The 57,671-nt window shown below is 64.8% G+C and carries 38 protein-coding genes, 1 other RNA gene and 1 pseudogene (2 of these 40 only partly in view); 26 read left to right on the plus strand and 14 right to left on the minus strand.

Going from position 1 to position 57,671, the window contains the following annotated elements; all coding sequences use genetic code 11:
- On the minus strand, window positions 1-2,571 hold the 5' portion of the coding sequence (locus R9B85_RS04345; protein WP_423770864.1) for a xanthine dehydrogenase family protein molybdopterin-binding subunit. Its footprint begins 261 nt before the window's first position; only the first 2,571 of its 2,832 coding nucleotides appear in the window; the start codon lies at window positions 2,569-2,571; its stop codon lies beyond the left edge, outside the window.
- Between the two features lie 325 nt (window positions 2,572-2,896).
- Between R9B85_RS04345 and dsbD the strand changes: the two genes are divergently transcribed.
- From dsbD to dsbG, 3 genes are read left to right on the plus strand one after another with little or no spacing between them, the layout of a single operon-like run.
- Complete coding sequence (gene dsbD, locus R9B85_RS04350) at window positions 2,897-4,612, plus strand: protein-disulfide reductase DsbD (RefSeq protein WP_423770865.1); 1,716 nt, start codon at window positions 2,897-2,899, stop codon at window positions 4,610-4,612.
- Window positions 4,612-5,448, plus strand: a complete 837-nt coding sequence (locus tag R9B85_RS04355; RefSeq protein ID WP_112253011.1) for a TlpA disulfide reductase family protein — start codon at window positions 4,612-4,614, stop codon at window positions 5,446-5,448. Before dsbD ends, R9B85_RS04355 begins: the two co-directional genes overlap by 1 nt.
- A gap of 1 nt (window position 5,449) precedes the next feature.
- Window positions 5,450-6,208, plus strand: a complete 759-nt coding sequence (gene dsbG, locus R9B85_RS04360; RefSeq protein WP_112253012.1) for a thiol:disulfide interchange protein DsbG — start codon at window positions 5,450-5,452, stop codon at window positions 6,206-6,208.
- A gap of 310 nt (window positions 6,209-6,518) precedes the next feature.
- On the opposite strand, the gene R9B85_RS04365 is transcribed toward dsbG, so the two are convergent.
- Window positions 6,519-19,472: a non-ribosomal peptide synthetase gene (locus R9B85_RS04365; protein WP_423770866.1), complete on the minus strand. Its 12,954-nt coding sequence runs from the start codon at window positions 19,470-19,472 to the stop codon at window positions 6,519-6,521.
- Window positions 19,473-20,093: 621 nt separating this feature from the next.
- Between R9B85_RS04365 and R9B85_RS04370 the strand changes: the two genes are divergently transcribed.
- Complete coding sequence (locus R9B85_RS04370; protein ID WP_112253014.1) at window positions 20,094-20,624, plus strand: RNA polymerase factor sigma-70; 531 nt, start codon at window positions 20,094-20,096, stop codon at window positions 20,622-20,624.
- Window positions 20,625-20,758: 134 nt separating this feature from the next.
- Here the strand turns inward: R9B85_RS04370 and R9B85_RS04375 are convergent, their stop codons facing one another.
- A complete protein-coding gene (locus tag R9B85_RS04375) occupies window positions 20,759-21,772 on the minus strand; it encodes a GNAT family N-acetyltransferase (RefSeq protein WP_423770867.1) in 1,014 nt (337 codons plus the stop codon).
- Window positions 21,773-21,835: 63 nt separating this feature from the next.
- Complete coding sequence (locus tag R9B85_RS04380; protein ID WP_215521112.1) at window positions 21,836-22,636, minus strand: substrate-binding periplasmic protein; 801 nt, start codon at window positions 22,634-22,636, stop codon at window positions 21,836-21,838.
- A gap of 172 nt (window positions 22,637-22,808) precedes the next feature.
- On the opposite strand from R9B85_RS04380, the gene R9B85_RS04385 reads away from it, so the two are divergent.
- Together R9B85_RS04385 and R9B85_RS04390 are read left to right on the plus strand one after the other, a co-directional pair.
- Window positions 22,809-23,360, plus strand: a complete 552-nt coding sequence (locus tag R9B85_RS04385; protein WP_112253017.1) for an exonuclease domain-containing protein — start codon at window positions 22,809-22,811, stop codon at window positions 23,358-23,360.
- Window positions 23,361-23,433: 73 nt separating this feature from the next.
- Window positions 23,434-23,718 carry a pyrimidine/purine nucleoside phosphorylase gene (locus R9B85_RS04390; RefSeq protein ID WP_003259920.1) on the plus strand — a complete coding sequence of 95 codons (285 nt, stop codon included), beginning with the start codon at window positions 23,434-23,436 and terminating at the stop codon, window positions 23,716-23,718.
- Between the two features lie 112 nt (window positions 23,719-23,830).
- Here the strand turns inward: R9B85_RS04390 and R9B85_RS04395 are convergent, their stop codons facing one another.
- On the minus strand, window positions 23,831-24,523 hold the full coding sequence (locus R9B85_RS04395; protein WP_112253018.1) for an alpha/beta family hydrolase: 693 nt from the start codon (window positions 24,521-24,523) through the stop codon (window positions 23,831-23,833).
- A gap of 50 nt (window positions 24,524-24,573) precedes the next feature.
- Between R9B85_RS04395 and ccoN (R9B85_RS04400) the strand changes: the two genes are divergently transcribed.
- The 16 genes from ccoN (R9B85_RS04400) (at window position 24,574) to R9B85_RS04475 (ending at window position 40,273) form a co-directional block, all read left to right on the plus strand.
- On the plus strand, window positions 24,574-25,998 hold the full coding sequence (gene ccoN, locus R9B85_RS04400) for a cytochrome-c oxidase, cbb3-type subunit I (protein WP_207878121.1): 1,425 nt from the start codon (window positions 24,574-24,576) through the stop codon (window positions 25,996-25,998).
- 13 nt (window positions 25,999-26,011) lie between these two features.
- Window positions 26,012-26,620: a cytochrome-c oxidase, cbb3-type subunit II gene (gene ccoO, locus R9B85_RS04405; protein ID WP_112253019.1), complete on the plus strand. Its 609-nt coding sequence runs from the start codon at window positions 26,012-26,014 to the stop codon at window positions 26,618-26,620.
- Between the two features lie 5 nt (window positions 26,621-26,625).
- Window positions 26,626-26,820: a cbb3-type cytochrome oxidase subunit 3 gene (locus tag R9B85_RS04410; RefSeq protein WP_087499892.1), complete on the plus strand. Its 195-nt coding sequence runs from the start codon at window positions 26,626-26,628 to the stop codon at window positions 26,818-26,820.
- Entirely contained in the window at window positions 26,817-27,758 is a 942-nt protein-coding gene (gene ccoP, locus R9B85_RS04415) for a cytochrome-c oxidase, cbb3-type subunit III (RefSeq protein ID WP_112253020.1), read from the plus strand. Before R9B85_RS04410 ends, ccoP (R9B85_RS04415) begins: the two co-directional genes overlap by 4 nt.
- Window positions 27,759-28,218: 460 nt before the next feature.
- On the plus strand, window positions 28,219-29,661 hold the full coding sequence (gene ccoN / locus R9B85_RS04420; protein WP_114170175.1) for a cytochrome-c oxidase, cbb3-type subunit I: 1,443 nt from the start codon (window positions 28,219-28,221) through the stop codon (window positions 29,659-29,661).
- On the plus strand, window positions 29,661-30,269 hold the full coding sequence (gene ccoO / locus R9B85_RS04425; RefSeq protein WP_112253022.1) for a cytochrome-c oxidase, cbb3-type subunit II: 609 nt from the start codon (window positions 29,661-29,663) through the stop codon (window positions 30,267-30,269). Before ccoN (R9B85_RS04420) ends, ccoO (R9B85_RS04425) begins: the two co-directional genes overlap by 1 nt.
- A gap of 5 nt (window positions 30,270-30,274) precedes the next feature.
- The gene (locus R9B85_RS04430) at window positions 30,275-30,466 is read left to right on the plus strand and encodes a CcoQ/FixQ family Cbb3-type cytochrome c oxidase assembly chaperone (RefSeq protein ID WP_003259925.1); all 192 of its coding nucleotides are present in this window, start codon (window positions 30,275-30,277) and stop codon (window positions 30,464-30,466) included.
- Window positions 30,463-31,440, plus strand: a complete 978-nt coding sequence (gene ccoP, locus R9B85_RS04435) for a cytochrome-c oxidase, cbb3-type subunit III (protein ID WP_112253023.1) — start codon at window positions 30,463-30,465, stop codon at window positions 31,438-31,440. The genes R9B85_RS04430 and ccoP (R9B85_RS04435) overlap by 4 nt, the downstream gene beginning before the upstream one ends.
- Window positions 31,441-31,760: 320 nt before the next feature.
- On the plus strand, window positions 31,761-33,176 hold the full coding sequence (gene ccoG / locus R9B85_RS04440) for a cytochrome c oxidase accessory protein CcoG (RefSeq protein WP_313855765.1): 1,416 nt from the start codon (window positions 31,761-31,763) through the stop codon (window positions 33,174-33,176).
- 15 nt (window positions 33,177-33,191) lie between these two features.
- Window positions 33,192-33,716, plus strand: a complete 525-nt coding sequence (locus R9B85_RS04445; RefSeq protein WP_075045875.1) for a FixH family protein — start codon at window positions 33,192-33,194, stop codon at window positions 33,714-33,716.
- Window positions 33,717-33,865: 149 nt separating this feature from the next.
- A complete protein-coding gene (locus R9B85_RS04450) occupies window positions 33,866-36,340 on the plus strand; it encodes a heavy metal translocating P-type ATPase (protein WP_375149509.1) in 2,475 nt (824 codons plus the stop codon).
- Window positions 36,319-36,534 (plus strand): cbb3-type cytochrome oxidase assembly protein CcoS, encoded by a 216-nt coding sequence (gene ccoS / locus R9B85_RS04455; RefSeq protein ID WP_207878123.1) that lies wholly within the window; start codon window positions 36,319-36,321, stop codon window positions 36,532-36,534. Before R9B85_RS04450 ends, ccoS begins: the two co-directional genes overlap by 22 nt.
- A complete protein-coding gene (locus R9B85_RS04460; RefSeq protein ID WP_112253027.1) occupies window positions 36,527-37,210 on the plus strand; it encodes a sulfite exporter TauE/SafE family protein in 684 nt (227 codons plus the stop codon). Before ccoS ends, R9B85_RS04460 begins: the two co-directional genes overlap by 8 nt.
- A gap of 157 nt (window positions 37,211-37,367) precedes the next feature.
- On the plus strand, window positions 37,368-38,750 hold the full coding sequence (gene hemN / locus R9B85_RS04465; protein WP_112253028.1) for an oxygen-independent coproporphyrinogen III oxidase: 1,383 nt from the start codon (window positions 37,368-37,370) through the stop codon (window positions 38,748-38,750).
- 184 nt (window positions 38,751-38,934) lie between these two features.
- Window positions 38,935-39,669, plus strand: a complete 735-nt coding sequence (fnrA, locus tag R9B85_RS04470; protein WP_015271145.1) for a Crp/Fnr family transcriptional regulator FnrA — start codon at window positions 38,935-38,937, stop codon at window positions 39,667-39,669.
- A 55-nt stretch (window positions 39,670-39,724) separates the two neighbouring features.
- A complete protein-coding gene (locus tag R9B85_RS04475) occupies window positions 39,725-40,273 on the plus strand; it encodes an adenine phosphoribosyltransferase (protein WP_054573138.1) in 549 nt (182 codons plus the stop codon).
- Window positions 40,274-40,414: 141 nt separating this feature from the next.
- Here R9B85_RS04475 and recR read toward each other — a convergent pair whose 3' ends face one another.
- The 3 genes from recR to dnaX form a co-directional block, all read right to left on the minus strand.
- Window positions 40,415-41,017, minus strand: a complete 603-nt coding sequence (gene recR / locus R9B85_RS04480; RefSeq protein WP_051101044.1) for a recombination mediator RecR — start codon at window positions 41,015-41,017, stop codon at window positions 40,415-40,417.
- Between the two features lie 183 nt (window positions 41,018-41,200).
- Window positions 41,201-41,536 carry a YbaB/EbfC family nucleoid-associated protein gene (locus tag R9B85_RS04485; RefSeq protein WP_003259671.1) on the minus strand — a complete coding sequence of 112 codons (336 nt, stop codon included), beginning with the start codon at window positions 41,534-41,536 and terminating at the stop codon, window positions 41,201-41,203.
- Window positions 41,537-41,599: 63 nt separating this feature from the next.
- Window positions 41,600-43,678, minus strand: a complete 2,079-nt coding sequence (dnaX, locus tag R9B85_RS04490) for a DNA polymerase III subunit gamma/tau (protein WP_313855777.1) — start codon at window positions 43,676-43,678, stop codon at window positions 41,600-41,602.
- Window positions 43,679-43,801: 123 nt separating this feature from the next.
- On the opposite strand from dnaX, the pseudogene R9B85_RS04495 reads away from it, so the two are divergent.
- Window positions 43,802-44,005 (plus strand): annotated as a pseudogene (locus R9B85_RS04495) (amino acid ABC transporter substrate-binding protein); the annotation flags it as partial.
- Window positions 44,006-44,017: 12 nt separating this feature from the next.
- On the opposite strand, the gene R9B85_RS04500 reads toward R9B85_RS04495, so the two are convergent.
- From R9B85_RS04500 to R9B85_RS04525, 6 genes are all read right to left on the minus strand, one after another.
- The gene (locus tag R9B85_RS04500) at window positions 44,018-44,917 is read right to left on the minus strand and encodes an EamA family transporter (protein ID WP_112253030.1); all 900 of its coding nucleotides are present in this window, start codon (window positions 44,915-44,917) and stop codon (window positions 44,018-44,020) included.
- 208 nt (window positions 44,918-45,125) lie between these two features.
- Window positions 45,126-45,222, minus strand: an RNA gene (ffs, locus tag R9B85_RS04505) — signal recognition particle sRNA small type.
- 315 nt (window positions 45,223-45,537) lie between these two features.
- Entirely contained in the window at window positions 45,538-47,868 is a 2,331-nt protein-coding gene (gene ligA, locus R9B85_RS04510) for an NAD-dependent DNA ligase LigA (RefSeq protein WP_313855781.1), read from the minus strand.
- A gap of 237 nt (window positions 47,869-48,105) precedes the next feature.
- Window positions 48,106-48,996 (minus strand): cell division protein ZipA, encoded by an 891-nt coding sequence (gene zipA, locus R9B85_RS04515; protein ID WP_112253032.1) that lies wholly within the window; start codon window positions 48,994-48,996, stop codon window positions 48,106-48,108.
- Window positions 48,997-49,201: 205 nt separating this feature from the next.
- Window positions 49,202-52,690, minus strand: a complete 3,489-nt coding sequence (smc, locus tag R9B85_RS04520) for a chromosome segregation protein SMC (RefSeq protein ID WP_207878126.1) — start codon at window positions 52,688-52,690, stop codon at window positions 49,202-49,204.
- A gap of 3 nt (window positions 52,691-52,693) precedes the next feature.
- Window positions 52,694-53,353, minus strand: a complete 660-nt coding sequence (locus tag R9B85_RS04525) for a GntR family transcriptional regulator (RefSeq protein ID WP_015271155.1) — start codon at window positions 53,351-53,353, stop codon at window positions 52,694-52,696.
- Window positions 53,354-53,621: 268 nt separating this feature from the next.
- Here R9B85_RS04525 and xdhA point away from each other — a divergent pair, with 268 nt between their 5' ends.
- From xdhA to xdhC, 3 genes are all read left to right on the plus strand, one after another.
- A complete protein-coding gene (gene xdhA, locus R9B85_RS04530) occupies window positions 53,622-55,076 on the plus strand; it encodes a xanthine dehydrogenase small subunit (RefSeq protein WP_112253035.1) in 1,455 nt (484 codons plus the stop codon).
- Window positions 55,069-57,468, plus strand: coding sequence for a xanthine dehydrogenase molybdopterin binding subunit (xdhB, locus tag R9B85_RS04535; RefSeq protein WP_112253036.1), 2,400 nt, complete (start codon window positions 55,069-55,071; stop codon window positions 57,466-57,468). Before xdhA ends, xdhB begins: the two co-directional genes overlap by 8 nt.
- Window positions 57,469-57,586: 118 nt before the next feature.
- Window positions 57,587-57,671, plus strand: the 5' end (the start) of a protein-coding gene (gene xdhC, locus R9B85_RS04540; protein ID WP_207878127.1) for a xanthine dehydrogenase accessory protein XdhC. It continues 761 nt past the right edge of the window; the window shows 85 of its 846 coding nt (coding positions 1-85); it begins with the start codon at window positions 57,587-57,589; its stop codon lies beyond the right edge, outside the window.

Consider the following 57,671-nt stretch of genomic DNA (forward strand, 5'->3'; position numbering starts at 1 on the left):
CGGCATTTCTTCGGTCAAGGCATGGCCGATGCCCATGGCGATACCGCCTTCGAGCTGGCCCTTGACCAGCTCCGGCACCAGCACCCGACCGCACTCGACCCAGCTGTGATGGTTGAGCACCTGCACTTCGTGAGTGCCCTTGTTCACCTTGACTTCGACAATGGTCGCCACCGGGCTGTAGTAGGTGACCATGGCGTTGTTCAGCTGGGTGTCGGGGTAGGCGGCGTTCTGCCGGTCGAGCAGGTGGTAGCCGTGGCTGCTCATCTGCGCCTTCTTGGCGTTCACCGCGCCATCGCCGTACTTCACCGCCACCGCGTCGAGCGGGAAGCGTTCGCGCACGCCGTCGATGACGAAGTCGGCCTCGGCCCAGCTCCAGCGGTTGAAACCGTGCACGCTGACGCCGGTGACCAGGCCCATGTCATGGGCCTTCTGGGCCAGCTGGGCAAACGGGATCGGTGACAGGCCGTTGCCGGTCAGCTCGCCGTTGACCCACACCGCGTTCTCGCGACGCACCACCAGCGGGTTGGCCTGGCCGCCGTAAGGGCCTTGGCTCCAGATGGCCATGGCCGCCGGCCACAGACCGTGGTTGAACAGCACGCGTGCCGCTTCGCGGGTGGCATGGCTGAAGTAGAACGCCGAGTTGGTCGCCGACGATGGTGAAGCGAGCTTGCCGACCCAACGCGGGTTGCGCAGCGCGGCATCCTGCTCGGGCTGGCTGATCAGGTACGGGTTGCCGCTGGTGGTCAGCTGCAGCTCCGGCCATTCGGTGACCGCGGTCTTCACCTCGTCGGCAGAGCGACCGAGGAAATCGCTGACCACCAGGGCCTGGGAGGTGGACATGCCGGTTCCCAGCTCGGTGCCGATGTGACGCAGGCTGATGCGCCCGTCGCGGCTGAACTCGATGCTGGCCATCGGAGCTTCGGAGCCGGTGCCGAAGTCTTTCTGGCAGATGGCAAAGCCCACGCCATACCAGTGGTCCGGGTCCTTGGCATCCATCTGCTGCTTGCGCGCGTCGCGGTTGCGCCACCAGTCGTGCACGGCGGCCTTGTCGAGAATCTCGTACTGGCGCAGCGCGCCGGCCGGGACCGCGCCCTGGGTGTTCTTCATGCCCGACTTCAGCGCGTTGGCGCGGCGCAGGTCGATGGCATCGACGCCCAGGCGCCCGGCGATCTCATCCACCATCATTTCGGTAGCGGCCATGGTCTGCAGGGTGCCGTAGCCACGCATGGAGCCGGCCTCGACGCCCCGGGAATGATAGGCAGTGACCGACAGGTCGTTCTGCGGCATGTAGTAGATCGACTGGGCCGCCGTGGCGCCCACCGCTGCCACCGACGGGCTGTAGTTGATACGCCCGCCGCCGTCGCAGCTCATGTCGGCGCGGAAGATCTTGAAGCTGTTGTCCTTCTTGTCCACCGCCAACTGGTAGCGGATATCGAAGGCATGGCGCTTGATGCCGCTCTGGAACTGCTCGTAGCGGTCGTTGGCCAGGCGGATCGGTACACCGGCGCCATACAACGCGGCCACGGCGGCGTAAAAGACGAAGATGTTGTTGTCTTTCGAGCCGTAGCCCACGGTATAGCCCGGGTGCATGTTCAGCGTGTTCAGGGCGAAGCGCGACGGCTTGATCATGTGCACGCATTCCTGCGCCACTTCGAACGGGCACTGGGTCGCGACCACGAAATGCAGCGTACCGCTGGCCGGGTCGTACCAACCGTTGCCGTTGTCCGGCTCCAGTGCGGCCGGCTCGATGGACGGCGTCTTGTAGCGCTCGTCGAACACCAGCCAGTCCTCGGGCGGGTTGTCCAGCTGCTCGGCCATGCGCTTGGCGTAGAACAGGCCCTGCTCGGTCAGGTCGCCATGCTGGTTGGGCTGCTTCGACCACACCGGCTTGCGGTTGAGGATGGTGGGGAACAGCATGGAATTCTTCAGGCTGGAGAATTCATCATCGTCGAACGGCGTGGCACCGCCCACGCGCACGAAGCGGAAGCTGCCGTAGGGGTCGCGCTGGTACAGCGGCGCCTGGGCGCCATAGCGGATCGCCTGGTCGTTGAACTGCAGCTTGCGCTTGGCCTGGCGGAAGCGCTCGAAGTCGTGCCAGATCAGGATTGCCACCGGGTGGCCGATGAACATCGGCACCTTGCCGGGCGGCAGCAGCGGGTCGGGCGAGTGGGCCTCGGGCCAGGCGATGCCGTCCCGCTCCAGGTCGGCAGCGGTGACGATGCGGTCCGGTTGCAGGTCGGTGCCAAGCAGGCTGAGGTCATGGCCGGCATAGATACGGTCGGCCTTGGTCGCCTTGAGCAGCAGCGCATGGCCCTGCTGCGCGGGCCAGCCGGGCATGTCCTTGGCACGGATGTCGCGGGCGAACACCTTGTCGCCGCACACCTTGGACAAGGCATCGTTACGAAAACGCGCCTTGCCGTCATGGTTCATCCACTTCTGCGGCGAGGTGGTGACGCGTTCCTCCATCAGCGCGGCGAACGCCTGGCTGCCGAGCGGCGCCATGGTCACGCCGACACCAGCTATCAGGCCGCCTTGCAGGAAGGCGCGCCGGGAAATATCACGGTTGGACATGCTTGATCCTCTGGGCAGCAGGGGGTCTGCCCTTTTTTTGATTCTGGTACTAGCTCGCAAAAGCTGACCTGTGCGTCAACTTTACAGCAATTGTAGTGGCGCAGGCAAAGTCAAGCAGACAATATGTCGCGACATATCTGGGATGTGGGGGGAATTTGGCTGTGCCTGGTAGGAGTTCGTCGGGGGGCTCTCCCACGCGCAGACAATTCCACGGCATACACCTCCAAGCCCTGATGCGCCCCCCCTGACCAAAAACCAGAGTTAACCTTGGGTTAATCGACCCAAGCCAGCATGACCCCCTTCAACGTACTGCCAAGGCGAAGACATGCGCGTCCTCCTGCTCTTCCTGACACTGCTGCTGGCCGGCCCGTTGCAGGCCAACCCGTTCGATGTCAAACCGGACTTCCTGCCGGTCAACCAGGCCTTCGTGCTTACCCATGACCGCCAGGCCGATGGCCAGATGCGCCTGTTCTTCCAGATCCAGCCTGGCTACTACCTGTATCAGAAGCGCCTGAAGTTCGACGGCCTGCCTGCCGAACAACACCCGCAACTGCCGGCCGCCCTCAACCATCACGACGAGTTCTTCGGCGACAGTGCGGTGTACCGCGACCAGCTCGAACTGCTGCTACCGGCCGATGCCCGGGGCCAGCTGCGCCTGGGCTGGCAAGGCTGTGCCGACGCCGGCCTGTGCTACCCGCCGCAAACCACGTTGGTCGACCTGGGTGGCAGTGTGGCGCCGGCGACCGAACAAGCCAGTGATCAGGCACTGGCCAGCGACCTGCAACAAGGCCACCTGGCCTGGAGCCTGCTGGCGTTCTTCGGCCTGGGCCTGTTGCTGGCCTTTACCCCCTGCTCGCTGCCGATGCTGCCGATCCTCGCCGGGCTGGTACTGGGCAATGGCGCCAGTGCCCGGCGCGGCTGGATACTGGCCGGGGTCTATGTACTGAGCATGGCCCTGGTATATGCCGCCCTGGGCGTGGTCGCCGCGCTGCTGGGTGCCAGCCTGCAGGCCTGGCTGCAGCAACCCTGGCTGCTGGCCAGCCTGGCGGGGCTGTTCGTGTTGCTGGCCCTGCCGATGTTCGGTGCCTTCGAGTTGCAATTGCCCGCCGCCTTGCGCGATCGCCTCGACCGTGCCGGGCAAGGCACCCGTGGCGGCAACCTGTATGGCGCCGCGCTGCTGGGCGCGCTGTCCGGCCTGCTGATGGGGCCGTGCATGACCGCGCCGTTGGCCGGCGCACTGCTGTACATCGCCCAGAGCGGCGACGTGCTGCAGGGGGGGCTGGTGTTGTTCAGCCTCGGCCTGGGCATGGGCGTGCCGCTGCTGTTGCTGGTTACCCTGGGCAACCGCTACCTGCCCCGCCCGGGTGCCTGGATGAACCGGGTCAAGGGCGTGTTCGGCTTCGTGTTCCTGGGCATGGCGCTATACACCTTGCGCGGGCTGCTGCCTGCAGCACTGTTGCTGGCCATGAGCGGTGCCTTGCTGATCGCCCTGGCCTGGGCTGCCTGGCCAGCCCTGCAGCGGTTGCCGGCGTTGCGCGCCTTGCCACTGCTGGGTGCCCTGTGGGGTGGCCTGCTGCTGGTGGGTGCAGCGGCCGGTGGCGACGACCTCTGGCAGCCGCTGCGCCCATTCGCCGCTGGCGGTACTGCGCCAACCACCGGCCAGCAGGCCGAGGACGCCTTTGTCACCGTCAGCCGCCCGGAAGACCTGCAACGCGAACTGGATGCGGCCAAGGCCCGTGGCCAGTGGGTGATGCTCGACTACTATGCCGATTGGTGCGTGTCGTGCAAGGTCATGGAAAAACAGGTGTTCGCCCGCAGCGACGTGCAGGCCGGCCTGGCCGGTGTGCACCTGCTGCGCCTGGACGTGACCGCCGACACCCCGGCCAGCCAGGCCCTGCTGCAGCGCTACCAGGTACCTGGCCCGCCCAGCATCATCTGGGTCGGCCCGGAAGGCGACGAACGCCGCGCACGGCGCATCACCGGTGAAGTGGATTCAGCCGCCTTCCTGCAACACTGGACCCAGACCAGGAGCCAAGGCTGATGCTGACCGTAACCCTCGGGCCGCTGACCATGGCCCTGAACCACCTGCTGATGCTCACCGCCCTGGTGATCGCCAGCATGGTCGGCTGGTGGGTCGCCCGGCGTGGCGGCGAGAGCCCGGAATCGGCATTGTTCAACCTGTTCCTGATCGGCCTGCTGTGCGCACGCGCCGGCTTCGTGCTGGCCTATTGGCCGATGTACCAGGACGACCCGCTGCAGGTCATCGACATCCGTGATGGTGGTTTCCTGTTCTGGTCGGGCATTGCCGGCATCGTGCTCGGCGCCTTGTGGCAGGGCTGGCGCCATCCGGGTCTGCGCCGACCGCTGGGCTGGGCGCTGTTCAGCGGCGCGCTGTTCTGGGGCCTGGCCAGCCTCGGCGGCCACCTGTACAGCAAGGGCACCGAACTGCCCGACTTGAGCCTGCGCAAGGCCAACGGCCAATCCGTAGCGTTGCACAGCTACCGCGGCAAGCCGCTGGTCATCAATATCTGGGCCACCTGGTGCCCACCCTGCCGACGCGAAATGCCGGTGCTGCAACAGGCGCAAAGCACCTACCCGCATGTGACCTTCCTGTTCGTCAACCAGGGCGAGACCCCGGAAAACGTCAGCACCTTCCTCGCCACCACCGGCCTGAGCCTGACCCACGTGCTGTTCGACGGCACCGGCCTGCTGGCCCAGCGCGTCGGCTCCATGGCACTGCCTACCACCCTGTTCTACGACGCCGACGGGCGCCTGGTCGGCAGCCATCTGGGCGAGCTGTCCAAGGCCAGCCTGCGCCACGCCCTGGAGCCTTTCGACCGGGCCACCGCGCCCGCCCCTGCCGCACAAGGAAACTGACATGCGACTGACTGCACTGCTGCCCCTGTCCCTGGCCCTGCTGGCTAGCCCCACCCTGCAGGCCGAAGAGCTGCCCAAGGCAATTCAACAACTGCAAGCCAAGGGCGCCGTGATCAAAGGCAGCTTCGACGCCCCCAACGGCCTGCGCGGGTATGCCGCCGAGTATCAGAATAACGGCCTGGCGCTGTACCTCACCCCTGACGGCAAGCACGTACTGGTCGGCAGCCTGTTCGACGAACAGGGCAAGGACCTCAGTGCCGAGCCGCTGAAAAAGCTGGTGTATGCGCCGATGAGCAAGGAAATCTGGGCCAAGATGGAAAAAACCGCCTGGATCGCCGACGGCAAGGACGATGCACCGCGCAAGGTGTACCTGTTCAGCGACCCCAACTGCCCCTACTGCAACATGTTCTGGGAGCAGGCGCGGCCGTGGGTGGAGTCGGGCAAGGTGCAGTTGCGCCATATCATGGTCGGCATCATCCGCGAGGATAGCCCGGGCAAGTCGGCGGCGCTGTTGGCGGCGAAAGACCCGGCCAAGGCACTGCATGAGCATGAAAAAGCGGGCAAGGCCAGCAAGTTGAAGGCACTGGAGCAGGTGCCGGAGGCGGTGCAGCAGAAGCTGGCGGCGAACATGGCGCTGATGGAAGAGATGGGTTTGCAGGCGACCCCGGCGATCTTCTATCAGGATGACCAGGGCAACCTGCAGAGCCAGCAAGGCGCACCGCGGCCGGAGTTGCTTGGGAAGATTCTCGGCAAGCGCTGATGTGAAATCGCCGGGGCTGCCTTGCCGCCCATTCGCAGCACAAGGCTGCTCCTACAAGTAGTGCACCTGCCATGAAGGCGGTGGCGGCCCTGTGGGAGCGGGCAAGCCCGCGAAGACTCAACGCGGTGTATGGCACCGGCTGCGCCGGTGTTCGCGGGCATGCCCGCTCCCACAGGTCCTGCGCCAAACCTCGAGAACAACGCCGTATCTGTAGGAGCGGCCTTGTGTCCCGAAAGGGCCGCATAGCGGCCCCAGCAATTTCAACTTTTGTGCGCCAATCCAGGGGCGGTGCAGGCCTCACCTGTTCAGGTCACAAGCCCTCCAGCTCAGCCATCAGGTCACTGAGCCGGTCGACCTTGTCGTCATCCAGCACATTGCCCTGCAGCCCCTGCACATACGCCGCCAGCTCCTCCACCGTGCTGCACTCGAACATCGCCCGCAGCGGCACGTTCAACTGCAACTGCTTCTGCACCCGCGAGGCGATCTGCGTGGCCAGCAGCGAATGCCCGCCCAGCTCGAAGAAGTTGTCGTGCACCCCTACCCGCTCGGCCTTGAGCACATCGGCCCAGATTCCGGCCAGTACCTCTTCCAGCTCGTTGCGCGGCGCCTGGTAGACCTGGCTGTGCTGGCCACCGATGTCGATGGCCGGCAGGGCCTTGCGGTCGAGCTTGCCGTTGGCGTTGTGCGGCAGGCTGTCGAACCAGCCCCAGTGCAGTGGGACCATGTACTCCGGCAACTCGGCACGCAGGCGCTGCTTGAGCTGTTCCAGCAACGCAGCGTCGGCTGCAACGCCCTGATGCGCCACCAGGTAACCCACCAGGTGCTTGCCATTGACGCCCTCCTGCACGCCAACGGCAGCGTCGCGGACTTCCGGCTGTTCGTGCAAGCGGGCTTCGATCTCGCCCAGTTCGATACGGTAGCCGCGGATCTTCACCTGATGGTCGATGCGCCCGACATACTCCAGCACCCCGTCCGGGCGCTGCCGCGCCAGGTCGCCGGTGCGGTACAGGCGTTCACCCGGGGCACCATGAGGATGGGGAATGAACGCCAGTGCCGTACGCACCGGGTCGCCGACATAGCCACGGCCCACGCCGGTGCCGGCCACGCACAGCTCACCTGTCGCACCCAGTGGCACCAGCGCCTGGTCCTCGCCGAACAGGTACAGGCGGTTGTTGTCGGTCGGCGTGCCGATCGGCAGGTAGCTGCCACGGGTCGAGGCGGCATCGACGCGGAAGAACGCCACGTCATCGGAGCACTCCGCCGGGCCGTAGGCGTTGACCAGGCCGATCTGCGGGTAGCGCTGCAGCCACTGCGCCGCCAGCTCCGGTGGCATGGCTTCGCCGGTCGGCAGCATCCAGCGCAGGCCATCGAGGGCCTGGTGGTCGTTGGCCAGCATGCCCTGGATCAGCGACGGCACGCTTTCCAGCACGCTGATGCCGGTGGCCTGCACATGCGCCAACAGGGCCTGCGGGTCATGGGCAATGGCGTTCGGCACGATCTCCACCCTGGCGCCGAACAGTGGCGCGGCAAGGAACTGCCACACCGAAATGTCGAAGCTCTGCGAGGCCGTCTGGGCGATGACGTCCTGCTCGCCAAGCGCCAGGTACGGCACCTTGCTCAGCTGGTTGTTGAGCATGCCGCGCTGTTCGACCATCACCCCCTTCGGCAGGCCGGTGGAGCCTGAGGTGTAGATCACATAGGCGAGGTTGTCCGGCCCGCTGTGAATGCCGGGGTTGTGGCTGGCCACCGGGCTGGCCTGGATATCTTCCCAGACCAGCAACTGCGGCCGCGTCGTCAGCTCCAGCTCATCCAGCAACAGCCGCCCTTGTTCGGCACAGGCCCCGCTGCACACCAGCACGGGTGTACGACTGAGCTGGATGATGCTTTGCAGGCGCGCCGCCGGCAGGCCCGGGTCCAGTGGCAGGTAGCCGGCGCCGGCCTTGAAGCTGCCGACGATCATGCCCAGCAGCGGTAGCCCACGCTCGGCCAGCAGTGCCACCGGCTGGTCCACGTTCACACCCGCCGCGATCAAGGCATGGCCCAGGCGGTTGGCCGCCAGGTTCAACCCGGCGTAGTCGTAGGACGCGTCCAGGCAGCGGGCCACGGTACGTTGCGGATGTGCGGCCACCTGCGCCTCGAACTGCGCAATGTAGCTCTGCTCCAGCGGATAGGCACGTGCGGTACGGTTGCAGTCCTCCAACAGGAAGCGCTGCTCTTCGTCACCCAGCAACGGCAGTGCGCTCATCTCCCCTTCAAAGCCTTGCATCAGCGCCAGCAGCAGGCGCTTGAACTCGGCCAGCAGACGCTCGACGGTCGGGTAGTCGAAGTAGCGCTGGTCGAACGACAGGTGCAGGCCAAGGTCATCGCCCGGGTAGCACACTGCTGTCAGCGGGAAGTTGGTGTGGGTGCGGCCCGAGTCGGAACTGGCATTCAGGTGCTGGGCGTGGTCGAGCACGGCGGTTTCCACCGGCGCGTTCTCGAACACGAACAGGCTGTCGAACAGTGGCTGGCCCTTGGGCAGTTCGCTACATTCCTGGATTGCCACCAGCGGCAGGTATTCGTACTCGCGCAGCTCCATGTTGCGCTCCAAAAGGCCTTGCAACCACTGGCGCACACTGCAGCGCTCACCCGCCACCGGCAATTGCACGCGCAGGGCAACGCTGTTGATGAACAGGCCGACGGTACGCTGCATCTGCGGCATGCTCACCGGGCGCCCGGCCACGGTCACGCCAAAGGCCACGTCGCGGTCGCCACTGTAGCGCGCCAGTACCAGGGCCCAGGCCGCCTGGGCGAAGGTGTTGACGGTGAGCTGGTGGGCCTGGGCCAGCTCGCGCAGGTGCACGCCGTCGCTCACCGCCAGGCGGGTGTAACAGTCGCCGACGATCATGCCGCTACCGGCATGGTCATGGCGCAGCGGGCGGTCGCTGGGGATGGTGGTGGCACGTTCGAAGCCGGCCAGATTGGCCTGCCACCAGGCACGTGCGTCGTCCAGACCCTGGCGTTGCAGCCAACCGATATAGTCGCGATAGCGCGGCGGCACCGGCAATCGGGCCTGCCGGCCTTCGCCCAGGGCCTGGTAGATCTCGAAGAAATCGTTCATCAACAGCGAGCGGCACCAGGCATCGATGAGGATGTGGTGGTTGCTCATCATGAACCAGTAGCGCTCGTCGGCCACACGCACCAGGCGCAGGTGGAACGGCGCCTCGCTGAGCAGGGCGAAACCAGCCTCGCGTTCCTGCTTGTGCAGGGCTTGCAGGCGCTGCTCCTGGGCGTTGTCGTCGAGGCCACGCCAGTCCTGGTAGTCCACCGGTGTGTTGCCCGGCTTGTGGATGATCTGCAGCATCGCCTCGCCGGTGTTCCAGCTGAACGATGCGCGTAGCGCTTCGTGGCGCGCCACTACCGCCTGCCACGCCTGGGCGAAGCGTTCGGGATCGAGCGCGCTGTTGATGCGGTAGCGGTCCTGCATGTAGTAGAGGCCGGTGCCCGGCTCCAGCAGGGTATGCAGCAGCATGCCCTCCTGCATCGGCGTCAGCGGGTAGACGTCCTCGATCTGCGCGGCCGGTACCGGCAGCGCGTCGATCTGCGCCTGGGTCAGGTGCGCCAGCGGGAAGTCCGAGGGCGTGAAACTGCCGTTGCCATCAGCCAGGCAATGCTCGACCAGGGCCAGCAGCTCCTGGCGATAGGCTTCGGCCAGGCTGGCGATGGTTCGCTCGTCGTAGCGCTCGGCACTGAAGGTCCAGCGCAATTGCAGGGCACCGCCATACACCTGGCCATCGACACTCAGCCAGTTGGGCAGCGGTGCATCGAGGTCGTGGGCCAAACCGGCCGGGGCGTCCAGCGGCTGGAACAGCGCCGTGCTGTCGAACTGCTGGTCGAACTGGCCCAGGTAGTTGAAGGTGATGCGTGCCTGCGGCAAAGCCGCCATCTGCTCGCGCCCGGCCGTATCGGCCAGGTAGCGCAGCACGCCGTAACCCAGCCCTTTGTGCGGCACCTGGCGCAGCTGCTCCTTGATGCGCTTGATCGAGCCTGCCCGCGCCGCATCGTCGTCGCCTGGCAACGGACGCAGGCTCAGCGGGTAGGCGTTGGTGAACCAGCCAACGCTGCGGGTCAGGTCCATGTCTTCGAACAGCCCGTCGCGGCCATGGCCTTCAAGCTGTACCAGCACTTCTTCGTCGCCGCTCCAGCGGCACAGGGCACGCGCCAGCGCGGTCAACAACAGGTCGTTGACCTGGGTGTGGTAGGCCGCCGGGGCCTGCTGCAGCAACTGCCGGGTCTGCGCCACATCCAGGCCGATGGCCAAGGTACGGGCGTGGCGGTGCAGGTTGCCGCCCTGCGGGTGATCGCATGGCAGTTCGCGGCGCACACCGCCCAACTGGCCTTGCCACCAGCCCAGTTCGTCGCGCAGCGAATCGCTACCAGCATAGCTGGCCAGGCGTGCGGCCCAGTCGCCCATGGCGTGGGTCTTGGCCGGCAGTGGCTGGCCACGGTACAGCGCCTGCAGGTCTTCCAGAAGCACGCGCCACGACACGCCATCGACCACCAGGTGATGGATCGCCAGTAAAAGGCGCTGGCTGCCCTGTCCGTCATTTACCAGCAAGGCACGCAACAGCGGGCCCTGCTGCAGGTCGAGGCTGCGTTGCAGGTCGGTGTACAGCGCTTGGCAATCGGCGAAGTCGGCGACCGTGGCTGTCCACAGCAATTGGCCGGTGGCAGGCGAAGCATATTCGGCCTGCCAGCGGCCCTGGGCCTGGCTGAAGCGCAGGCGCAGGCTGTCGTGGTGCTGCACCAGGGCGGCCAAGGCTTGCTCCAGCACTCCCTTATCCAGCGGCTTGCGCGCCTCCAGCAGAACAGCCTGGTTCCAGTGCTGCGGCTGTGGCACTTCACTGTCGAAGAACCAGTGCTGAATCGGCGTAAGGCCAGCCTGGCCCTGGCGCTGGCCCTGCTCGATGCTGCTGGCGGCTTCGCTGCGCTGAACGACGGCCGCCAGGGTCTGGATGGTCTGATGCTGGAACAGGTCGCGCGGGGTGAACTGCAAGCCGGCCTCACGGGCACGGCTGACCACCTGGATCGACAGGATCGAGTCGCCGCCCAGTTCGAAGAAGTTGTCCTGCACGCCAACCCGGGCAACGTTTAGCACGTCGCGCCAGATCTGCGCCAGCTGCGCTTCCACCTCGTTGCCAGGCGCCTGGTACTGCTGGCGTGCCTGCTCCAGGTCCGGCAGCGGCAGCGCACGGCGGTCGAGCTTGCCGTTGCCCATCAGTGGCAGGCTGTCGAGCAGCACCAGGTGCGCCGGCACCATGTAGTCCGGCAGGTGCTGGCGGGCATCGGCTTTCACCGCGTCGCGCAGCAGGCTCTGGGCCTCGCTGTCGGCAGCGGCCTGCCTGCACACCAGGTAACCCACCAGTTGCTTGCCGCCCGGCAGGTCGAGGGCCAGCACCACAGCTTCGTCGACATCGGCATGGGCCTGCAGGCGGCTTTCGATTTCGCCCAGTTCAATGCGGAAACCGCGAATCTTCACTTGCTGGTCGGCGCGACCGACGTACTCGACCAGGCCATCGCTGCCCAAGCGCACCAGGTCACCGGTGCGGTACAGGCGCCCGCCTTCGCTGCCGAACGGGTCGGCGACGAAGCGCTCGGCACTGAGGCCGGGGCGGTCGTGGTAACCCTGGGCCAGGCCGGCACCGCCGACATACAGCTCGCCAATACCGCCTTGCGGCAACAGGGCAAGGTCTTCATCGAGAATGTAGGCCGTGCGGCTACCGATGACGCGGCCGATCGGTACACTGCCCAGCTCCGCCGGCAATGTCTGTGGTGCCAGGCAGGCCAGCGGCATGACCACGGTTTCGGTCGGCCCGTAGGCGTTGAAGAACTGCTGCGGCGCGAAGGCCTGGCGGATGCGCTGCAGGTGTTCACCGGTCAGCGCTTCACCACCGGTAATGACCAGGCGCACTGGCAACTGTTCGCCCTGCCCGCCCAGATACTGCGCCAACTGGCTGCCGTAGCTGGGCGTGAAGCCGAGGATGCTCACCTGTTGCTCGCGCACCAGTTGGCAGATGTCTTCGGCGCCCCACTGCCCCTGGGCGCGCAGTACCACCCGGGCACCACACAATAGCGGCACCCACAGGCGCTCGCTGGCGGCATCGAAATTGATCGAATAGAAATGCAGCTCGCAGTCGTCGCTGCGCATGCCGAAGGCGTCGATCACCGCCTGGCAATGCATGGCGAACTCGCCGTGGCTGACTACCACGCCCTTGGGCTTGCCGGTGGAACCGGAGGTGTAGATCAGGTAGGCCTGGTGCTGCGGCAGATTGAGGTTGTCCAGCGGCGCATCGCTGTAGGCTGAAAGACTGGCACTGTCGTCCTCGAGGCTCCAGCGCGCCACGCCTTCGGGTAGCTGCCCCAGGGTTTGCAGCAGCGCGCGCTGGCTGAGCAGCAGACCGATGCGGCTGTCTTCGATCATGTAGCGCAGGCGGTCGAGCGGGTACTCGGGGTCGAGCGGCACGTAGGCGCCACCGGCCTTGAGGATGGCCAGCAGGCCGACGACCATTTCCAGCGAGCGCTCCAGCGCCAGGCCCACCCGCACCTGCGGGCCGACGCCACGCTCGCGCAGGGCACGGGCCAGGCGGTTGGCCTGCTGGTCGAGTTCGGCATAGGTCATGTGCCGGCCGGCGAAGGTCAACGCGCCAGCGTGTGGCGTGCGCGCAGCCTGGGCGGCGAAGAGGCCGTGCACGGTCTGGTCGAGAGCGAAATCCGGCTCGCCCTGCAACTGGCCCGCCAGCATCTTCTGTTCGGCACTGCTCAGCATCGGCAGCTCGCACAGGCGCTGTTGCGGGTTGTCGAGCAGGCCGGCCAGCAGTTGCTGCCAGTGCTCGGCCATGCGTGCGATGCGTGGTTCGTCGAACAGGTCACGGCTGTAGGTCAGGCAGCAACCCAGGCGGCCGTCGAGGTCGGTCACCTCCAGGTACAGGTCGAATTTGGTGGCGCTGGCGTCGTTGACCAGATAATCCACCTGCATGCCGGCAAGCTGGCGGCTTTGCTGGAAGGCCCAGCGCTGCACGTTGCACATCACCTGGAACAGCGGGTTGTAGGCGCTGCTGCGAGGTGGCTGCAGGGCTTCCACCAGCTGGTCGAACGGCAGGTCCTGGTGCGACTGGCCTTCGATGGCAACCTGGCGTACCTGCTCCAGCAGCTGTGCCGCAGTCATCTGGCCGTCCAGCTCGCAGCGCAGCACCTGGGTGTTGAGGAACGCGCCTATCAGCCCTTCACTTTCCGGGCGGATGCGGTTGGCCACCGGCGCGCCAATGCGCAAGTCACGCTGGCCGCTGTAGCGGTGCAGCAAGGCGGCCAGGGTGGCAGTCATGGTCATGAACAGGGTCAGGCCGCGCTGGCTGTTGAAGGCATGCACACGGGCGACCAGCGCCGGGTCGAGCTCGAAGCGGTACAGCTCGCCACGGTGGCTCTGCACTGCCGGGCGCGGGCGGTCGGCAGGCAGCGCCAGCACCGGGTGTTCATCGCCCAGGCGGGCCTGCCAGTAGGCCAGCTGGCGAGCGCCCTCGCCGCTTTCCAGCCATTGCCGTTGCCACACGCTGTAGTCCAGGTACTGCACCGGCAGCGGCGCCAGCGGCGATTCGCGGTCATCGACGAAGGCCTCGTACAGCTCGCCCAGTTCGCGGGCGAAGATGTCCATCGCCCAGCCTTCGGTGACGATATGGTGCAGGGTCAGCACGAAGAAGTGCTCGCGCTCTTGGGCTTTGACCAGGCAGGCACGCAGCAGCGGACCGCGCTCCAGGTCGAACGGCTGGTGCGCCTGGCCATCGGCCAGTTGTTGCAGGCGTTGTTGGCGGGCATCGGCGGGCAAGGCGCTGAAGTCCTGCCAGTCGAGGTGCAGGCTGCTGTCTTCGGCCACGCACTGGTACGGCACGCCATCGATGCTGGGGAAGGTAGTGCGCAAGGTTTCGTGGCGCACCACCAGCGCCTGCAACGCGCGCTCGAAGGCATCCACATGCAGGGTGCCGCGCAGGCGCGCCATGCCGCCGACGTTGTACGCCGGGCTGTCCGGCTCCATTTGCCAGAGGAACCACATGCGCTGCTGCGAGTACGACAGCGGCACCGCCTGGCGGCGGTCGACGCGGGCGATTGCGCCTTGCAGGTTGCGTTCACCGGCAGCGCGGATACCCGCGATCTCGGCACAGAAAGCGCCTAGCTCGCTGGCTTCGAACAGGGCCTTGAGCGGCAGCTCGACATCGCAGGCCTGACGCGTGCGCGAGACAATTTGAGTGGCCAGCAGCGAGTGGCCACCGAGGGCGAAGAAGTCGTCCTGCAGGCCGATGCGCGGCAGGTTCAGCACCTCGCGCCAGATGGCGGCGACCTGCTGTTGCAACTCGGTTTGCGGCTCGATGTGCTCCCGCTGCTGCCACACCGGGGCCGGCAATGCCTTGCGGTCGACCTTGCCGCTGGGGCCCAGTGGCATCTGCGCCAGCGGGATGAGTTGTGCCGGCACCATGTAGGCCGGCAGTTGTTCAGCCAGCGCCGCCAGCAACGCATCAGGCTGGGCGCTGCCACTGTAGTAGCCGACCAGTTGCGCGCCTACGGCATCCTTGTGAATCAGTACCAGCGCCTGTTCGACCCCCGCTTGTGCCAGCAGGCAGGCCTGGACTTCCTCGGGCTCGACACGGAAGCCACGTACCTTGACCTGCTGGTCGAGGCGGCCAAGATATTCCAGCGCCTCGGTCTGCACCTGCCAGCGGGCGCGATCGCCACTGCGGTACAGGCGTTCGCCGTTGCCATCTGCCCGGGGCACGAAGCGTTCGGCGGTGAGGCCCGGGCGGCCCAGGTAGCCACGGGCCAGGCCTGCACCGCCGAGGTACAGCTCGCCCGGCACACCTGGGGCGGTCAGCTCCAGCTCGTCGTCCAGCACGCGGCACAGCACATTGCCCAGCGGGCGGCCGATCGGCGAGCGTTCGCCATCGGTAGCCTGGCAGTGCCAATGGGTGACGTTGATGGCGGTTTCGGTCGGGCCATAGCGGTTGTGCAACTGCACCTGCGGCAGCACTTGCAGCACGCGGTCACGCAGCGCGGCGGGCAGCGCTTCGCCACCGGAGAACAGCCGGCGCAGGCTGCTGCAGGCACCCGCCTGCGGCTCCTGGACGAACACCTGCAACAGCGGCGGCACGAAGTGCAGCGTGGTCACGCCATGGGCCTGCACCAACGTCGCGATGCGCTGCGGGTCGCGGTGCTCACCGGGGCCGGCGAGCACCAGCTTGCAGCCGGTCACCAGTGGCCAGAAGCACTCCCACACCGAAACGTCGAAGCTGATCGGCGCCTTCTGCATCAGCACGTCGCTGTCGTCCAGCGCGTAGCTGGCCTGCATCCATTGCAGGCGCTCGGCCAGTGCCGCGTGGGTATTGCCCACACCCTTGGGTTGGCCGGTGGAACCGGAGGTGTAGATCACATAGGCCAGGTTGTCGCCATGCAGGTGCAAGCCAGGGGCATGGCTTGGCCAGCTGTCCAGGTGCAACTGGTCGAGGGCGATGGCACTGACGCCGTCAACCTGTGGCAGCTTGCCAAGCAGGCTGCTGTGGCTCAGCAACAGGCCCGCATTGCAATCGGCGAGCATGTAGGCCAGGCGCTCGGCCGGGTAATCGACGTCCAGCGGCACATAGGCACCACCGGCCTTGAGAATGGCCAGCAGGCCGACCAGCAGCTGCGGCGAACGCTCGACGGCGATGGCCACGCAGGTGTCGGGGCCGACGCCTTTGTCACGCAGGTAGTGGGCCAGACGGTTGGCTTGCTGATGCAACTCAGCGTAATCCAGGCTGCCACCGTCCCATACCAGGGCGGTGCGCTGCGGGGTCAGGCGTGCCTGGTCATTGAGCTGCTCGACCAGCAGGCGCTGCGGCGTCGCAGCCGGTGCCTCGCCCCAGCTCAGCAGTTGCGCGCGGCCAGCCTCATCGAGCAATTGCACCTCGCCCAGCGCCAGCTGCGGCTCGGTGCACACCTGCTCGAGCAGGGCCAGCAGGTGCTGGGCCAGGCGCTTGACGGAGCCGGCATCGAACAATTCAGCGGCATAGTCGAAGGCCAGGCTCAGGCGGCCCTGGTGGTCTTCTTCACTGTGCAGCTGCAAGTCGAACTTGGCTTCGCGACTGTGCCACGGCAGCTCTTCGGCCAGCAGGCCCGGCAGGCGGCGCAGGGCAGACAGGTCGCGTTGCTGGTGGTTGAACATGACCTGGAACAGGCCTTGCTCGCGAGCCTCGGGCAAGGCTTCGAGCAGCTGCTCGAATGGCAAGTCCTGGTTGGCTTGGGCATCCAGGGTGGCCTGGCGCACCTGGGCCAGCAACTGGTCGAACGGCAGGCGGCCATCGAGTTGCGCACGCAGCACCTGGGTATTGATGAAAAAGCCGACCATGCCTTGGGTTTCCAGGCGCGGCCGGTTGGCGTTGGGCACGCCGACACGGATATCGACCTGGCCGCTGTAGCGGTGCAGCAGCGCCTGCCAGCCGGCCAGCAGCACCATGAACAGGCTGGCCTGCTGCTCGCGGGCCAGGCCATTCAGCGCTTCGGTGAGCCTGGCTGGTACCTTGAGGCTGAAGCGGGCGGCGCGGTGGTCGCGCTGGCTGGCACGCGGGTGGTCGGTGCACAGGTCGAGCACCGGCAGTTCACCCCCCAGGCGCGCCTGCCAGTACTGCAGCTGACGCTCGGCTTCGCCTGCGGCCAGCCACTGTCGCTGCCAGGTGCCGTAGTCGGCATAGCCCAGGGTCAGCGGTGCCAGGTTCGCGTCGAGGCCCTGGCAATGGGCGGCGTACAGTTTGGCGAATTCGTCGAGCAGTATGTTCAGCGACCAGCCGTCGGCGACGATATGGTGCAGGGTCACCCACAGCTGATGATGTTCATCGTCAAGGCGCGCCAGGGTCGCCCGCAGCAACGGCCCGCGGGTCAGGTCGAACGGCTGGCGAGCTTCGGTTTCGCGCTGGGCGGCGACCTGCTCGGCGGCCTGGCCTTCGAGGTCCAGGCGGCGAAGGTCGAACGGCTGCTGCGCCAGGATGCGCTGCAGGGCCTGGCCGTTCTCTTCGGCAAACAGGGTACGCAATGATTCGTGGCGCGCCACCAGCGCCTGGAAGGCCGCTTCCAGGGCGCCTTCGTCCAGCTCACCGCGCAACTGCAGGCCGGCCGGAATGTTGTAGGCCGCCGACTGCGGGTCCAACTGCCATAGCAGCCACAGGCGGTTCTGCGCCAGCGACTGGGGCAGCGCCTGGGTGCGTTCCAGGGTGGCGATGGCACCGCCCCGACCACCGCCTTGGGCGATGATCGCGGCCACTGCCTGGGCGTAGTCCGCCAGTACCGGCGCCTCGAACAGGGTACGCAGGCCCAGGTTGACGCCCAGCTCATCGGCCAGGCGTGCGGTGGCATGGGTGGCGGCGATGGAGTTGCCGCCCAGCAGCAGGAAGTGGTCGTCTGCCGCCACCGCTTCGACCTTGAGGATGTCGCGCCACACACTGGCGATGCGCGCCTGCAGGTCATCACCCGCTACCGTCCTGGCAACGGGCTCGCTCCCCTCAGGGAAACGGGCGTAGCAGTCCAGGCTGCCATCGTCCATGCGCAGACGGCAGGCTGAACGTTGCAGCTTGCCGCTGGAGGTCTTGGGCAGCGCGCCCGGGTTCAGCAGCAGGACCACGGCCGGGGCCTGGCGGCAGGCGTCGGCGACCACCTGGCGCAGGGTCTTGATCAGCTCCTGGGGCTTGATCGCCTTCTGCACGTTGCGGCTGATTTCCACCGCCACGCCAATGCCCTCCTCGCCTTGCTGCTCAACGGCGAACACCGCCACCCGGCCTTTGCGCAGCACATCCACTTCCCGCTCGAGGGTTTTTTCCAGGTCCTGCGGGTACAGGTTCTGCCCACGCACGATCAGCATGTCCTTCAGGCGCCCGGTGACGAACACTTCGCCTTCGCGCATGAAGCCCAGGTCGCCGGTACGCAGCCAGGTCTGGCCGTCCATCTCGACGAAGGTGCGGGCACTGGCTTCAGGGTTGCGCCAGTAACCCAGGGCGATGCTCGGGCCGCCGGCCCAGATCTCGCCCACCTGGTTGTCGCCCAGCACCTGCAGGCGTTGTGGTTCGACAATGCGCACGGCATGCCCGGGCTGCGGGTAGCCACAGCTCATCAGCACACTGCCCTTGCCAGGTTCCGCAAGGTTGGCGGCGAAGGCTTGGGCGTCCAGCTCCAGCGCGGCAATGCCCTGGCCACGGCGGCTGCCGCTGACGAACAGGGTCGCTTCGGCCAGGCCGTAGCTGGCGAAGAAGCTCTGCGGGTCGAAGCCGCAGGCCTGGAACTTGTCGGCAAAGGCCGCCAGGCTGTCCTGGCGGATTGGCTCGGAGCCGGAATAGGCCACCCGCCAGCGGCTGAGGTCGAGCCCGGCCAGGGAGGCCTCGCTGACCCGCTCACTGCACAGCCGGTAGGCGAAGTCGGGGCCGCCGCTGATGGTGCCGCCATACTCGCTGATGGCCTGCAACCAGCGCAGCGGCCGTGCCAGGAAGTAGCCCGGCGCCATCAGCACACAAGGCACGCCGCTGAAGATCGGCTGCAGCAGGCCGCCAATCAGGCCCATGTCGTGGTACAGCGGCAGCCAGCTGACGATCACGTCGTCGGGGTTGAGGTCGATGCCAAAGCCTTGGCGGATCAGTTGCTCGTTGGCCACCAGGTTGCCATGGCTGACCTGCACGCCCTTGGGCAGTGCGGTGGAGCCGGAGGTGTACTGCAGGAAGGCGATGTCATCACCCTTGAGCGCGGGCTCGCGCCATTGCGCGGCCAGCGCCGGGTCCAGGCCATCCACCGCCAGCAGTTCGGGAGCGTTGGCCGCCGTCAGGGCCTCCAGGCCCTGCAGGCTGTCGTGCAGCGCCGCGACAGTCAGCAGCAGGCGCGGCTCGGCGTCATCGATGATCGAAAGCAAGCGCTGTTGGTGGTGCTGGCGCGCGGACTCCGGCGGGTAGGCCGGCACCGCAATCACGCCGGCATACAGGCAGCCGAAGAACGCCGCCACATAATCTGGCCCGCTGGGGAACAACAGCACCGCGCGGTCGCCGAAGCCGGCCCGGGCTTGCAAGGCAGCAGCGATGGTGCGGGCGCGCTGGTCGAGGTCCCGGTAGCTGAGCACCGCCTGCTCGCCGGGCGCGTCGGCCAGAAAGCGCAAGGCGACTTTGTCCGGGGTGTGCGCGGCGCGCTGCGCCAGGGCCTGGACCAGCGAGAGCGGGAGTTCGAAGGCGTCCGTCATGGGGTGTTCCTGCCAGTGTCTGGTTGGGTCGGGCCGGCTGCTGCGCGAACGTGGGCGCAGCGGCATGTGGCGGCCTGAGGTGTACACAGGGAAACGGATGGGAGGGGGGAGAAATTAGCGGGGTTGGGGGTTTTGGGTTGTGTGAAAGTTGGTGGGTTTATGCCTTGAGAGGTGTGGCGCCTGGCAGATCCAGCGCCGCCCGCGCGGCGCTTCGCGGGGCAAGCCCGCTCCCACATTTGTTGCAACGTGCCGAACCTGACAGGTCATGGTTGTCAGCCTTGTTGGGCTGGCTGGATTCCTGAGTTGGCATTGCTGCCGCCCCACTTGTCTCAAGCCTTGCACCAAGGCTGGCAACGCCTCTCCCACAGGCATGGCCACGTTGCAATAAATGTGGGAGCGGGCTTGCCCCGCGAAGCGCCGCGCGGGCGGCGCTCGATCTCCTAGGCGCTGAAAATGCCATGACCTACCCCCAGCCACCCCTGCGCCTTAGAACCGAAATCACATGAAACTAATTACATTTCGCATTTGACAATCATTATCATTCTGAATAGCTTGTCGCCCGTCGTAGGAAGCTTCCCAAATTTGGGTGCGTCCTTTCCTCTCTGTGACAAGGTGATTTCCATGGCGGAACAACTATCCACAAGTAAGTGCGATTCACCATTACTCCAGGCCTTCGTCGACAACCGCAGCATCCTGGTCAAGATCGCTGCCCGCATCACCGGCTGCCGGTCGCGCGCCGAAGATGTGGTGCAGGATGCCTTTTTCCGGCTCAGCGCCGCCCCGCAGATCACCTCGTCATTCAAGGCGCAGCTGAGCTACCTGTTCCAGATCGTGCGCAACCTGGCCATCGACCACTATCGCAAGCAGGCGATGGAGCTGAAGTACTCCGGCAGCGAGGAGGAAGGCATGAACGTGGTCGTGCAAAATGCCTCCCCCGAAGCCACCCACATCAACCTCGCTGCGCTGGATGACATTGCCGAGGCGCTGAACGAACTTCCCCAGCGCACCCGCTATGCCTTCGAGATGTACCGCCTGCATGGCGTGCCGCAGAAAGACATTGCCAAGGAGCTGGGCGTGTCGCCGACGCTGGTCAACTTCATGATCCGAGATGCGCTGGTGCATTGCCGCAAGACGGCCAGTCGCCAGGCCTGATCCTTCAAGGTGGCTGAGGGCGCGTGTGGGAGCGGGTTTACCCGCGAACACCGGCATAGCCGGTGCCATGCATCATGTCGCATTCTTCGCGGGTGAACCCGCTCCCACAAGGCCGCACAGCGGCCCCTTGGCCCTCAAGCCAGTTTGCAACGCTCGAAAAACCGCTCCCGCCCCAGGATCATCAACGCCGCCCGCTTGTGCGGGAAGTCGAACTCCTTGTCGCAGTGGAAGCACTGGTCGTGCATGTAGCCGATCATCTTGCCGTTGTCTGCACGCGGCTCGGCCACCACCCGCTGGGTGCGCGGGTCATCCAGGAACAGGTAGTGCACCAGCGCCGAAAGCCAGCTGGCCACCTTGTGCGGCCCGCGGTGGCTCTCCTCCCCTACCAGCATGTGGATGCCGCGGTCGTAGTCGTCGGCCGGATAGAACGGCGCAATGCGGTCTTCCTTGGCCCAGTACGCCTCGAAGTAGGCAAACGGCTGGTCATCGAAGCAGCCGATCAGCGTCAACGCATGCGGGTCGGCCTCGAGTTTGCCCAGGTATTCGCGGTGCTGCGCAAGGGTGCCAGCCTCTTGCCAGAACGCCGCTACCCGCGGGTTGTTCTGCCAGCGGTTGAAGCGTTCAAGGTCGTGCTCGATCTCCAAGGTACGCAGCGATACCCAACTGCCCAGACGCGTATCGAAGCGCCGGTACACCTCGCCACGAGGCTTGGGCACGCGGCGTGGGTGGCGTTTGCCGTCACTGATCTGCATCTGCTGCGGGTATGCCACATCGGCCCGTTCGCCTAGCCACGGTTGTGGCAGTTGCCAGAACAGCGCCCGCTCGCACAGGTATTGTCCAGGCTGCTCACCAGCCAGCAGCAGGCCACTGGCCAATGCCTGAGGCAACGGCTCGGGCAGGTGCCAGGCCAGGCGCTGGCAGGCGGTGTTGCGGGCCAGTAACCAATAACAGGCGGCCCACAATGCCTGATAGGGGCGCTCGGGGCACAGCCGCTCGAGGTGAACATGCGGGGTAGCGCCCACCTCCAGGCGCAACTCGATCAGTGGGCGGCCTTCGAGGGACAGGCTCAGGCAGCTGTCACCCTCCTCGGCACTGAGGCTGCGCCAGCGTGGCGCGGACTGGGGCTGCGAAGCGGCATCGAACGGCATGGGCTTGACTCACGGCAATGATGAAAAGGCTCACTGCTGAAAACGTTGCCGCACTACGGGAATTTAGTCGTGGGGGGCGGCCACCGTGATGCGGTAGGGCTCGAAGATGCGCGCCAGCTCGCCGCTTTCGCGCAGGGCGCGCAGCAGTGCCGCGAACGACTGCTCGCCGATGGGTGCCCCCGGGCGCAGCAAGGCATAGTGGTGATAGACCTGGTCGATGCGCTGCGAGGGCACCAATTGCTCCCGGGTAGCCGGGTTGCGCGCCAGGAAATCGCTGAGGTAGGAGCGTGTGACCAAGGCGATGTCGGCGCGGCCGGCCTGCACCATCAGCAAGTTGCTGTCGTGGGAATAGGTCAGGGTCGCGTTGAATGTCTTGCGCAGGTAGTCCGGGTCGGAGTTGAAGCCGGCGAACGCATAGTGGTAGCCGTTGAACAGCGCCAGGCGCTTGCCGTGCAGGTCGTCGAAGTAACTCGGGTCACGGCCATTGGCCTGGCGGGCGACGAACACCTCGGCATCTTCCAGGCCCATGTCCACGCTCTGGTGGGCGATCTGCTGCCAGCCCCACGCCGGGTTCTCGAAAATGGCCATGTCGGTGCGGCCTTGCTGAAGGTCACCAAAACGCCGCTGGATGGAGGTGGGCACCACGACAAAGTGGTAGCGCTGCTGCGCGCGGTTGAGCGCGTCGACCAGCTGTGGCAACAGGCCGCTGTCGGCACCCTGCTCGGGGCGTACCGTGTACGGCGGGAAATGCGCCGCACCAATCCTCACCTCGACGGCATCGGCAGCCCATGCCGGCGCCGCCAGCCAGAACACGGCCAGCAGCATCAGTGGAGAGAGGGCCTTGAGGCCGGGCGCTGGAGTCAAGACGGACACTCATCACGGTTCATGCCTGGGTCCGCCTAAGCTAGGCGTTTTCCGTTCCGGGCACAACTGCCGGTTGGTGGCACTTTGCGCCAAAGCTGCGGGCAAATTGCCAGGGGGTGCCGGATGCCCTGAGTTTGGCTACGCTCTAGCAGGATCTGCAAGGGAGCCTGGTATGGGCCATTGGTTGGTGATCGACCTGGAAGCCACCACCGACGATGGTGGGTGGCCGGTCACAGAGATGGAAGTCATTGAAATCGGCGCAAGCCTGGTTACCCGCGAAGGCCGCGAGGTCGACCACTTCCAGCGCTTCGTGAAGCCTCGGCGGCGGCCGCAGTTGACACCGTTCTGTCGTGAGCTGACCCATATCAGCCAGGCCAGCGTGGACAGTGCCGCGTCGTTCCGCGAAGTATGGGCAAGCTTCGAGCATTGGCTCGGGCACCACCGTGGGCAGCTTCAGGCCTGGGTCAGCTGGGGCGACTACGACCGCCAGCAATTGCACCAGGAGTGGCAGCAGCATGGGCTGGACAGCCTGCTGCGGACCCTGCCGCACATCAACCTCAAGCAACGCTTCGCCAAGGCCCGCCACCTGCAGCGCCCTGCTGGGCTCAATGGTGCACTGCAGTTGGCTGGCATGCACTTTTGCGGGCAGCAGCATCGGGCCCTGGAAGATGCGCGCAATACCGCGCGGCTGCTGCCGTTGAGCCTGCCGGCGGACGCTACCTGAAAGCAGATGACGAGGCCCGTGGGCTTGGGCATACTGGCCAGCCCTTTTTCATCTCCCCTTTCAGGAGTCGCCCATGTTCCAGGTCAACGAGTACTTCAACGGCACCGTCAAGTCGATCGCATTCGCGGGCGAAGAAGGCCCGGCCACTGTCGGTGTGATGGCCCCGGGCGAATACGAGTTTGGCACTGCCAAGCGCGAGATCATGCACGTGGTTTCGGGTGCGCTGACCGTGAAGCTGCCAGGTAGCGACAACTGGGAAACTTTCAAGGCAGGCGACAAGTTCAACGTGCCGGCTGACAGCAAGTTCCAGCTGCAGGTGAAGGTGGATACCGCTTACCTGTGCGAGTACCGCGACTAAGCAGTAGCCTGTTTCGGCCTCTTCGCGGGTAAACCCGCTCCCACAGGTACTGCACAGCTTTCAGCCTTGTTGTGAACCTGTGGGAGCGGGTTCACCCGCGAAGAATCCAGCACTATCGCGACAGGAATGCCGCAACCTTTTCGGCCGCCGCCTGCAAATGCTGCTCATGGCTGAACCCCGAGGCCTTCAGCGGCTTCAGGTCATGATCCCCCGCCACCAGCCAGCTCACCTCGATCGCCGGCGATAACGCATACCCTGCCACCGCCTCGCGGTTACCCAGCGCATCGCGCTCGCCCTGCACGATCAACGTCGGCGTCTGTAACTCCGCCAGGTGCTCGACTCGTGGCTTCTCCGGTTTGCCCACCGCATAGAACGGATAGCCCAGGCACACCAGTGCATCCGCCCCCAACTCGTCGGCCAGCAGGCTGGCCATGCGGCCGCCCATGGACTTGCCTCCCACCGCCAGCTTGCCCGCGACCAAAGGTCGCACCTGCCGGTACACCTCGCGCCAGCATTCCAGCAACACCTTCTGCGGGTTTGGCGGCCGCTTGCCGCCGGAAACCCTGCGCTCGGCCATGTACGGGAACTCGAAGCGCACTACCCCTACCCCAAGCGCCGCAAGCCTTTGCGCCATTTCGTCCATGAAGCCGCTGTCCATCGGCGCGCCTGCGCCGTGGGCCAGGATCAGGCAGCCCCTGTAACCGCCATTGCCCCGAACGTGCGGGGGATCGCAGCGCAAGCCTGGGACATTTCCGACCTTCGCCCATTGATCCCCGTCAATACCGGCACTTTGCCCATTAATCATGCTTGCCTCGCTGTAAAGCCTGCCAAATAACCGTGGATGGGAACCCATACATGAACACAACCAGCAGTACCGCCTATAACTACAAGGTGGTCCGCCAATTCGCCATCATGACGGTGGTGTGGGGAATCGTCGGGATGGGGCTCGGCGTCTTCATCGCCGCCCAGCTCGCCTGGCCTTCCCTCAACTTCGACCTCCCCTGGACCAGCTTCGGCCGCCTGCGTCCCCTGCATACCAATGCGGTGATCTTCGCCTTCGGCGGCTGTGCGCTGTTCGCCACCTCCTATTATTCGGTGCAACGCACCTGCCAGACCACCCTGTTCGCACCGGGCCTGGCCGCGTTCACCTTCTGGGGCTGGCAACTGGTGATCCTGCTGGCGGCCATCAGCCTGCCGCTGGGCTACACCAGCTCCAAGGAATACGCCGAACTGGAATGGCCGATCGACATCCTGATCACCATCGTCTGGGTGAGCTACGCCATCGTGTTCTTCGGCACGCTGATGAAGCGCAACACCAAGCACATCTACGTCGGTAACTGGTTCTTCGGCGGGTTCATCCTCACCGTGGCGATGCTGCACATCGTCAACAACCTGGAACTGCCAGTCAGCATGACCAAGTCGTACTCGATCTACGCCGGCGCTACCGACGCCATGGTGCAGTGGTGGTACGGGCACAACGCGGTGGGCTTCTTCCTGACCGCGGGCTTCCTTGGGATGATGTACTACTACGTGCCCAAGCAGGCCGAACGCCCGGTGTATTCCTATCGCCTGTCGATCGTGCACTTCTGGGCGCTGATCACCCTGTACATCTGGGCCGGCCCACACCACCTGCACTACACCGCCCTGCCCGATTGGGCGCAGTCGCTGGGCATGGTGATGTCGCTGATCCTGCTGGCACCAAGCTGGGGCGGCATGATCAACGGCATGATGACCCTGTCCGGCGCCTGGCACAAACTGCGCAGCGACCCGATCCTGCGCTTCCTCGTGGTGTCGCTGGCGTTCTACGGCATGTCCACCTTCGAAGGCCCGATGATGGCCATCAAGACGGTCAACGCCCTGTCCCACTACACCGACTGGACCATCGGCCACGTGCACGCCGGCGCCCTCGGCTGGGTGGCGATGATCTCGATCGGTGCGCTGTACCACACCATCCCGAAAGTGTTCGGCAAGGAGCGCATGTACAGCATCGGCCTGATCAACGCGCACTTCTGGCTGGCTACCATCGGTACGGTGCTGTACATCGCCTCGATGTGGGTCAACGGCATCGCCCAGGGCCTGATGTGGCGCGCGGTCAACAGCGACGGCACGCTCACCTACTCGTTCGTGGAAACCCTGGTGGCCAGCCACCCAGGCTTCATCGTGCGCTTCGTCGGCGGTGCGATCTTCCTCAGCGGCATGTTCCTGATGGCCTGGAACACCTGGCGCACCGTGCGTTCGCCGGCGCTCGATGTCGCCCCTGCGAACGCCCAGCTGGCTTGAGGAGACCTGCCTGATGAAACATGAAGTCATCGAGAAAAACGTCGGCCTGCTGGCCCTGCTGATGGTGTTTGCCGTCAGTATCGGCGGCCTGACCCAGATCGTCCCGCTGTTCTTCCAGGACGTCACCAACAAGCCGGTGGAAGGCATGAAGCCTTACACCGCGCTGCAGCTGGAAGGCCGCGACATCTACATCCGCGAAGGCTGCGTGGGCTGCCACTCGCAGATGATCCGCCCGTTCCGCGCCGAAACCGAGCGCTATGGCCACTACTCGGTGGCTGGTGAAAGCGTGTGGGACCACCCGTTCCTGTGGGGCTCCAAGCGCACCGGGCCAGACCTGGCCCGGGTCGGCGGCCGCTACTCGGACGACTGGCACCGTGCACACCTGTACAACCCGCGCAACGTGGTGCCGGAATCGAAGATGCCGTCGTACCCATGGCTGGTCGCCCAGCAGGTCGACAACAGCCATACCGACACCAAGATGCGCACCTTGCGCACCCTCGGTGTGCCGTACAGCGACGACGACATCGCCGGAGCCCGCGACGCGGTCAAGGGCAAGACCGAGATGGACGCCCTGGTCGCCTACCTGCAGGTGCTCGGCACCGCGATCAAGAACAAGAGGTGAATGCGATGGGAATGGACATCGGCATGATCCGCGGCCTGGGTACCCTGGTGGTGATGATCGCCTTCATCGGCCTCACCCTGTGGGTATTCAACCGCCGCCGCGACCATGATTTCGCCGAAGCGCGCCTGCTGCCCTTCGTCGACGACCGCCTGCCGTCTGCCGGACAGGAACCTGCTGCAAAAAGGAGTAACGGGCAATGACCACCTTCTGGAGTACGTACATCTGCGTACTGACCATTGGTAGCCTGGTTGGCCTGACCTGGCTGCTGCTCGCCACCCGCAAGGGCCAGAGCAACAACACCACCGACCAGACCATGGGCCACAGCTTCGACGGCATCGAGGAATACGACAACCCGCTGCCCAAGTGGTGGTTCTGGCTGTTCGTCGGCACCCTGGTGTTCTCGGTCGGCTACCTGATCCTCTACCCGGGCCTGGGCAACTGGAAGGGCATCTTGCCGGGCTATGAAAATGGCTGGACCGGCGCCAACGAATGGCAGAAGGAAATGGACAAGGCCGACGCAAAATTCGGCCCGATCTTCGCAAAGTATGCTGCCATGCCCGTGGAAGAAGTGGCCAAGGACCCGCAGGCGCTGAAGATGGGCAGCCGCCTGTTCGCCTCCAACTGCTCGGTGTGCCACGGCTCGGATGCCAAGGGTGCCTTTGGCTTCCCAAACCTCACCGACAAGGACTGGCGCTGGGGTGGTGAAGCGGAAACCATCAAGGCTTCGATCCTGAACGGCCGCCATGGCGTGATGCCGGCCTGGGCTGAGGTGATTGGCGAGCAGGGCGTGGCCGATGTGGCTGCGTTCGTGCTGACCAGCATGGACGGCCGCAGCCTGCCGGAAGGCGCCAAGGCCGACCCGGCCAAGGGCAAGGAGATCTTCGCCGGCAACTGCGTGGCCTGCCACGGGCCTGAAGGCAAGGGCACTCCGGCCATGGGCGCGCCAGACCTGACCCACCCGCAGGCGTTCATCTACGGGTCGAGCTTTGCCCAGCTGCAGCAGACCATTCGCTATGGTCGCCAGGGTCAGATGCCGGCGCAGGCGGAGATCCAGGGCAACGACAAGGTGCACCTGCTGGCGGCATATGTGTATAGCCTGTCGCAGGATGGTGCTGCTGAAACCGTGACTGCCAAGTAATACCGCCAAGGGGCCGCTTTGCGGCCCTATCGCGACACAAGGCCGCTCCTACAAGGGACCGCGTACTCCCTGTAGGAGCGGCCTTGTGTCGCGACGGGCTGCAAAGCAGCCCCATTCCCACCTTGCCCCCGCTCTACCCTCCCTTGCACCCCCTCCGAACACAACTAAGCTTGTTGCCTCAGTGGGCCTCGCTCCGAAAGGACCGAAGCAGACACGGCGCGTAGCCTGTCGCCGTCCCGATAAAAAGCTTGACCGATCGATCAGAAAAAGGCGAAAAACGGTACACATTACAAATATTTATTTGTGTACAATCGTCCAGACCCGATCGCTGCGGGACATCAGTGAACGGGCTCGGGCACGGGTCGGCGTACCAAAGTTGCGTTGCAGTAACCCTGATGGTTATCAATACTGGCGCCGATTTTTCGACCAACAAGAACATCAAAACCGTGGAACCTTAGCAATGAGCACAGCAATCAGTCCGACTGCTTATAACTATAAGGTCGTCCGCCAGTTCGCCATCATGACGGTGGTCTGGGGGATCCTTGGCATGGGCCTCGGCGTCTTCATCGCCTCGCAGCTGGTATGGCCGCAACTGAACCTGGACCTGCCCTGGACCAGCTTCGGCCGCCTGCGCCCGCTGCACACCAACCTGGTGATCTTCGCCTTCGGGGGCTGTGCGCTGTTTGGCACCAGCTACTACGTGGTGCAGCGCACCTGCCAGACCCGGCTGATATCAGACAGCATGGCCGCCTTCACCTTCTGGGGTTGGCAGGCGGTGATCGTCGGGGCGCTGATCACCCTGCCGATGGGCTACACCACCACCAAGGAATACGCCGAGCTCGAGTGGCCGCTGGCGATCCTGCTGGCCATCGTCTGGGTCACCTACGGGCTGGTGTTCTTCGGCACCATCGTCAAGCGCAAGACCAAGCACATCTATGTCGGCAACTGGTTCTACGGCGCCTTCATCGTGGTTACCGCGATGCTGCACATCGTCAACCACATCTCGCTGCCGGTAAGCCTGTTCAAGTCGTACTCGGCCTACTCCGGCGCTACCGATGCGATGATCCAGTGGTGGTACGGCCACAACGCCGTGGGCTTCTTCCTCACCACCGGCTTCCTGGGGATGATGTACTACTTCGTACCCAAGCAGGCCGAACGCCCGATCTACTCGTATCGCCTGTCGATCGTGCACTTCTGGGCGCTGATCACTCTGTACATCTGGGCCGGCCCGCACCACCTGCACTACACCGCGCTGCCTGACTGGGCACAGTCGCTGGGCATGGTGATGTCGATCATCCTGCTGGCACCAAGCTGGGGCGGCATGATCAACGGCATGATGACCCTGTCCGGTGCCTGGCACAAACTGCGCACCGACCCGATCCTGCGCTTCCTGGTGGTGTCGCTGGCGTTCTACGGCATGTCCACCTTCGAAGGCCCGATGATGGCCATCAAGACCGTGAACTCGCTGTCGCACTACACCGACTGGACCATCGGCCACGTTCACGCCGGCGCCCTCGGCTGGGTAGCGATGATCTCGATCGGCGCCGTGTACCACATGATCCCGCGCCTGTATGGCCGCGAGCAGATGCACAGCGTCGGCCTGATCAACGCGCACTTCTGGCTGGCCACCATCGGTACCGTGCTGTACATCGCCTCGATGTGGGTAAACGGCATCACCCAGGGCCTGATGTGGCGCGCCATCAACGATGACGGCACCCTCACCTACTCCTTCGTCGAAGCCCTGCAAGCCAGCCACCCTGGCTATATCGTCCGCGCCCTGGGCGGTGCGTTCTTCGCCAGCGGCATGCTGCTGATGGCCTACAACGTGTTCCGCACCGTACGTGCCGCCAACCCGGCACAGGCTGAGGAAGCCGCCAAGATCGTCGTCGTGGGAGCGCACTGATGAAGCATGAAGCCGTCGAGAAGAACATAGGCCTGCTGGCCTTCTTCATGGTCATCGCCGTGAGCGTCGGTGGCCTGACCCAGATCGTCCCGCTGTTTTTCCAGGACGTCACCAACAAGCCCGTGGAAGGCATGAAGCCGCGCACCGCGCTGGAACTCGAGGGCCGCGATATCTACATCCGCGAAGGCTGCGTGGGCTGCCACTCGCAGATGATCCGCCCGTTCCGTGCCGAAACCGAGCGCTATGGCCACTACTCGGTGGCCGGTGAAAGCGTGTGGGACCACCCGTTCCTGTGGGGCTCCAAGCGTACCGGGCCGGACCTGGCCCGGGTCGGTGGCCGCTACTCCGATGACTGGCACCGTGCGCACCTGTACAACCCGCGCAACGTGGTACCGGAATCGAAGATGCCGTCCTACCCGTGGCTGGTCGAGCACAAGCTCGATGGCAAGGACACCGCGAAGAAGATGGAAGTGCTGCGCACCCTCGGTGTGCCGTACACCGACGCCGACATCGCCGGGGCCAGCGACGCGGTCAAGGGCAAGACCGAAATGGACGCCATCGTCGCGTACCTCCAGGGTCTTGGCACCATCATCAAGAGCAAACGGTGACGCTGATGGATATCGGGATGATTCGCGGCCTGGGCACCGTCGTGGTGATGGTGGCATTCGTGGGCCTGGCGCTGTGGGTGTTCAACCCACGGCGCAAGAAGGACTTCGACGAAGCGACCCAACTGCCCTTCGCGGATGACCCCGAAGCCAGCCGGCACGTCGAGCAAGCAAAAGCTTCTGGGAGCAAAAAACAATGACAACCTTCTGGAGTCTGTACGTTACCGTCCTGACCCTGGGCACCATCTTCTCGTTGACCTGGCTGCTGCTGTCGACCCGCAAGGGCCAGCGCGAAGAGGTCACCGACGAAACCGTCGGGCATGCCTTCGATGGCATCGAGGAATACGACAACCCGCTGCCGAAATGGTGGTTCTGGCTGTTCGTCGGCACCATCGTCTTCGCCCTCGGCTACCTGGTGCTGTACCCAGGCCTGGGCAACTGGAAAGGCGTCCTGCCGGGCTACTCGTACCTGGATAACGACAAGCAGACCGAGTTCTCCAACGGCCAGCCAGGCTGGACCGGCGTGCATGAGTGGGAAAAGGAAATGGCCAAGGCCGACGCCCGCTTCGGGCCGATCTTCGCCAAGTTCGCCGCCATGCCAATCGAAGAAGTGGCCAAGGACCCGCAGGCACTGAAGATGGGCGCGCGGCTGTTTGCCTCGAACTGCTCGGTTTGCCACGGCTCCGACGCCAAGGGCGCCTTCGGCTTCCCCAACCTCACCGACAACGACTGGCGCTGGGGCGGCGAGCCGGACACCATCAAGACCACCATCATGGGCGGCCGCCACGGCGTGATGCCGGCCTGGGCCGAGGTGATCGGTGACCAGGGCGTGGCCGATGTGGCCGCGTTCGTGGTCAGCAAGCTCGATGGCCGTACGCTGCCAGAGGGCGTGAAGGCCGATGCCGAGAACGGGCAGAAGATCTTCGCCGCCAACTGCGTGGCCTGTCACGGGCCTGAGGGCAAGGGTACGCCGGCAATGGGCGCACCGAACCTGACCCACCCGCAGGCGTTCATCTACGGTTCAAGCTTTGCCCAGTTGCAGCAGACCATCCGCTACGGTCGCCAGGGACAGATGCCGGCCCAGGAGCAGCTGCAAGGTAATGACAAGGTGCACTTGCTGGCTGCGTATGTGTACAGCCTGTCGCAGCAGGCTGAGCCGGCCAAGGCCGAGTAAGCAGGCCCGGCCTCTTCGCGGGTAAACCCGCTCCCACAGGTACTGCGCTTGCCTCAGGACCTGTGCGATCCCTGTGGGAGCGGGTTCACCCGCGAAGAGGCCAGCAAAGACACAGCATTTCTCTCAGGGAAATGACCTGGATCAATTGACACCCGCCATAACACGATTCATACCACGAACCCAACGCGACTAAAGGTCGCAGTGCAGCCCCATACTGCCATCAGCGGCGTATCATGGGCCGCAGAGCGCTAGCAGATTGCGCGAGACTGCGGCCGGCACGCACTGGCTGCGGCGTTTCTCCACTGCCGTGGGACTTGATGATGAGCAAGCAAATTCCGGTACATGACGTCACCCCGCCTGCCAACAAAGGGAAGGATTCCGTCGACCTCTACGCCTCCCGGGAAAAGATCTACACCCGTGCCTTCACCGGCCTGTTCCGACGCCTGCGCATGGTCGGCGGGGCTGTGCTGTTCCTGCTGTACTTCGGCACCGTGTGGCTGAACTGGGGCGGCCACCAGGCCGTGTGGTGGAACCTGCCCGAGCGCAAGTTCTACATCTTCGGCGCCACCATCTGGCCGCAAGACTTCATCCTGCTTTCGGGCATCCTCATCGTGGCCGCCTTCGGCCTGTTCTTCATCACCGTGTTCGCCGGCCGCGTGTGGTGCGGCTACACCTGCCCGCAAAGCGTGTGGACATGGATTTTCATGTGGTGCGAAAAGGTCACCGAGGGCGACCGCAACCAGCGCATGAAGCTCGACAAAGCCCCCATGAGCGGCAACAAGTTCCTGCGCAAGTTCGCCAAGCACAGCCTGTGGCTGCTGATCGGTTTCGTCACCGGCATGACCTTCGTCGGTTATTTCTCGCCGATCCGTGAACTGGCCACCGAATTCTTCACAGGCCAGGCGGACGGCTGGGCCTACTTCTGGGTCGGCTTCTTCACCCTCGCCACCTACGGCAACGCCGGCTGGCTGCGCGAGCAGGTATGCGTGTACATGTGCCCCTATGCGCGCTTCCAGAGCGTGATGTTCGACAAGGACACGCTGATCGTTTCCTACGACCCGCGCCGTGGCGAAACCCGCGGCCCGCGTAAAAAGGACCTGGACTACAAGGCCGCGGGCCTGGGTGACTGCATCGACTGCACCATGTGCGTGCAAGTCTGCCCCACCGGCATCGACATCCGTGACGGCCTGCAGATCGAGTGCATCGGCTGCGCCGCGTGCATCGACGCCTGCGACAACATCATGGACAAGATGAACTACCCCAGGGGGCTGATCAGCTACACCACCGAGCACAACCTTTCCGGGCAGAAGACCCACCTGCTGCGCCCGCGCCTGATCGGCTATGCCCTGGTACTGCTGGTGATGATCGTCGGCCTGGCCACCGCCTTCGCCACCCGTTCGCTGGTCGGTTTCGACGTGAGCAAGGACCGCGTGCTGTACCGCGAGAACGCCCAGGGCCGGATCGAGAACGTGTACAGCCTGAAGGTGATGAACAAGGACCAGCGTGACCACGTCTACGTGCTGGACGCCACCGGCCTGCCGGACCTGAAGCTTGAAGGCCAGCGCGAGATCCGCGTGGACGCTGGTGATATCGTCAGCCTGCCGGTGCAGCTGTCGATCGCGCCCGAGAAACTGCCGTCGACCACCAACGAAATCACCTTCATCCTCAAGAGCGCCGATGACAGCGACGCCCAGGTTGAAGCCAAGAGCCGCTTCATCGGCCCACAGATCCGCTAAGAGAGATAACCCACAATGCCTGCCACCGCCGCCAGCCCCTGGTACAAGCACCTCTGGCCCTGGATCATCATCGGCATCCTCGCCACCTCGGTGTGCCTGAGCCTGACCATGGTCAGCATCGCCGTGCACAACCCGGACAACCTGGTGAACGACAACTACTACGAGGCAGGCAAGGGCATCAACCGCTCGCTGGACCGGGAACTGCTGGCACAGACGCTGGGCCTGAAGGCCGGCGTGCACCTGGACGAGCTGACCGGCGAAGTGGACGTGCGCCTGGCCGGCAACAGCGACCCGCAGAGCCTGGAGCTGAACCTGATATCGCCAACCCAGCCGGAGAAAGACCGCAAGGTGCTGCTGAGCCGGGTCGAGGCTGGGCGCTATGTGGGGCAGCTGGAAGACAAGGTTGACGGGCGTCGCTTCGTCGAGCTGCTGGGCAGCGAAGGTGGCCAGGTTTGGCGCTTGTTCGAGGAGGAGAAAGTGGAGCATGGTGTGACCTTGCAGCTGGGTGATGAAGCCTTGCAAGGTGCCGAGCACCAATAAACGCACCTCCGCCGCGCCCTGTGGGAGCGGGTTCACCCGCGAATGCGTCAGATCAGGCGATGATGTTTTCAGGTCTGACGCATTCGCGGGTAAACCCGCTCCCACAGGTGCCTTGCCCAGCCGGCCGATATGTTTAAGGCAACGATGTGATGACCCAACCCACCCCCTGCTACCACTGCGCCCTGCCCGTCCCCGCCGGCAGCCGCTTCACCGCCGTGGTTCTCGGCCAGCCCCGGCAGTTCTGCTGCCCCGGCTGCCAGGCGGTGGCCGAATCGATCGTTGCCGGTGGCCTGGAGCACTACTACCAGCACCGCAGCGACAACAGCGCCAACCCCGAGGCCCTGCCCAAGCAGCTCCAGGACGAACTGGCCCTCTACGACCGCAGCGACGTACAGCAAACCTTCGTTCGCCATGCTGGCGACCTGGCCGAAACCACCCTGCTGGTCGAAGGCATCAGCTGCGCCGCCTGCGGCTGGCTGATCGAAAAGCACCTGCGCAACCTGCCCGGCGTCGCCGAGGCGCGCCTGAACCTGTCCAACCACCGCCTGCTGCTGAACTGGGATGACAAGCAACTGCCGCTCTCGCGCCTGCTCGCCGAGCTGCGCCAGATCGGCTACGCCGCACACCCCTATCAGCCCGACCAGGCCGCCGAGCAACTGGCCCGCGAGAACCGCAGCGCCCTGCGCCGCCTGGGCGTGGCCGGGCTGCTGTGGTTCCAGGCAATGATGGCAACCATGGCCACCTGGCCGGAATTCAACATCGACCTGTCGCCCGAGCTGCACACCATCCTGCGCTGGGTGGCGCTGTTCCTGACCATCCCCATCGTGTTCTACAGCTGCGCTCCGTTCTTCAAGGGCGCGGCACGCGACCTGCGTACCCGCCACCTGACCATGGACGTTTCGGTGTCACTGGCCATTGGCCTGGCCTTCGGCGCCGGCATCTGGACCGCTATCACCGGCAGCGGCGAGCTGTATTTCGACACCGTGGGCATGTTCGCGCTGTTCCTGCTCACTGGCCGTTACCTGGAGCGCCGCGCCCGCGAACGCACCGCTGCGGCCACTGCGCAGCTGGTGAACCTGCTGCCGGCCTCGTGCCTGCGCCTGGATGCTATCGGCCGCAGCGAACGCATCCTGCTCAGCGAACTGCAGTGCGGTGACACGGTACAGGTGCTGCCAGGCGCGGTAATCCCCGCCGACGGGCGCATCGTCGAAGGCCGCTCCAGCGTCGATGAGTCTTTACTGACCGGTGAATACCTGCCGCAGCCGCGGCAGGTCGGCGAGCGGGTCACCGGCGGTACCCTGAACGTTGAAAGCACCCTGAACGTGGCAGTCGAAGCCCTCGGCCACGACTCGCGGCTGTCGGCCATCGTCCGCCTGCTGGAGCGCGCCCAGACCGAAAAACCACGCCTGGCCGAAATCGCCGACCGGGCCTCGCAGTGGTTCCTGCTGTTCTCGCTGCTGGCCGCCGCGGCCATCGGCCTGTGGTGGTGGTACCTGGACCCGGCGCGGGCGTTCTGGATCGTGCTGGCCATGCTGGTAGCGACCTGCCCTTGCGCGCTGTCCCTGGCCACACCGACGGCGCTGACCGCGGCCACCGGCACCTTGCACAAGCTCGGCCTGCTGGTGACCCGTGGTCATGTACTGGAAGGCCTGAACCAGATCGACACGGTGATTTTCGACAAGACCGGCACGCTGACCGAAGGCCGCCTGACCTTGCGCAGCATTCGCCCGCTCGGCAGCCTGCCCGCCGAGCGCTGCCTGGCCCTGGCTGCAGCGCTGGAGAACCGCTCCGAACACCCCATCGCCCGTGCCTTCGGCCGTACCGCCACGCCTGCTGACGATGTGCAGACCATACCGGGCCTGGGCCTGGAAGGGCTGGTCGAAGGCCAGCGCCTGCGTATTGGCCAGGCCACCTTCGTCTGCGCCCTGAGCGGCGCGGAAATCCCCGGCGTCCCAGAGCCGCGCGGCCAGTGGCTGCTGCTGGGCGACCGCCAAGGCCCGCTGGCCTGGTTCGGCCTTGACGACCGCCTGCGCGACGATGCCCCAGCCCTGCTGGCGGCCTGCAAGGCCAGGGGCTGGCGCACGCTGTTGCTGTCTGGCGACAGCTCGCCGATGGTTGCTGAAGTAGCTGCGCAGTTGGGCATCGATCAGGCCATCGGTGGCCTGCGCCCGGACGACAAACTGGACCGGCTGAAGGCGCTGCAGGCCGCCGGGTGCAAGGTGCTGATGCTGGGTGACGGGGTCAATGACGTGCCGGTTCTGGCCGCCGCCGACATCAGCATCGCCATGGGCAGCGCCACCGACCTGGCCAAGACCAGCGCCGACGCCGTGCTGCTGTCCAACCGCCTGCAGGCGCTGGTACAGGCCTTCGAGCTGGCCCGCCGGACCCGCCGCAACATCGTCGAGAACCTGCTGTGGGCGACCCTGTATAATGGCCTGATGTTGCCGTTCGCCGCGCTTGGCTGGATCACTCCGGTCTGGGCGGCCATCGGCATGTCGGTAAGTTCACTGATCGTGGTACTCAACGCCCTGCGCCTGACCCGCCTGCCCCTGGCATCGGGCTTGCCAGCGAACGAAGCGCCCTTGCCCGCGAGGAAGTCGCCATGCCCGCCCTCTATGTCATGATCCCCGCGGCCCTGCTGTTGGTCGGCGTGGCCGTGTACATCTTCTTCTGGGCGGTGGACAGCGGCCAGTACGACGACCTGGAAAGCCCTGCCCACAGCATCCTGTTCGACGACCAGGACCCGCGCCACCAGGCGGCGGTGAAGCCTGACGACAACCAGGCCGAGACCGACAAGGAAGCCCCGCCCCGTGCCTGACCTGCTGCCCCTGCTGGGCTCGGCGTTGATCCTCGGCCTGCTCGGCGGTGGCCACTGCCTGGGCATGTGCGGCGGCCTGATGGGTGCGCTGACCCTTGCCATACCGCCCGAACAACGTGGCCGGCGCTTGCGCCTGCTGCTGGCCTACAACCTTGGGCGCATTCTCAGTTATGCCTGTGCCGGCCTGCTGCTGGGCCTGGCCGGCTGGGCCGTGGCCAGCAGCCCGGCGGCCCTGGGGCTGCGCGTGGTGGCGGCGCTGCTGTTGATCGCCATGGGGTTGTACCTGGCCGGCTGGTGGAGCGGGCTGACCCGCATCGAGGCGCTGGGCCGGGGGCTGTGGCGGCATATCCAGCCGGTGGCATCCCGCTTGCTGCCAGTGTCCAGCCTGCCCCGGGCGTTGTTGCTGGGGGCCTTGTGGGGGTGGTTGCCATGCGGGCTGGTGTACAGCACCTTGCTGTGGGCGGCCAGCCAGGGCAATGCCGGGTACAGCGCGGCGCTGATGCTGGCGTTCGGTGTGGGAACCTGGCCAGTGCTGCTGGCTACCGGCTTGGCTGCGGAACGGGTAAACATTTTGTTGAAACGGCGCAGTGTGCGAGTGGCTGGCGGGGTGCTGGTGATGCTGTTTGGTATCTGGACGCTGCCTGGGCCGCATCAGCATTGGTTGATGGGGCATTGATTGGGGGCCGCCGTGCGGCCCTTCGCGGGCATGCCCGCTCCCACAGGGCCCTGCGAACGGCTGATAGCAGCCCCAATGCCCTTGATACAAATCAACACAGATTCCTACAGACGGCCATAGACTCCGGGCACTGCTGCTCTTTCCGGGGACCGCCCTCATGCTCGACGACCTACGTTGGGATACCGACCTGATCCGCCGCTACGATCTCGCCGGGCCACGCTACACCTCCTACCCGACTGCCGTGCAACTGCACAGCGAAGTGGGCTCGTTCGACCTGCTCCACGCCCTGCGCGAGAGCCGTCGGGCCGCGCGCCCGCTGTCGCTGTACGTACACGTGCCGTTCTGCGCCAACATCTGCTACTACTGCGCCTGCAACAAGGTCATTACCAAGGACCGCGCCCGCGCGGCGCCCTACCTGCAGCGCCTGGAGCAGGAAATCCAGCTGATCGCCTGTCACCTCGACCCTAAACAGCGTGTTGAACAGCTACATTTTGGCGGCGGCACACCAACCTTCCTCAGCCATGTGGAACTGCGCCAGCTGATGGCCACCCTGCGTCAGCACTTCCACCTGCTGGATGACGACTCCGGCGACTATGGCATCGAGATCGACCCGCGCGAAGCGGACTGGTCGACCATGGGCCTGCTCCGCGAGCTGGGCTTCAACCGCGTCAGCCTGGGCGTGCAGGACCTCGACCCGGCCGTGCAGCGCGCGGTCAACCGCCTGCAGAGCCTGGAGCAGACGCGCACCCTGATCGAAGCCGCGCGCACCCTGCAGTTCCGCTCGATCAACCTCGACCTGATCTACGGCCTGCCCAAGCAGACCCCGGAAGGCTTTGCCCGCACCGTCGAAGAAGTGATCCGCCTGCAACCCGACCGCCTGTCGGTGTTCAACTACGCCCACCTGCCCGAGCGCTTCATGCCGCAACGGCGCATCGACAGCAACGACCTGCCCAGCGCGGCCGCCAAGCTGGAGATGCTGCACGCCACTATCGACCAGCTGACCGCAGCCGGCTACCGCTACATCGGCATGGACCACTTCGCCCTGCCCGACGACGAGCTGGCCATCGCCCAGGAAGAAGGCACCCTGCAGCGCAACTTCCAGGGCTACACCACCCATGGGCACTGCGACCTGATCGGCCTGGGCGTGTCGGCTATCAGCCAGATCGGCGACCTGTACTGCCAGAACAGCAGCGACCTCAACACCTATCAGGACAGCCTGTCCAACGGCCAGCTGGCCACCCAGCGCGGCTTGCTGTGCAACCACGACGACCGCATCCGCCGGGCGGTGATCCAGCAGCTGATCTGCCATTTCGAGCTGGATTTCGAGCCGATCGAACAGGCCTTCACCATCGATTTCCGCGGTTACTTCAACGACCTCTGGCCAGAACTGCTGACCTTGCAGCGCGACGGCCTGATCCGCCTGGACGACAAAGGCATCCGCATCCTGCCTGCGGGCCGCCTGCTGGCGCGCTCGGTGTGCATGGTGTTCGACGCCTACCTGGCGATGCACAACCGCCAGCGCTTTTCGCGGGTGATCTGAAACCGAGTCGTTCAACCGCATGGACAAGTTTCCTTGCCAGGCACACTATGGGCACAGCGAAGGCCCTGGCGCACACCCGCCAGGGCCTGGCCCGCTCGCACCACAACAGCGCACGCTGGCCTACAACCTACGCCGTGAGTTACCCTTACGTCTTATGTGTGCTTTCCCACAAGGATCGATGAAAATGTCCGAGCCAGTCAAACTGCGCCCACACAACCAGGCCCATTGCAAGGACTGCAGCCTGGCCCCCCTGTGCCTGCCCCTGTCGCTCAACCTGGAAGACATGGATGCACTGGATGAAATCGTCAAGCGTGGGCGACCGCTGAAAAAAGGCGAGTTCCTGTTCCGCCAAGGTGACAATTTCGGCTCGGTCTACGCAGTACGTTCCGGCGCCCTGAAAACCTTCAGCCTCAGCGACAGCGGCGAAGAGCAGATCACCGGCTTCCACCTGCCCAGCGAACTGGTCGGCCTGTCGGGCATGGACACCGAGGCCTACCCGGTGTCGGCCCAGGCCCAGGAAACCACTTCGGTGTGTGAAATCCCGTTTGAGCGCCTCGACGAACTGTCGGTGCAGCTGCCGCAGCTACGCCGCCAGCTGATGCGGGTAATGAGCCGGGAAATCCGCGACGACCAGCAAATGATGCTGCTGCTGTCGAAAAAGACCGCCGACGAACGTATTGCCACCTTCCTGGTCAACCTGTCGGCTCGCTTCCGCGCCCGCGGCTATTCGGCCAACCAGTTCCGCCTGAGCATGTCGCGCAACGAAATCGGCAACTACCTGGGCCTGGCGGTGGAAACCGTATCGCGGGTGTTCACCCGCTTCCAGCAAAATGGCCTTATTCGTGCCGAAGGCAAGGAAGTGCACATTCTCGACCCGATCCAGCTGTGCGCGCTGGCCGGTGGCGCAATGGAGGCCTGAGGCCGGCGTTTAGCGGGTATACTTGGGCATTCGTTTTCCCAGGATACCCGCAACAATGCACAGCGACGCCTTCGACCTCAAAGCCCTGATCCGCCCGGTAGTGGACTTCCCCAAACCGGGCGTGATCTTCCGCGATATCACCCCGCTGTTCCAGTCGCCGCGCGGGCTGCGCTATGTGGCCGACCAGTTCATCGAGCGCTATGTCGAAGCCGAGTTCAGCCATATCGGCGCCATGGACGCGCGGGGCTTTCTGATCGGCTCGATCATCGCCCACCAGCTGAACAAGCCACTGATCCTGTTCCGCAAGCAGGGCAAGCTGCCGGCTGACGTGCTGAGCGAGGGTTATCAGACCGAGTATGGCGAAGCCTTCCTGGAGGTGCATGCCGACAGCCTGTGCGAAGGGGATTCGGTGTTGATCTTCGATGATCTGATTGCTACTGGCGGTACGCTGCTGGCAGCGGCCAACCTGGTGCGCCGGACCGGGGCGCAGGTGTTCGAGGCGGCGGCGATCATTGATTTGCCGGAGCTGGAGGGGTCGCGCCGGTTGCAGGCGGCTGGGGTGCCTACCTTCTGCCTGACCGAGTTTTCTCTTAGCGAATACTGAGTTGGGTTTTGGGGCTGCTCTGCAGCCCATCGCGACACAAGGCCGCTCCTACAGAGACCGCGCCGCATTCAAGTCTGCGCGGTCCCTGTAGGAGCGGCCTTGTGTCGCGATGGGCCGCAAAGCGGCCCCAACAGTTCTCAATCAGAGCGAAATCGGCCGCCGCCCGGCAAAGGCATGCGCCAAGGTCCCACCATCCACCAGCTCCAACTCGCCACCCAGCGGCACGCCATGGGCAATCCGCGACGCCACCAGGCCCTTCTCGCTCAGCAACTGGGCAATGTAATGCGCCGTCGCCTCCCCTTCCACCGTCGGGTTGGTCGCCAGGATCACCTCGGTGAAGGTGCCCTGCTCCTCGATCCGCGCCATCAGCTGCGGAATCCCGATCGCCTCCGGCCCCAGCCCGTCCAGCGGTGACAAGTGGCCCTTGAGCACGAAGTAGCGGCCACGGTAACCGGTCTGCTCCACTGCATACACATCGGTCGGCCCTTCGACCACGCACAATTGGGTATCGTCACGGCGCGGGTCGGCACATTGCGGGCACAACTCCTGCTCGGTCAGGGTGCGGCACTGACGGCAATGCCCAACCCCTTCCATGGCCTGGGTCAAGGCCTGGGCCAGGCGCAGGCCGCCACTGCGGTCACGCTCGAGCAGTTGCAGGGCCATGCGCTGGGCGGTTTTCTGGCCGACACCTGGCAGGATGCGCAGGCCATCGATCAGTTGGCGGATGAGGGGGCTGAAACTCATGTGGAAGGCCTGACAATTCAATAAGAGGCGGTTTATACCCAGCGGGGGCGGCGGCGTCAAATCAGCCTCCAGCCCTGCGCGGTCTGTTTTTCCCACAATAAAAGCAAACCGCGTCGACCGCGAGAGCGCATAAAAAAACCGCCGCTGTCGTCAGCGGCGGTTTTTTCAGTAACGCAAATGCCTTTAGAACGGCATCTTGAAGCCCGGCGGCAGCTGCATGCCGGCGGTCATGCTGCCCATCTTGTCCTGGCTGTTCTGCTCGACCTTGCGCACGGCGTCGTTCAGTGCAGCGGCGATCAGGTCTTCCAGCACTTCCTTGTCGTCTTCATCAGTCGACATCAGGCTCTGGTCGATGCTGACACGCTTGACGTCGTGACGACCGGTCATCACCACGCTCACCAGGCCACCACCGGACTGGCCGGTGACTTCGGCGTTGGCCAGCTCTTCCTGCATCTTCTGCATCTTTTCCTGCATTTGCTGGGCCTGCTTCATCAGGCCGGCCATGCCACCTTTCATCATGGGGAATACCTCGATTGGGTCATGTGATGCGGCCCGGCACCGGGCCGGCCGCATGGTTATCCGTTACTGGCCCTGGTTAACCAGGGCTTCTACAGGCTCAATAGTATCCTGCCGCACCTTGGCGCCGAACAACTTGATCATCTGCTGGATCAACGGATCCTGCTCGATCGAGGTGACTGCGTCCTGCTGGCGCTCGGCGCGTTTGCGCGCCGCCGCCTGCGCCGGGGTTTCCTGCTCGGGCAGGATCAGCTCGATGCGCAGGTTCAGCGTGCGCCCCAGGTGCTGGTTGAGCGCGTCGTTCAGGCGCCGCTGCTGGGTGGCGTTGAACAGCGCCCCCTGGCCAGGGTCCAGGTGCAGCAGCCAGTCGTCGCCATCAGCGGCAATCAACGTGCAGTTTGCCGCGATGTTGCCTGTCATCCCGGACACAGGCAACTGTGGGAATAATTCCAGCCATTGCAAGGCCAGGCCGGTGGCCGGCTTGGCTGCCGGCAGCGGTTCGGCTGCCGGCTTGGGTGCTTCTTCCTGCACATGTTCGGCCAGTTCGTCCAGGTAGCTGAAGCCGACCGGGTCGCTTTCGCCGCCGTAATAGTCTTCGTCCAGTGGCGGCTCATCGTCGCGGTCCATGCCCACGGCGGCATAGGCGGACGGGTCGAAGGGCGGCTCGTCGTCATGTGCCGGGGCGGCAGCTGCCGGCGTGGGCGCAGCGGGCGGTGCAGGAGCCGGTGCAGGCTCGGCCACTACCGGTGCCGCCGCTGGCGCAGGCTCTTCCCATGGCAGGTCAACCACCTCTGCCACCGGTTCTGGTTCTGGTTCTGGCTCAGGTTCACTGACCGGGGCAGGCTCAGCTGCCATCACAGGCTCGACAACCGGCTGCGGTGCTGGCTCGACCGGCGCGAGCGCCTGCACTTGTTGCGTGGCAACCGGTGCAACAGGCTCCACGACAGCAGCGGCCGGCGGCGCCACGGCAACCGCCGGCGCTGCCACCGGTGTTGCAGGATCAGCTGTGGCCTGGCTGATCCCCACTGGCTTTAGTATCGGCTTCGGCGCGTCGTCGGTGTCGGCGGGGCGGAACGCCAGCATGCGCAGCAGTACCATTTCAAAACCGCCGCGCGGGTCTGGCGCAAGTGGCAGGTCACGGCGGCCGATCAGGCCCATCTGGTAATAGAACTGCACATCCTCGGCTGGCAATGCCGAGGCCAGCGCCAGCACCCGCTCACGGTCGCCCTGGCCGTTGTCCACCGCTTCCGGCAGCGCCTGGGCAATGGCCACGCGGTGCAGCACATTGAGCATTTCGGCCAGCACGCCAGCCCAGTCCGGCCCCTGCTCGGCCAGGTCGCGAACGGCCTCCAGCAAGGCCCGGGCATCGCCTTCGAGCAGCGCCTGCAGCACACCATAAACCTGGCCATGATCGAGGCTGCCGAGCATGGCCCGCACATCGGCGGCCAGTACCTTGCCTTCGCCGAAAGCGATGGCCTGGTCGGTCAGGCTCATGGCGTCGCGCATCGAACCATCGGCGGCACGGCCCAGCAGCCACAGGGCATCCGGCTCGAACGGCACGTTCTCGGCAGCCAGCACATGGCTGAGGTGCTCGACCACCCGCTCCGGGCTCATGTTCTTCAGCGAGAACTGCAGGCAGCGCGACAGGATGGTGGCCGGCAGTTTCTGCGGGTCGGTGGTGGCGAGGATGAACTTGACGTAGGGCGGCGGCTCTTCCAGCGTCTTGAGCAAGGCGTTGAACGAGTGGGTCGAGAGCATGTGCACTTCGTCGATCAGGTAGACCTTGAAGCGCCCACGGCTCGGGGCGTACTGCACGTTATCGAGCAGTTCGCGGGTGTCCTCGACCTTGGTGCGGCTGGCGGCGTCGATCTCGATCAGGTCGACGAAACGGCCTTCGTCGATCTCCCGGCACACCGAACAGGTGCCACAGGGCGTGGAGGTGATACCGGTTTCGCAGTTCAGGCACTTGGCGATGATACGGGCGATGGTGGTCTTGCCCACACCCCGCGTACCGGTGAACAGGTAGGCATGGTGCAGGCGCTGGTTGTCCAAGGCATTGATCAAGGCCTTGAGCACATGGGTCTGGCCGACCATTTCGCGGAACGAGCGCGGACGCCATTTACGTGCAAGAACCTGATAACTCATCGAAAAACCATCGTAGCCTGATCGAGCGGAAGATCGCTAATGCTAGCGGAGCGGGGGCAAAATTGCACCCTGCGCAAGTCGTCTAAGCTTTGAAACTGATGTGCCATCCAGGGAGGATTGCCTTTGCGAAGACTGCTGGCCCTGTTGCTGCTGTGGAGCACCTACAGCCAGGCTGAACAGCCCGTGTTGCGTTTTTCTGTCGCCGAAAGCTGGAGCATGCCACTGGTGCGCATCGAAGGCGACCAGCCAGTAGAAGGCTTGCTGTACGACCTGATGCAGGCCTTGGCCAAGGAAGTGGACATCCTCCCCGAATACCAAGCCAGCGCCGGTAACCTCCATTTAGTCCAACCGCGCAAAACGCCCGCCGAGCGTCCGTAACCAGTGGCCGCAAAAGAATATCATGATGCCGGTCAAGATCATGCAGATGGCCAGCCATTGCCCGGCACTCATCTGCTCGTCGAAGAAAAGCCAGGAAGTTGCGAGGCCCGATACTGGTATCAGCAACGACAAGGGCGCGACGTGGGTGGCCGGATACTTCTTCATTAGGTTGTTCCACACGCGATAACCCAGAATGGTCGTGATCAGGCTCTGGAAAAGCACGGAAAACAGTGTTGGCCATGCCAGGCCACCGGCCAGGGCTTCGAACGCCAACCATCCTTGCGAGGCAAACGTGAGGACCACAAGGACCGGCAGCGCGTACAAGCTCGACCAGACGATGAAGGCCGTCATTTGACCAGGGCGCTTGAGCTTGATCAAAAGATTGCACAAAGCCCAGGCGAGCGCGGCAAGCAGCACCAACAGCAGACCGACCACCGTTGACGACTGGCTGCTCGCCAACAGCATCAGGCCTAACCCACATGCCGCGAAGACCATCCCCCAGGAATGGGCGGCGGTGATACGCTCACGCAGAAAGATAGCGCTCAGCAGGATGGTGAAGAACGCACTGAACTGCAAGAACACCGAGGACATACCCGGACTCAAGCCTTGGTGCATGGCAAGGTTGACCACCCACCAGATACCTACGGCAAACAGCACGCCATATACCGCCATGGCGGCCACTGAAACGCCGGCCGGGCGGCGGATAAAAAAAACCAGCGGCACCGCACAGAAGGTGAAGCGTAACAGCGTCAACAAATAGGGATCGAGCCCTCGCAAGCCAAGCTCGATGACACTGTAGTTGCCACCCCACAGAACCGTCACCAGAAGACCTACGGTCAAGTCACGCCTGCTCATTTTCATGCCTGCTCTCCCAGATTAGCAGGCACCACTCTATTTTTGTCACAGCAGAGTAGATGTAGGCGCACTCGACTCGGCCTGTGAGAAAACCTACTCGGCGTGAATACAAGCGCTCATGCCGCCTCACATCCTTCAACGCACGCAACGTTTCATTGTGATGTGACTGGGATAGACAAGACGCGGGGTTTTCATACCCCGGAAATGGAGGCGGCCCCACCAGCCACACCCCGGCACTCGATGTTCCCGCTATGGCTGCTCCCTTCCGGGCCTGACCAGGTTAACGGGTAATCAATGCGGGGGGACCGATGGGGCCACCACTACAAGGCTCGCTGAACAACGAGTGGCGCCATTGTACCGGTCTTGGGGGCAGATACAACCTCTGGAGGAGAAAAAGTCATCATTTCTCAATGACTTGTCCGGGTTGGGGTGGCCACGGGCTGCCAATTCGCGGGTGAACCCGCTCCTACAGGGCTAACGCTGACAGCAAGACCAGCGCAGGACCTGTGGGAGCGGGCGTGCCCGCGAAGCAGGCGCCGCGGTGGATGGCACGGGCCTCGCCCGTGTTCGCGGGCACGCCCGCTCCCACAGGGACCGTGCAAGCAGCAAGATCTGCCATTGGCCTTCTAGACAGCGATGCCCTGCTCGCCCAGGAAGGTGACGAAGGCATCTTCGTCCAGCACTTTGACCCCCAGCTCGCTGGCCTTGGCCAGCTTGGACCCCGCCCCCGGCCCCGCCACCACGCAGTGGGTCTTGCCGGAAACCGAACCCGCCACCTTGGCCCCGAGGCTTTCCAGCTTTTCCTTGGCGATGTCGCGGCTCATGCGCTCCAGGGTACCGGTCAGTACCCAGGTCTGGCCGGCCAGCGGCAGCCCTTCGGCCACTTTCTTCTCGCTGCTCCAGTGCATGCCGAACGCCAGCAACTGTGCCTCGATGTCCCGGGCCAGTTTCTGGTTGGCTTCATCCTTGAAGAACTCGCGCACGGCGTCGGCCTGCTTGGCCGCCAGGGCCTGGCGCAGGTCGATACCGTCGGCGGCAATGATCTTCTCCAGGCTGTCGAGCTTGGCCACGAGCTTCTCGGCACCGGTCGGGCCAACCGAGGCAATGTCGAGCTTGGCGATCATGCCGGCCAGCGTGGTACTGGCGGCGAATTCGGCAGCCAGCTCGCCTTCGTCCTGCAGTTGCATGCCGCTATCGAGCAATTGCTTGATGACCTTGCGGTTGTGCTCGTCCTCGAAGAAATTGTGGATCTCGTACGCCACCTCCAGGCCGATGTCCGGCAGGTAGGTAAGCACCTGCGGCAGCGCCTGCTGCACGCGCGCCAGGCTGCCCAGCGAGCGGGCCAGCACCTTCGCGGTCTCCTCGCCTACGTCGGGGATGCCCAGGGCGTAGATGAAGCGCGCCAGGCTCGGGCGCTTGCTGGCTTCGATGGCATCCAGCAGCTTCTTGCTGGACACCTCGGCAAAGCCTTCCAGGCCGACGATCTGGTCGAACTCCAGCTTGTACAGGTCGGCCGGCGAGCCAATCAGGCCTTCGTCCACCAACTGCTCGACGCTTTTCTCGCCCAAGCCGTCGATGTCCATGGCGCGGCGCGACACGTAGTGGATGATCGCCTGCTTGAGCTGGGCGCCACAGGCCAGGCGACCGACGCAGCGGTACACCGCGCCCTCGCTGGTGGTTTCCTTGCCCTTGCTACGCTTGACCAGTTGGGTACGCTCGACCTGCGAGCCGCATACCGGGCATTCACTCGGCACCTGCACCGGGCGCGCATCTTCCGGGCGCCGCTCCAGCACCACCTGCATCACCTGCGGAATCACGTCACCGGCGCGGCGGATGATCACCGTGTCGCCAATGCGCAGGCCCAGGCGAGCGATCTCGTCCATGTTGTGCAGGGTGGCGTTGGACACGGTCACACCGGCTACCTTGACCGGCTTCAGTCGTGCCACAGGCGTTACCGCACCAGTGCGGCCGACCTGAAACTCGACATCCAGCACTTCGGTCAGCTCTTCCATGGCCGGGAACTTATGGGCAATCGCCCAGCGCGGCTCACGTGCGCGGAAGCCCAGTTCGCGCTGGGCGGCCAGGCTGTTGACCTTGAACACCACGCCGTCGATTTCGTACGGCAGGCTGTTGCGTCGCTCGCCGATGTCGCGGTAGTAGGCCAGGCATTCTTCGATGCCGGCGGCATGCTTGAGTTCGCGACTGATCGGCAGGCCCCAGGCCTTGAGCTGCTCGAGGATGCCGATGTGGCTGTCGCCGATGCTCGCGGACACCTGGCCGACGCCATAGCAGCAGAACTCCAACGGGCGGCTGGCGGTGATTTTCGAATCCAGCTGACGCAGGCTGCCGGCTGCGGCGTTGCGCGGGTTGGCGAAGGTCTTGCCGCCGGCTTCGGCCTGGGCGGCGTTGAGCCGGTCGAAACCGGCCTTGCTCATGTACACCTCGCCGCGCACCTCCAGCACCGCCGGCCACCCCTGGCCTTGCAGTTTGAGCGGGATGTTGCGCACGGTGCGCACATTGGCACTGATGTCTTCGCCGGTGGTGCCGTCGCCACGGGTGGCGCCCTGCACCAGCTGGCCGTCGCGGTACAACAAGCTCACCGCAAGGCCGTCGAGCTTGGGCTCGCAGCTGTAGTCGACCGCACCGGGCTGATCGAGCCCGTCTACCACCCGGCGGCCGAATTCACGCAGGTCGGCCTCTTCGAAAGCGTTGCCCAGGCTGAGCATGGGCACTTCGTGGCGCACCTGGCTGAACGCGGGCAGGGCTTCGCCACCAACGCGCTGGGTGGGCGAGTCAGGGGTCACCAGGTGCGGGTGTTCGGCTTCAAGCGCCTTGAGCTCGTTGAACAGGCGGTCGTATTCGGCATCGGGCACGCTTGGCTCATCGAGCACGTAGTAGCGGTAGTTGTGCTGGTCGAGCTCGGCACGCAGTTCGTGGATACGGGTTTCGGCGGTCATGGGATTTGTCTTCTCTTGCAAAGCAAAAGAGCAGCCTGGGGTTGGTGCCTGGTGTTCAGGGTTTTATTGCCTGTGCCGGCCTCTTCGCGGGTAAACCCGCTCCCACAGGGACTCCACTGCCCTTGCGGTTTGTGGTGTCCTTGTGGGAGCGGGTTTACCCGCGAAGAGGCCGACACAGGCAACAGCATTACCCGAACCGACCAGCACGCCCTCAGGCTGCTCTTTCGTCTGGATCTGTCAGCGCTTCTGGGTCAGCGCACGGCGCTCGAACTCGACGATGCGCTGGCGGTAGTGCTCGATGGTCTGGGCAGTCAGCACGCTGCGCTGGTCGTCCTTGAGCTCACCGTTCAGTTCATGCGCCAGCTTGCGCGCCGCAGCCACCATCACGTCGAAGGCCTGCTTCGGATGACGCGGGCCCGGCAGGCCGAGGAAGAAGCTTACCGCGCGGGTGCTGAAGTGGTCGATGTCATCCAGGTCGAACACACCGGGCTTGACGGCGTTGGCCATGGAGAACAGCACCTCGCCGTGACCGGCCATGCTCTCGTGACGGTGGAAGATGTCCATTTCACCGAAGCGCAGGCCACTTTCCAGGATGTTCTGCAGCAGCGCCGGGCCCTTGAAGCCACTCTCGTCGCGGGAGATGACGCTGATCACCAGCACTTCCTCGGCCGGCGGCAGCTCCTTGACGCTGCTGCTGGCAGGCGCCGCACCGTTGCTGCGGGTATTTTCCGCGGCAAAGTCGTCATCGCTGTCGGCAAACAGGTCGGGCTCGCGCGGCTCGGCGCTCAGGTTCAGGTCGCCCTGCTGTGCATCCGCAGCCGCGGTGGCGCGCTTGCCGCGCTTGGCAGCCTTGGCCGGTTTGGGCTCACGCTCGCGATCACGCGCAGAAGCGCTGAGCGACGGCAGGTCGCTTTCATCCAGCTCAGGCTCCTTGTGGGTATCCAGCACCCGCGACGGGCCAAGCACTTCGGCATTGCCCTCTTCGTCCGGCAGGTTGGAATAACTGCGATCCAGACGGAATTTCAACTTGCCTTTCCCGCCGCGCATGCGGCGCCAGCCGTCGAAAAGAATCCCGGCAATGACAATGATGCCGATGACGATCAGCCACTCGCGCAGACCGATTTCCATGTAATCCCGTGCCTCTATAAAAATATGCTTGAAAACAAAGGGTTCAAAGCCCTTTAACACGTGGCGCCAACTCTATGTTCTGACAGGCGTTTTACCCACGCAAAAAACGAGTGACATTAAGCTAGCACGACCAAAGACAACTTTACACCGTCTGTCGCACATGGCGGGGGCATTTCGCTACAGAATATGCCCTTATCGTCGAGCATCAGGCGTCGACCATGGCCATGGCCTCCTCCACATCGACGGCAACCAGACGCGAACAGCCCGGCTCATGCATGGTCACCCCCATCAATTGGTCCGCCATTTCCATGGCAATCTTGTTATGGGTGATGTAGATGAACTGCACGCTTTCACTCATTTCCTTGACCAGACGGGCGTAACGCCCGACGTTGGCATCGTCCAGCGGCGCGTCGACCTCATCGAGCATGCAGAACGGTGCGGGGTTCAACTTGAAGATGGCAAACACCAGCGCCAATGCGGTCAGTGCCTTCTCGCCGCCGGACAGCAGATGGATGGTGCTGTTCTTCTTGCCCGGTGGCCGCGCCATGATCGTTACCCCTGTATCGAGTAGATCTTCGCCCGTCAGTTCCAGATAAGCGCTGCCACCACCGAAAACTTTTGGGAAAAGTGCCTGTAATCCGGCATTTATCTGATCAAAGGTATCCTTGAAGCGGTTGCGGGTTTCCTTGTCGATCTTGCGAATGACATTTTCCAGAGTCTCCAGCGCTTCGACCAGGTCGGCATCCTGGGCGTCCAGGTAGCGCTTGCGCTCGGACTGCTGCTCGTACTCTTCGATGGCTGCCAGGTTGATCGCCCCCAGGCGCTGGATACGCGCCTCGAGCTGTTCCAGTTCCTGTTCGGTGCCTTGCTCGCTGGCCTCGGCCTCAAGGGTGGCGAGCACGCCTTGCAGGTCGTAGCCATCGGCCAGCAACTGCTCCTGCAAGGTCTTGCGCCGCACATCCAGGCCCTGGCATTCCAGGCGCAGCTGCTCCAGCTGGCCACGCAGCAGCTGGGCCTGTTGCTCGGCCTGGGTACGGCGCTTTTCGGCGTCGCGCAGTTCGCGGTCGGCTTCGTCCATATGCAGGCGGGCCTGGCGCATTTCCTCGTCGACGCTCATGCGCCGCTCCAGCAACTCTTCCAGCTTCAGGCGCAGCTCTTCCTGCGGGGCCTCGCCCTCCTCCAGGTTCAGGCTCAGTTGCTCCTGGCGCTCAGTCAGGCGCGCGGCCTGCTGTTCCAGGCGCTCCAGGGCCTGCCGGGTGGAGTCGTGCTGGGCACGCAACGAGCCCAGGCGAACAGCCAGCTGGTGGGCGTGATCCTTGTGCTGACGGGCCTCCTGACGCACCCGGTCGAGGCTTTCGCGCAGGGTGTCGCGGCGGGCCATCAACTGCTCGCGCTGCTCGGTATCCTGGGCCATCAGCTCCAGTGCCTCCTGCAGCAACAGGCGGGCTTCGCCCAGTTGCTCGTGCTCCAGGGCACGCTGCTCTTCCAGTTCGGCCAGCTCTTCCTGCAGGCGCCGGCGGCGCAGCTCGACCTGCTCGGCACGTGCGCGACCAGCCGACAGGTTGGCCTTCAGTTCGCCATGCAGGCGGTTTTCTTCCTGGGTTCGGCGACGCAGCTGCTCACGCTGTTCTTCCAGGTCCAACTGCTGCTCGCGCAGGGCCTGCAGTTGCTGCTCCAAATGCTCCAGCGCCGCTTCCTGCTCCAGTTGCTGCTGGCCCAGGCGCTCGATCTCCTGGCCGCGTGCCAGCACGCCGCCTTCGGCTTCGCTGCCACGACGCACCCGCAGGAAGTGCCGGCCAACCCAGTAGCCATCGCGACTGACCAGGCTCTGGCCTTCGCCGAGCGAGGCGCGCTGCGCCAGTGCCTGGGCCAGGCCTTCCACGGGCTTGACCTGGCCCAGCCAGGGCGCCAGGTCGACCTGGCCTTCGACCTTTTCCAGCAGGCTGCCGGGCAGCGACGAGCCGGTACCGCTGGCCAGCAGCAAGCGCAACTCGCCCTGCTCCAGGCCGGTAAAATCGAGGTTACCGAGGTCGTCCACCAGCACGGCCTGCAGGTCGGCGCCGAGCACGGTTTCTACCGCAAGCTCCCAGCCCGGCTCTACCCGCAACCCTTCAGCCAGCCGCGGCTGTTGCTCCAGGCCTTGGTCCTGCAGCCAGTACGCAGCACCTGCACCCGGCTCCAGGGCGGCCTGCTGCAAGGCTTCGAGCGATGCCAGGCGACCGCCAAGGCGTTGCAGGTCGCCCTGCGCCTGTTGTTGGGCCTGGGTGGCCTGTTGCAGTTGCTCACGTGCGCCTTCCAGGCGCTCGACCACCTGCTCTTCCGACAACTGCAACTCTTCCAGCAACATTTCGCTACTGGCCAGCTGCTCGGCCAGTTCGAGCATGGCCGCATCCTGCGGTTCGCTGCCCAGCAGCTCACGCTCTTCGCCCAGCTTGCGCTGGCGCTCGGCCTGGCGCTCCAGGCTGGTTTCCAGCTGTAGCAGGCGCGCCTGCTGCACTTCGGCCTGGCGCCGGGGCTCGGCGGAACGGCTGTTGAAGCTGTCCCACTGCTCTTGCCAGCCGTGCATGCCCAGCTCGGCTTCTTCAAGGGCAGCGGCGGCCTCTTCGGCAGCGGCCAGGGTCATTTCCTGCTCGGGTTCGAGCATGGCCAGCTCTTCACCCAAGGTAGCCAGCAGGGTACGGTCGTGGCCCAGGTGCGACTCGGTCTCCAGGCGCGTGCGCTCGGCTTCCTTGAAGTCATCCTGCAACTGGCGCAGCCGTTGCTGGCCGTGCTGGATGCTCTGCTCGACCCGCGCGATGTCACCGGCCACCGAGTAGAAGCGGCCCTGCACCTGATTGAAGCGCTCGGACAATTCGTGATGGCCATCGCGCAGGCGCTCGATGCTGGCATCGGCATTGCGCTGCTCGGCCACCAGCGCCTCATGGGCCACATCCTGGTCACCGATCACCGCCTCGCGCTGGCGCATCCGTTCGTCCAGGTCACGCCAGCGCAACGCCGACAGGCGTGCCTTCAGCTGGCGTTCCTGAGCCTTGTATTCGCGGTACTTCTCGGCCGCCTGGGCCTGGCGGTGCAGGCGTTCCAGCTGGCGCTCCAGTTCTTCGCGCAGGTCGGTCAGGCGCGCCAGGTTTTCCTGGGTGCGGCGGATGCGGCTCTCGGTTTCGCGGCGGCGCTCCTTGTACTTGGAGATGCCGGCGGCTTCCTCGATGAAGTTGCGCAGCTCCTCAGGCTTGGCCTCGATCAGCTTGGAGATCATCCCCTGCTCGATGATCGAATAGCTGCGCGGCCCCAGGCCGGTGCCTAGGAATATGTCGGTGATATCGCGCCGACGGCACTTGGTGCCGTTGAGGTAGTAGCTGTTCTGCCCGTCGCGGGTGACCTTGCGGCGGATCGAGATCTCGGCGTAGGCGGCATATTCGCCGACCAGGGTGGTTTCGCTGTTGTCGAAAACCAGCTCGATGCTGGCCTGGCTGACCGGCTTGCGGCCACTGGAACCATTGAAAATGACATCGGTCATCGACTCGCCGCGCAGGTTCTTCGCCGAACTCTCGCCCATCACCCAGCGCACGGCATCGATGATATTGGACTTGCCACAGCCGTTGGGGCCGACCACGGCCGCCATGTTGCTGGGGAAGTTGACCGTGGTCGGGTCGACGAACGACTTGAACCCGGCGAGGCGAATGCACTTCAGGCGCATCGGTCAGCCTCGGGCCAACGCCGCCAGCACCAGTTCGCAGCTGCGCTGGCCATAAGCGGTGAGCACCTCGCGAATGCGCGGCAGGTCACGGGCGATCACGGCGTCGAGCAGGCGGGCGAACAGGTCCAGGTAATCGATCATGTTGGCCTGGCGCTGGTCCAGCGACAGGTAGTAGGCACGGCTCATCGCCGGCTGCAGGTTTTCCACGGTTTCCTGCAGGAACGGGTTGTCGGCGAACGGATAGGCCGCCCGCATGACCGCGAAGCTGTCGGCGACGAAGGCCTTGATGTCCAGCTGGTCATGGGCCCGCTGCAGGCGCTGCTGGATCTCCAGGAACGGGCGCAGGTCAGCATCGGTGCGCCATTTTTGCGCAACCGCGTTACCCAGCAGGATGTAGAACTCGCCCATCAGTGCGCACAGGCTGCGCACACTTCGCTCGTCGAGTTCGGTCACATGAGCACCCCGGCGCGGCAGGATCGCCACCAGGTGCCGGCGTTCGAGGATCAGCAGCGCCTCGCGCACCGAGCCGCGGCTGACATTCAGCGCCTGGGTGACCTTCTGCTCCTGGATACGCTCGCCTGGCGCCAGCTCGCCGCGAATGATGCGTTCGGCCAGGTAATCGGCAATCTGCTCGGAGAGGCTGTCCGGGGCCTTGAACGTCATGGTTTTCCTTCAAAATCATTGAACTGGGCACAAGCAGCGAATTGTAGCGTACTTGACCGTTGATCGCGCAGAAGGGCCAGGCGGTTTATTTGACCCGACAGGCAACCCCGAGCGCGGCGCGATCTATGCTTGGCATATGGGCAATGTGAGCCGTTGGGCAGTGACACGAACAATTTCCTGACCTTTGAGTCAGAAAATTATTGACCAGCAGGACAGCTCTTGCTTAGAGTCCGCCCAACAACAATAAAACCATTGCGAGGCCATCCCCGTGATCCAGTTTCTCGTCAACCAGGAGCTGCGTAGTGAGCATGCCCTGGACCCGAACATGACGGTGCTGCAGTACCTGCGTGAGCACCTGGGCAAACCTGGCACCAAGGAGGGCTGCGCCAGTGGTGACTGCGGCGCCTGCACCGTGGTGGTCGGCGAACTGACCCAGGACGACCAGGGCAACGACAGCCTGCGCTACCGCAGCCTCAACTCGTGCCTGACCTTCGTATCGTCGCTGCACGGCAAGCAACTGATCAGCGTCGAGGGTCTCAAGCACCAGGGCCAACTGCACAGCGTGCAACAGGCCATGGCCGATTGCCATGGCTCGCAGTGCGGCTTCTGCACACCCGGCTTCGTCATGTCGCTGTTCGCCCTGCAGAAGAACAGCAGCGGCCCCGACCTGCACCAGGCCCAGGAAGCCCTGGCCGGCAACCTGTGCCGCTGCACCGGCTACCGGCCGATCCTCGACGCCGCCGAGCAGAGCTGCCGCCAGCCCTGCCGCGACCAGTTCGATGCCCAGCAGGCACAGACCATCAGCCGCCTCAAGGCCATTGCGCCAACCCAGACCGGCGAGCTGAACAGCGGCGACAAGCGCTGCCTGGTGCCGCTGACCGTGGCCGATCTGGCCGACCTGTACAGCTCGCACCCCGAAGCGCGGTTGCTGGCCGGCGGTACCGACCTGGCCCTGGAAGTCACCCAGTTCCACAAGACCTTGCCGGTGATGATCTACGTCGGCCATGTGGCCGAGCTCAAGCGTATCGAGAAGACCGCCAGCCACCTGGAAATCGGCGCCGCCACCCCGCTCACCGACTGCTACGGCGCGCTGAACGAGGAATACCCGGACTTCGGCGCCCTGCTGCACCGCTTCGCCTCGCTGCAGATCCGCAACCAGGGCACCCTGGGCGGCAATATCGGCAACGCTTCGCCAATCGGCGACTCGCCACCCCTGCTGATTGCCCTGGACGCGCAGATCGTCCTGCGCCAGGGCGAGCGTCAGCGGGTGATGCCGCTGGAAGACTATTTCATCGACTACCGCATCACTGCCCGCCAGGACAGCGAGTTCATCGAGAAGATCATCGTGCCGCGCGCCACCAGCGACTGGGCGTTCCGCGCCTATAAAGTGTCCAAACGCCTGGACGATGACATTTCTGCGGTGTGCGGTGCCTTCAACCTGAGCATCGAAAACGGCGTGGTCAGCGGTGTGCGCATCGCCTTCGGCGGCATGGCGGCGATCCCCAAACGGGCCCGTGCCTGTGAAGCAGCGCTGCGCGGCAAGCCTTGGAACCAGGCCGCCATCGAGCGCGCCTGCCAGGCCCTGGCCGAAGACTTCACCCCGCTCAGCGACTTCCGCGCCAGCAAGGAGTACCGCCTGCTGACCGCGCAGAACCTGCTGCGCAAGTACTTCATCGAACAGCAAACGCCGTACATCGAAACCCGGGTGACCGCTTATGTCTAACCATCACGTAGCCAAGAGCCAGGCCGAGATGGCCGAACTGTTCAGCCAGGACCTGACCACCGGGGTCGGCCGCAGCGTCAAGCACGACAGCGCCGACAAGCATGTGTCCGGCGACGCGGTGTACATCGACGACCGCCTGGAATTCCCCAACCAGTTGCACGTCTATGCGCGCACCGCCGACCGCGCCCACGCGCGCATCCTGCGCATCGACACCACGCCGTGCTATGCCTTCGAGGGCGTGCGCATCGCCATCACCCACGAAGACATCCCTGGCCTCAAGGACATCGGCCCGGTGGTGGCCGGCGACCCGCTGCTGGCCATCGACAAGGTCGAGTTCTTCGGCCAGCCGGTGCTCGCCGTGGCCGCCCGTGACCTCGACACCGCACGCCGTGCGGCCATGGCCGCCATCGTCGAGTATGAAGACCTGGAGCCGGTGCTGGATGTGGTCGAGGCATTGCGCAAGAAACACTTCGTGCTCGACAGCCACACCCACCAGCGTGGCGATTCCGCTGCTGCCCTGGCCAGTGCCCCGCACCGCATCCAGGGCACGCTGCACATCGGTGGCCAGGAACACTTCTACCTGGAAACGCAGATTTCCTCGGTGATGCCGACCGAAGATGGCGGCATGATTGTCTACTGCTCCACGCAAAACCCCACCGAAGTGCAGAAACTGGTCGCCGAAGTACTCGATGTGCCAATGAACAAGGTGGTGCTGGACATGCGCCGCATGGGCGGCGGCTTTGGCGGCAAGGAAACCCAGGCCGCCAGCCCGGCGTGCCTGTGTGCCGTGGTGGCGCGCCTGACCGGCCAGCCGGCCAAGATGCGCCTGCCACGGGTCGAGGACATGACCATGACCGGCAAGCGCCACCCGTTCTACGTCGAATACGATGTGGGCTTCGACGACGACGGGCGCCTGCACGGCATCAACTTCGACCTGGCGGGCAACTGCGGCTATTCGCCGGACTTGTCCGGCTCGATCGTCGACCGCGCCATGTTCCACTCCGACAACGCCTACTACCTGGGCGATGCCACGGTGCACGGCCACCGCTGCAAGACCAACACCGCCTCCAACACCGCCTACCGTGGTTTCGGCGGCCCGCAGGGGATGGTCGCCATCGAGCAGGTGATGGACCACATCGCCCGCCACCTGGGCCGTGACCCGCTGGCGGTGCGCAAGGCCAACTACTACGGCAAGACCGAGCGCAACGTCACCCACTACTACCAGACCGTCGAGCACAACATGCTCGAAGAGATGACCGCCGAACTGGAAGCCAGCAGTGACTACGCCGAGCGCCGCGAGTCGATCCGCCGCTTCAACGCCAATAGCCCGATCCTGAAGAAGGGCCTGGCGCTGACCCCGGTCAAGTTCGGTATCTCGTTCACCGCTACCTTCCTCAACCAGGCCGGTGCGCTGATCCATATCTACACCGACGGCAGCATCCACCTGAACCATGGCGGCACCGAGATGGGCCAGGGCCTGAATACCAAGGTGGCGCAGGTGGTGGCGCAAATCTTCCAGGTCGATTTCAGCCGCATCCAGATTACCGCCACCAATACCGACAAGGTGCCCAACACCTCGCCGACCGCGGCCTCCAGTGGTGCCGACCTGAACGGCAAGGCGGCGCAGAACGCTGCCGAAATCCTCAAGAAGCGCCTGACCGAGTTCGCCGCGCGGCACTACCAGGTGACCGAGGAAGACGTCGAGTTCCGCAACGGCCATGTGCGCGTGCGCGACCAGATCGTCAGCTTCGAGCAGCTGGTGCAGCAGGCCTATTTCGCCCAGGTGTCGCTGTCCAGCACCGGCTTCTACCGCACGCCGAAGATCTACTACGACCGCAGCCAGGCACGTGGCCGGCCGTTCTACTACTTCGCCTTCGGCGCAGCCTGCGTGGAGGTGGTGGTCGACACCCTGACCGGCGAATACAAGATGCTGCGTGCCGACATCCTGCACGATGTGGGTGATTCGCTGAACCCGGCCATCGACATCGGCCAGGTGGAAGGCGGCTTCATTCAGGGCATGGGCTGGCTGACCACCGAAGAGCTGGTGTGGAACGCCAAGGGCAAGCTGATGACCAACGGCCCGGCCAGCTACAAGATCCCGGCAGTGGCCGACATGCCGCTGGATTTGCGGGTGAAGCTGGTGGAGAACCGCAAGAACCCGGAAGACACCGTGTTCCATTCCAAAGCCGTGGGCGAGCCGCCGTTCATGCTCGGCATCGCTGCCTGGTGCGCGATCAAGGACGCCGTGGCCAGCATCGCCGACTACCGCGTGCAGCCACAGGTGGATGCGCCGGCGACGCCGGAGCGAGTGTTGTGGGGTTGCGAGCAGATGCGCAAGGCGGTGGCTGCAGCGCAACCTGCCGAACAGGAACTGGAAACCGTGCCTCACTGACAATGCAGGGCCCTGTGGGAGCGGGTTTACCTGCGAATGCGATAGTGGTTTCACCGCCGCATTCGCGGGTGAACCCGCTCCCACAGGGATCGCGACGCAGCTATAGAGAGGTTGCATCATGCACCAATGGATCAACGCCCTCGCCGACCACCAGTCCCGTGGCGAAGCCTGCGTGCTGGTGACCATCATCGAGGAGCGCGGCT

It is taken from the genome of Pseudomonas sp. NLJ1, from assembly GCF_049486705.1.
GTDB lineage: Bacteria > Pseudomonadota > Gammaproteobacteria > Pseudomonadales > Pseudomonadaceae > Aquipseudomonas > Aquipseudomonas inefficax.

Excerpts from the sequence above, each read along its gene's own strand:
- dsbD (WP_423770865.1), top strand. The coding sequence starts at position 2,897 with ATGCGCGTCCTCCTGCTCTTCCTGACACTGCTGCTGGCCGGCCCGTTG.
- R9B85_RS04525 (WP_015271155.1), bottom strand. The coding sequence starts at position 53,353 with ATGACGTTCAAGGCCCCGGACAGCCTCTCCGAGCAGATTGCCGATTAC.
- zipA (WP_112253032.1), bottom strand. The coding sequence starts at position 48,996 with ATGGAAATCGGTCTGCGCGAGTGGCTGATCGTCATCGGCATCATTGTC.
- R9B85_RS04485 (WP_003259671.1), bottom strand. The coding sequence starts at position 41,536 with ATGATGAAAGGTGGCATGGCCGGCCTGATGAAGCAGGCCCAGCAAATG.
- dnaX (WP_313855777.1), bottom strand. The coding sequence starts at position 43,678 with ATGAGTTATCAGGTTCTTGCACGTAAATGGCGTCCGCGCTCGTTCCGC.
- R9B85_RS04430 (WP_003259925.1), top strand. The coding sequence starts at position 30,275 with ATGGATATCGGGATGATTCGCGGCCTGGGCACCGTCGTGGTGATGGTG.
- fnrA (WP_015271145.1), top strand. The coding sequence starts at position 38,935 with ATGTCCGAGCCAGTCAAACTGCGCCCACACAACCAGGCCCATTGCAAG.
- R9B85_RS04475 (WP_054573138.1), top strand. The coding sequence starts at position 39,725 with ATGCACAGCGACGCCTTCGACCTCAAAGCCCTGATCCGCCCGGTAGTG.
- recR (WP_051101044.1), bottom strand. The coding sequence starts at position 41,017 with ATGAGTTTCAGCCCCCTCATCCGCCAACTGATCGATGGCCTGCGCATC.
- ccoS (WP_207878123.1), top strand. The coding sequence starts at position 36,319 with ATGCCCGCCCTCTATGTCATGATCCCCGCGGCCCTGCTGTTGGTCGGC.
- xdhB (WP_112253036.1), top strand. The coding sequence starts at position 55,069 with ATGTCTAACCATCACGTAGCCAAGAGCCAGGCCGAGATGGCCGAACTG.
- R9B85_RS04395 (WP_112253018.1), bottom strand. The coding sequence starts at position 24,523 with ATGATTAATGGGCAAAGTGCCGGTATTGACGGGGATCAATGGGCGAAG.
- R9B85_RS04410 (WP_087499892.1), top strand. The coding sequence starts at position 26,626 with ATGGGAATGGACATCGGCATGATCCGCGGCCTGGGTACCCTGGTGGTG.
- R9B85_RS04355 (WP_112253011.1), top strand. The coding sequence starts at position 4,612 with ATGCTGACCGTAACCCTCGGGCCGCTGACCATGGCCCTGAACCACCTG.
- R9B85_RS04385 (WP_112253017.1), top strand. The coding sequence starts at position 22,809 with ATGGGCCATTGGTTGGTGATCGACCTGGAAGCCACCACCGACGATGGT.
- R9B85_RS04370 (WP_112253014.1), top strand. The coding sequence starts at position 20,094 with ATGGCGGAACAACTATCCACAAGTAAGTGCGATTCACCATTACTCCAG.
- R9B85_RS04375 (WP_423770867.1), bottom strand. The coding sequence starts at position 21,772 with ATGCCGTTCGATGCCGCTTCGCAGCCCCAGTCCGCGCCACGCTGGCGC.
- R9B85_RS04450 (WP_375149509.1), top strand. The coding sequence starts at position 33,866 with ATGACCCAACCCACCCCCTGCTACCACTGCGCCCTGCCCGTCCCCGCC.
- ccoN (WP_207878121.1), top strand. The coding sequence starts at position 24,574 with ATGAACACAACCAGCAGTACCGCCTATAACTACAAGGTGGTCCGCCAA.
- ccoP (WP_112253020.1), top strand. The coding sequence starts at position 26,817 with ATGACCACCTTCTGGAGTACGTACATCTGCGTACTGACCATTGGTAGC.
- ccoG (WP_313855765.1), top strand. The coding sequence starts at position 31,761 with ATGAGCAAGCAAATTCCGGTACATGACGTCACCCCGCCTGCCAACAAA.
- R9B85_RS04365 (WP_423770866.1), bottom strand. The coding sequence starts at position 19,472 with ATGACGGACGCCTTCGAACTCCCGCTCTCGCTGGTCCAGGCCCTGGCG.
- ccoO (WP_112253022.1), top strand. The coding sequence starts at position 29,661 with ATGAAGCATGAAGCCGTCGAGAAGAACATAGGCCTGCTGGCCTTCTTC.
- R9B85_RS04390 (WP_003259920.1), top strand. The coding sequence starts at position 23,434 with ATGTTCCAGGTCAACGAGTACTTCAACGGCACCGTCAAGTCGATCGCA.
- R9B85_RS04500 (WP_112253030.1), bottom strand. The coding sequence starts at position 44,917 with ATGAAAATGAGCAGGCGTGACTTGACCGTAGGTCTTCTGGTGACGGTT.
- smc (WP_207878126.1), bottom strand. The coding sequence starts at position 52,690 with ATGCGCCTGAAGTGCATTCGCCTCGCCGGGTTCAAGTCGTTCGTCGAC.
- ccoN (WP_114170175.1), top strand. The coding sequence starts at position 28,219 with ATGAGCACAGCAATCAGTCCGACTGCTTATAACTATAAGGTCGTCCGC.
- dsbG (WP_112253012.1), top strand. The coding sequence starts at position 5,450 with ATGCGACTGACTGCACTGCTGCCCCTGTCCCTGGCCCTGCTGGCTAGC.
- hemN (WP_112253028.1), top strand. The coding sequence starts at position 37,368 with ATGCTCGACGACCTACGTTGGGATACCGACCTGATCCGCCGCTACGAT.
- ccoP (WP_112253023.1), top strand. The coding sequence starts at position 30,463 with ATGACAACCTTCTGGAGTCTGTACGTTACCGTCCTGACCCTGGGCACC.
- ligA (WP_313855781.1), bottom strand. The coding sequence starts at position 47,868 with ATGACCGCCGAAACCCGTATCCACGAACTGCGTGCCGAGCTCGACCAG.
- R9B85_RS04445 (WP_075045875.1), top strand. The coding sequence starts at position 33,192 with ATGCCTGCCACCGCCGCCAGCCCCTGGTACAAGCACCTCTGGCCCTGG.
- ccoO (WP_112253019.1), top strand. The coding sequence starts at position 26,012 with ATGAAACATGAAGTCATCGAGAAAAACGTCGGCCTGCTGGCCCTGCTG.